Source organism: Sagittula sp. SSi028, from assembly GCF_048553715.1.
Classification (GTDB): Bacteria; Pseudomonadota; Alphaproteobacteria; order Rhodobacterales; family Rhodobacteraceae; genus Sagittula.
Window position 1 is genome coordinate 224,887 of sequence record NZ_JBLZNC010000002.1, and the last position, 54,289, is coordinate 279,175.

General features: G+C 63.2%; 58 protein-coding genes (2 of these 58 running past the window's edge). 22 read left to right on the top strand and 36 right to left on the bottom strand.

Annotation, left to right across the window (positions count from 1 at the left end; genetic code table 11):
* Both ACN5AZ_RS04560 and ACN5AZ_RS04565 read right to left on the bottom strand, forming a co-directional pair.
* On the bottom strand, positions 1-1,523 hold the 5' portion of the coding sequence (locus ACN5AZ_RS04560) for an Rne/Rng family ribonuclease (protein ID WP_419427678.1). Its footprint begins 1,540 nt before the window's first position; only the first 1,523 of its 3,063 coding nucleotides appear in the window; its start codon is at positions 1,521-1,523; the stop codon falls past the left edge of the window.
* Between the two features lie 582 nt (positions 1,524-2,105).
* Entirely contained in the window at positions 2,106-3,242 is a 1,137-nt protein-coding gene (locus ACN5AZ_RS04565) for an anhydro-N-acetylmuramic acid kinase (RefSeq protein ID WP_419427679.1), read from the bottom strand.
* A 62-nt stretch (positions 3,243-3,304) separates the two neighbouring features.
* Between ACN5AZ_RS04565 and tyrS the strand changes: the two genes are divergently transcribed.
* Positions 3,305-4,624, top strand: a complete 1,320-nt coding sequence (gene tyrS / locus ACN5AZ_RS04570) for a tyrosine--tRNA ligase (protein WP_419427680.1) — start codon at positions 3,305-3,307, stop codon at positions 4,622-4,624.
* 51 nt (positions 4,625-4,675) lie between these two features.
* Here the strand turns inward: tyrS and ACN5AZ_RS04575 are convergent, their stop codons facing one another.
* Positions 4,676-4,825: a hypothetical protein gene (locus ACN5AZ_RS04575; protein ID WP_419427681.1), complete on the bottom strand. Its 150-nt coding sequence runs from the start codon at positions 4,823-4,825 to the stop codon at positions 4,676-4,678.
* A gap of 46 nt (positions 4,826-4,871) precedes the next feature.
* Here ACN5AZ_RS04575 and ACN5AZ_RS04580 point away from each other — a divergent pair, with 46 nt between their 5' ends.
* Positions 4,872-5,765, top strand: a complete 894-nt coding sequence (locus ACN5AZ_RS04580) for a GNAT family N-acetyltransferase (protein WP_419427682.1) — start codon at positions 4,872-4,874, stop codon at positions 5,763-5,765.
* Here the strand turns inward: ACN5AZ_RS04580 and ACN5AZ_RS04585 are convergent.
* The 4 genes from ACN5AZ_RS04585 to ACN5AZ_RS04600 form a co-directional block, all read right to left on the bottom strand.
* Positions 5,762-6,730 (bottom strand): DUF3179 domain-containing protein, encoded by a 969-nt coding sequence (locus ACN5AZ_RS04585; protein ID WP_419427683.1) that lies wholly within the window; start codon positions 6,728-6,730, stop codon positions 5,762-5,764. The two genes, ACN5AZ_RS04580 and ACN5AZ_RS04585, sit on opposite strands and share 4 nt — an antisense overlap.
* A 90-nt stretch (positions 6,731-6,820) precedes the next feature.
* A complete protein-coding gene (locus ACN5AZ_RS04590) occupies positions 6,821-7,678 on the bottom strand; it encodes an alpha/beta fold hydrolase (RefSeq protein ID WP_419427684.1) in 858 nt (285 codons plus the stop codon).
* A gap of 85 nt (positions 7,679-7,763) precedes the next feature.
* Positions 7,764-8,324 carry a peptidylprolyl isomerase gene (locus tag ACN5AZ_RS04595; RefSeq protein WP_419427685.1) on the bottom strand — a complete coding sequence of 187 codons (561 nt, stop codon included), beginning with the start codon at positions 8,322-8,324 and terminating at the stop codon, positions 7,764-7,766.
* Positions 8,314-8,823 carry a peptidylprolyl isomerase gene (locus ACN5AZ_RS04600; protein ID WP_419427686.1) on the bottom strand — a complete coding sequence of 170 codons (510 nt, stop codon included), beginning with the start codon at positions 8,821-8,823 and terminating at the stop codon, positions 8,314-8,316. The genes ACN5AZ_RS04595 and ACN5AZ_RS04600 overlap by 11 nt, the downstream gene beginning before the upstream one ends.
* Positions 8,824-8,948: 125 nt before the next feature.
* Here ACN5AZ_RS04600 and ACN5AZ_RS04605 point away from each other — a divergent pair, with 125 nt between their 5' ends.
* Entirely contained in the window at positions 8,949-10,142 is a 1,194-nt protein-coding gene (locus ACN5AZ_RS04605) for a phosphoglycerate kinase (RefSeq protein ID WP_419427687.1), read from the top strand.
* A 55-nt stretch (positions 10,143-10,197) separates the two neighbouring features.
* On the opposite strand, the gene ACN5AZ_RS04610 is transcribed toward ACN5AZ_RS04605, so the two are convergent.
* Positions 10,198-11,205 (bottom strand): alpha/beta hydrolase, encoded by a 1,008-nt coding sequence (locus tag ACN5AZ_RS04610; RefSeq protein ID WP_419427688.1) that lies wholly within the window; start codon positions 11,203-11,205, stop codon positions 10,198-10,200.
* Between the two features lie 184 nt (positions 11,206-11,389).
* On the opposite strand from ACN5AZ_RS04610, the gene ACN5AZ_RS04615 reads away from it, so the two are divergent.
* The 5 genes from ACN5AZ_RS04615 (at position 11,390) to ACN5AZ_RS04635 (ending at position 15,511) form a co-directional block, all read left to right on the top strand.
* A complete protein-coding gene (locus tag ACN5AZ_RS04615; protein WP_419427689.1) occupies positions 11,390-11,692 on the top strand; it encodes an FtsB family cell division protein in 303 nt (100 codons plus the stop codon).
* 107 nt (positions 11,693-11,799) lie between these two features.
* Positions 11,800-12,804 (top strand): pyruvate dehydrogenase (acetyl-transferring) E1 component subunit alpha, encoded by a 1,005-nt coding sequence (pdhA, locus tag ACN5AZ_RS04620; RefSeq protein ID WP_419427690.1) that lies wholly within the window; start codon positions 11,800-11,802, stop codon positions 12,802-12,804.
* On the top strand, positions 12,801-14,108 hold the full coding sequence (locus tag ACN5AZ_RS04625; RefSeq protein WP_419427691.1) for a pyruvate dehydrogenase complex E1 component subunit beta: 1,308 nt from the start codon (positions 12,801-12,803) through the stop codon (positions 14,106-14,108). The genes pdhA and ACN5AZ_RS04625 overlap by 4 nt, the downstream gene beginning before the upstream one ends.
* An 11-nt stretch (positions 14,109-14,119) precedes the next feature.
* Entirely contained in the window at positions 14,120-14,362 is a 243-nt protein-coding gene (locus ACN5AZ_RS04630) for a hypothetical protein (protein WP_419427692.1), read from the top strand.
* 3 nt (positions 14,363-14,365) lie between these two features.
* Entirely contained in the window at positions 14,366-15,511 is a 1,146-nt protein-coding gene (locus ACN5AZ_RS04635; protein WP_419427693.1) for a dihydrolipoamide acetyltransferase family protein, read from the top strand.
* A 56-nt stretch (positions 15,512-15,567) separates the two neighbouring features.
* On the opposite strand, the gene cysE is transcribed toward ACN5AZ_RS04635, so the two are convergent.
* The 19 genes from cysE to ACN5AZ_RS04730 all read right to left on the bottom strand — a co-directional run bounded on the left by cysE (position 15,568) and on the right by ACN5AZ_RS04730 (position 30,989).
* Positions 15,568-16,386, bottom strand: a complete 819-nt coding sequence (gene cysE, locus ACN5AZ_RS04640) for a serine O-acetyltransferase (protein ID WP_419427694.1) — start codon at positions 16,384-16,386, stop codon at positions 15,568-15,570.
* Positions 16,387-16,491: 105 nt separating this feature from the next.
* Positions 16,492-16,815, bottom strand: a complete 324-nt coding sequence (locus ACN5AZ_RS04645; RefSeq protein WP_419427695.1) for a hypothetical protein — start codon at positions 16,813-16,815, stop codon at positions 16,492-16,494.
* Positions 16,812-20,819 carry a baseplate multidomain protein megatron gene (locus ACN5AZ_RS04650; protein WP_419427696.1) on the bottom strand — a complete coding sequence of 1,336 codons (4,008 nt, stop codon included), beginning with the start codon at positions 20,817-20,819 and terminating at the stop codon, positions 16,812-16,814. The genes ACN5AZ_RS04645 and ACN5AZ_RS04650 overlap by 4 nt, the downstream gene beginning before the upstream one ends.
* Positions 20,819-21,253, bottom strand: a complete 435-nt coding sequence (locus ACN5AZ_RS04655) for an NlpC/P60 family protein (RefSeq protein ID WP_419427697.1) — start codon at positions 21,251-21,253, stop codon at positions 20,819-20,821. Before ACN5AZ_RS04655 ends, ACN5AZ_RS04650 begins: the two co-directional genes overlap by 1 nt.
* On the bottom strand, positions 21,250-22,134 hold the full coding sequence (locus ACN5AZ_RS04660; protein ID WP_419427698.1) for a DUF2163 domain-containing protein: 885 nt from the start codon (positions 22,132-22,134) through the stop codon (positions 21,250-21,252). The genes ACN5AZ_RS04655 and ACN5AZ_RS04660 overlap by 4 nt, the downstream gene beginning before the upstream one ends.
* Positions 22,134-22,766: a phage distal tail protein, Rcc01695 family gene (locus ACN5AZ_RS04665; RefSeq protein ID WP_419427699.1), complete on the bottom strand. Its 633-nt coding sequence runs from the start codon at positions 22,764-22,766 to the stop codon at positions 22,134-22,136. Before ACN5AZ_RS04665 ends, ACN5AZ_RS04660 begins: the two co-directional genes overlap by 1 nt.
* Before the next feature lie 22 nt (positions 22,767-22,788).
* Positions 22,789-23,448, bottom strand: coding sequence for a phage tail tape measure protein (locus ACN5AZ_RS04670; protein WP_419427700.1), 660 nt, complete (start codon positions 23,446-23,448; stop codon positions 22,789-22,791).
* Positions 23,445-23,651, bottom strand: coding sequence for a rcc01693 family protein (locus tag ACN5AZ_RS04675; RefSeq protein WP_419427701.1), 207 nt, complete (start codon positions 23,649-23,651; stop codon positions 23,445-23,447). The genes ACN5AZ_RS04670 and ACN5AZ_RS04675 overlap by 4 nt, the downstream gene beginning before the upstream one ends.
* Positions 23,638-23,970: a gene transfer agent family protein gene (locus tag ACN5AZ_RS04680; protein WP_419427702.1), complete on the bottom strand. Its 333-nt coding sequence runs from the start codon at positions 23,968-23,970 to the stop codon at positions 23,638-23,640. Before ACN5AZ_RS04680 ends, ACN5AZ_RS04675 begins: the two co-directional genes overlap by 14 nt.
* The gene (locus tag ACN5AZ_RS04685) at positions 23,970-24,392 is read right to left on the bottom strand and encodes a phage major tail protein, TP901-1 family (protein WP_419427703.1); all 423 of its coding nucleotides are present in this window, start codon (positions 24,390-24,392) and stop codon (positions 23,970-23,972) included. The genes ACN5AZ_RS04680 and ACN5AZ_RS04685 overlap by 1 nt, the downstream gene beginning before the upstream one ends.
* 45 nt (positions 24,393-24,437) lie before the next feature.
* Entirely contained in the window at positions 24,438-24,854 is a 417-nt protein-coding gene (locus ACN5AZ_RS04690) for a DUF3168 domain-containing protein (RefSeq protein WP_419427704.1), read from the bottom strand.
* The gene (locus ACN5AZ_RS04695) at positions 24,851-25,207 is read right to left on the bottom strand and encodes a phage head closure protein (protein WP_419427705.1); all 357 of its coding nucleotides are present in this window, start codon (positions 25,205-25,207) and stop codon (positions 24,851-24,853) included. The genes ACN5AZ_RS04690 and ACN5AZ_RS04695 overlap by 4 nt, the downstream gene beginning before the upstream one ends.
* Positions 25,204-25,794: a head-tail connector protein gene (locus ACN5AZ_RS04700; protein ID WP_419427706.1), complete on the bottom strand. Its 591-nt coding sequence runs from the start codon at positions 25,792-25,794 to the stop codon at positions 25,204-25,206. Before ACN5AZ_RS04700 ends, ACN5AZ_RS04695 begins: the two co-directional genes overlap by 4 nt.
* A 164-nt stretch (positions 25,795-25,958) precedes the next feature.
* Complete coding sequence (locus tag ACN5AZ_RS04705; protein WP_419427707.1) at positions 25,959-27,140, bottom strand: phage major capsid protein; 1,182 nt, start codon at positions 27,138-27,140, stop codon at positions 25,959-25,961.
* Positions 27,141-27,206: 66 nt separating this feature from the next.
* On the bottom strand, positions 27,207-27,752 hold the full coding sequence (locus ACN5AZ_RS04710; protein ID WP_419427708.1) for an HK97 family phage prohead protease: 546 nt from the start codon (positions 27,750-27,752) through the stop codon (positions 27,207-27,209).
* Positions 27,753-27,776: 24 nt separating this feature from the next.
* Complete coding sequence (locus ACN5AZ_RS04715; protein ID WP_419427980.1) at positions 27,777-27,995, bottom strand: GTA head formation protein, RCAP_rcc01685 family; 219 nt, start codon at positions 27,993-27,995, stop codon at positions 27,777-27,779.
* Position 27,996: 1 nt separating this feature from the next.
* Positions 27,997-29,184, bottom strand: coding sequence for a phage portal protein (locus ACN5AZ_RS04720; protein WP_419427709.1), 1,188 nt, complete (start codon positions 29,182-29,184; stop codon positions 27,997-27,999).
* A gap of 166 nt (positions 29,185-29,350) precedes the next feature.
* Entirely contained in the window at positions 29,351-30,691 is a 1,341-nt protein-coding gene (locus ACN5AZ_RS04725) for a DNA-packaging protein (protein WP_419427710.1), read from the bottom strand.
* Complete coding sequence (locus tag ACN5AZ_RS04730; protein WP_419427711.1) at positions 30,639-30,989, bottom strand: hypothetical protein; 351 nt, start codon at positions 30,987-30,989, stop codon at positions 30,639-30,641. The genes ACN5AZ_RS04725 and ACN5AZ_RS04730 overlap by 53 nt, the downstream gene beginning before the upstream one ends.
* A 273-nt stretch (positions 30,990-31,262) precedes the next feature.
* Between ACN5AZ_RS04730 and ACN5AZ_RS04735 the strand changes: the two genes are divergently transcribed.
* The 3 genes from ACN5AZ_RS04735 (at position 31,263) to ACN5AZ_RS04745 (ending at position 33,261) form a co-directional block, all read left to right on the top strand.
* Positions 31,263-32,456 carry a pyridoxal phosphate-dependent aminotransferase gene (locus tag ACN5AZ_RS04735; RefSeq protein ID WP_419427712.1) on the top strand — a complete coding sequence of 398 codons (1,194 nt, stop codon included), beginning with the start codon at positions 31,263-31,265 and terminating at the stop codon, positions 32,454-32,456.
* Between the two features lie 6 nt (positions 32,457-32,462).
* The gene (locus ACN5AZ_RS04740) at positions 32,463-32,810 is read left to right on the top strand and encodes a TfoX/Sxy family protein (protein WP_419427713.1); all 348 of its coding nucleotides are present in this window, start codon (positions 32,463-32,465) and stop codon (positions 32,808-32,810) included.
* Between the two features lie 73 nt (positions 32,811-32,883).
* Positions 32,884-33,261 (top strand): DUF4112 domain-containing protein, encoded by a 378-nt coding sequence (locus ACN5AZ_RS04745; RefSeq protein WP_419427714.1) that lies wholly within the window; start codon positions 32,884-32,886, stop codon positions 33,259-33,261.
* 57 nt (positions 33,262-33,318) lie between these two features.
* On the opposite strand, the gene ndk is transcribed toward ACN5AZ_RS04745, so the two are convergent.
* Positions 33,319-33,741, bottom strand: a complete 423-nt coding sequence (ndk, locus tag ACN5AZ_RS04750; protein ID WP_419427715.1) for a nucleoside-diphosphate kinase — start codon at positions 33,739-33,741, stop codon at positions 33,319-33,321.
* Positions 33,742-34,001: 260 nt separating this feature from the next.
* Between ndk and ACN5AZ_RS04755 the strand changes: the two genes are divergently transcribed.
* The 5 genes from ACN5AZ_RS04755 (at position 34,002) to ACN5AZ_RS04775 (ending at position 39,120) form a co-directional block, all read left to right on the top strand.
* The gene (locus ACN5AZ_RS04755; RefSeq protein WP_419427716.1) at positions 34,002-35,846 is read left to right on the top strand and encodes an ABC-F family ATP-binding cassette domain-containing protein; all 1,845 of its coding nucleotides are present in this window, start codon (positions 34,002-34,004) and stop codon (positions 35,844-35,846) included.
* Between the two features lie 276 nt (positions 35,847-36,122).
* Positions 36,123-37,241 (top strand): Hint domain-containing protein, encoded by a 1,119-nt coding sequence (locus ACN5AZ_RS04760; RefSeq protein WP_419427717.1) that lies wholly within the window; start codon positions 36,123-36,125, stop codon positions 37,239-37,241.
* 118 nt (positions 37,242-37,359) lie between these two features.
* Positions 37,360-37,800 (top strand): J domain-containing protein, encoded by a 441-nt coding sequence (locus ACN5AZ_RS04765; RefSeq protein WP_419427718.1) that lies wholly within the window; start codon positions 37,360-37,362, stop codon positions 37,798-37,800.
* A gap of 58 nt (positions 37,801-37,858) precedes the next feature.
* Positions 37,859-38,479 (top strand): MarC family protein, encoded by a 621-nt coding sequence (locus ACN5AZ_RS04770; protein WP_419427719.1) that lies wholly within the window; start codon positions 37,859-37,861, stop codon positions 38,477-38,479.
* A 62-nt stretch (positions 38,480-38,541) separates the two neighbouring features.
* Positions 38,542-39,120 carry a retropepsin-like aspartic protease family protein gene (locus tag ACN5AZ_RS04775; RefSeq protein WP_419427720.1) on the top strand — a complete coding sequence of 193 codons (579 nt, stop codon included), beginning with the start codon at positions 38,542-38,544 and terminating at the stop codon, positions 39,118-39,120.
* Here ACN5AZ_RS04775 and ACN5AZ_RS04780 read toward each other — a convergent pair.
* Together ACN5AZ_RS04780 and ACN5AZ_RS04785 are read right to left on the bottom strand one after the other, a co-directional pair.
* Complete coding sequence (locus ACN5AZ_RS04780; RefSeq protein ID WP_419427721.1) at positions 39,117-39,575, bottom strand: DNA polymerase III subunit chi; 459 nt, start codon at positions 39,573-39,575, stop codon at positions 39,117-39,119. The two genes, ACN5AZ_RS04775 and ACN5AZ_RS04780, sit on opposite strands and share 4 nt — an antisense overlap.
* A gap of 57 nt (positions 39,576-39,632) precedes the next feature.
* Positions 39,633-41,141 (bottom strand): leucyl aminopeptidase, encoded by a 1,509-nt coding sequence (locus ACN5AZ_RS04785; RefSeq protein ID WP_419427722.1) that lies wholly within the window; start codon positions 41,139-41,141, stop codon positions 39,633-39,635.
* 102 nt (positions 41,142-41,243) lie between these two features.
* Here ACN5AZ_RS04785 and lptF point away from each other — a divergent pair, with 102 nt between their 5' ends.
* The 6 genes from lptF to rsmA are packed head-to-tail and all read left to right on the top strand — an operon-like array spanning position 41,244 to position 48,814.
* Positions 41,244-42,413 (top strand): LPS export ABC transporter permease LptF, encoded by a 1,170-nt coding sequence (gene lptF, locus ACN5AZ_RS04790; RefSeq protein ID WP_419427723.1) that lies wholly within the window; start codon positions 41,244-41,246, stop codon positions 42,411-42,413.
* Positions 42,410-43,504: an LPS export ABC transporter permease LptG gene (gene lptG, locus ACN5AZ_RS04795; RefSeq protein WP_419427724.1), complete on the top strand. Its 1,095-nt coding sequence runs from the start codon at positions 42,410-42,412 to the stop codon at positions 43,502-43,504. Before lptF ends, lptG begins: the two co-directional genes overlap by 4 nt.
* A complete protein-coding gene (locus tag ACN5AZ_RS04800) occupies positions 43,504-45,696 on the top strand; it encodes an LPS-assembly protein LptD (protein ID WP_419427725.1) in 2,193 nt (730 codons plus the stop codon). Before lptG ends, ACN5AZ_RS04800 begins: the two co-directional genes overlap by 1 nt.
* Positions 45,687-46,919: a peptidylprolyl isomerase gene (locus ACN5AZ_RS04805; protein WP_419427726.1), complete on the top strand. Its 1,233-nt coding sequence runs from the start codon at positions 45,687-45,689 to the stop codon at positions 46,917-46,919. Before ACN5AZ_RS04800 ends, ACN5AZ_RS04805 begins: the two co-directional genes overlap by 10 nt.
* A complete protein-coding gene (pdxA, locus tag ACN5AZ_RS04810) occupies positions 46,916-47,944 on the top strand; it encodes a 4-hydroxythreonine-4-phosphate dehydrogenase PdxA (RefSeq protein WP_419427727.1) in 1,029 nt (342 codons plus the stop codon). Before ACN5AZ_RS04805 ends, pdxA begins: the two co-directional genes overlap by 4 nt.
* A 30-nt stretch (positions 47,945-47,974) precedes the next feature.
* Positions 47,975-48,814, top strand: coding sequence for a 16S rRNA (adenine(1518)-N(6)/adenine(1519)-N(6))-dimethyltransferase RsmA (rsmA, locus tag ACN5AZ_RS04815; protein ID WP_419427728.1), 840 nt, complete (start codon positions 47,975-47,977; stop codon positions 48,812-48,814).
* 53 nt (positions 48,815-48,867) lie between these two features.
* Here the strand turns inward: rsmA and ACN5AZ_RS04820 are convergent, their stop codons facing one another.
* From ACN5AZ_RS04820 to ACN5AZ_RS04845, 6 genes are all read right to left on the bottom strand, one after another.
* Positions 48,868-49,641, bottom strand: coding sequence for a DUF4167 domain-containing protein (locus ACN5AZ_RS04820; RefSeq protein ID WP_419427729.1), 774 nt, complete (start codon positions 49,639-49,641; stop codon positions 48,868-48,870).
* A gap of 200 nt (positions 49,642-49,841) precedes the next feature.
* Entirely contained in the window at positions 49,842-50,693 is an 852-nt protein-coding gene (prmC, locus tag ACN5AZ_RS04825; RefSeq protein ID WP_419427730.1) for a peptide chain release factor N(5)-glutamine methyltransferase, read from the bottom strand.
* Positions 50,690-51,739 (bottom strand): peptide chain release factor 1, encoded by a 1,050-nt coding sequence (gene prfA, locus ACN5AZ_RS04830; protein ID WP_419427731.1) that lies wholly within the window; start codon positions 51,737-51,739, stop codon positions 50,690-50,692. Before prfA ends, prmC begins: the two co-directional genes overlap by 4 nt.
* 44 nt (positions 51,740-51,783) lie before the next feature.
* Positions 51,784-52,197 (bottom strand): DUF1499 domain-containing protein, encoded by a 414-nt coding sequence (locus tag ACN5AZ_RS04835; protein ID WP_419427732.1) that lies wholly within the window; start codon positions 52,195-52,197, stop codon positions 51,784-51,786.
* Between the two features lie 95 nt (positions 52,198-52,292).
* Positions 52,293-53,252, bottom strand: coding sequence for an agmatinase (speB, locus tag ACN5AZ_RS04840; RefSeq protein ID WP_419427733.1), 960 nt, complete (start codon positions 53,250-53,252; stop codon positions 52,293-52,295).
* A gap of 76 nt (positions 53,253-53,328) precedes the next feature.
* On the bottom strand, positions 53,329-54,289 hold the 3' portion of the coding sequence (locus ACN5AZ_RS04845; protein WP_419427734.1) for a M20 aminoacylase family protein. It continues 203 nt past the right edge of the window; 961 of the gene's 1,164 nt are visible here — the last part of the coding sequence; the start codon falls outside the window, past its right edge; the stop codon is at positions 53,329-53,331.

The following is a 54,289-nucleotide window of genomic DNA, read 5'->3' on the forward strand; positions in this document are numbered from 1 at the left end:
TAGCCACGCTCGCCCTCGACCAGAACCTCGTCGATCTCACGCGAGTACAGATCGCGGATCGAACGTTTGATCAGGTCGCCCTCTTCGTAGATCTTGGCGGGTGCGACGGATTTCAGCGTCAGTTCGCGGATCTGTTCCCACAGACGCTGGAGGTATTCGTAGTCGCGTTTGATCTCGGTTTTGGTGCGCTTGGCTCCGGCGGTGCGGATGATCAGACCCGCGCCCTTGGGCACGTCGATCTCATTGGCAATCGCCTTGAGCTTCGAGCGGTCCGTGGCGTTGGTGATCTTGCGCGAGATGCCACCACCGCGCGCGGTGTTGGGCATCAAAACGCAGTAGCGGCCAGCCAGCGACAGATATGTGGTCAGCGCAGCCCCCTTGTTGCCGCGCTCTTCCTTGACCACCTGCACCAGCATGATCTGGCGCACCTTGATCACTTCCTGGATCTTGTAGCGGCGCGGGCGCGGTTTGCGCACGGGGCGGATGTCTTCTTCGGTGTCGTCATCGGCCACCGATTCGATGGTCTCGTCGCGGTCCTTGGCCTCTGTCTTCTTGGAGGTCTTGGACTTGCTGGACGGTGCAGGCGCGTCGTCCTTGGCGTCGTCTTCTGCGTCACCGGAGGTCTCTTCGGCGTCAGCGGTCTTCTCTGCCTCGGCGGTGTCTTCGGCGGGGGTCTCGCCCGGCTCGCCGGTCACGACAACCGCGTCGTCGTCGGAGGCCGCAGCGATGGGACGTTTGGGCGCGTCTTCGGTGGTCTCTTCGGCCTCGGCGGTCTGTTCAGCCTCGGTCTCGATGCTGTCGGACGCCACGGCCACGGCGTCATCCACCGGAGCGGCGGGTTCTGCGGCGGCAGGCACAGCCTCTGCTGCGGGGGTGTCCATGTCCGCCTCGGCCAGCGTGGTGTCGGGGGCTGCATCCGCGTCCTGCGCTGCGGCCTCGGACACTGCGGCGGGCTCTTGTGCCTCGGCCACGTCGACAGGCTCGGCCACGGGCGCTTCTGCGACGGTTTCCATGGGCGACAGGCCCTCGCCCTCGGCGCCGGCGTCATTCACGCCCTCGTCAAGATCGATGGTCTCCATCCCCGACGGCTCGCGCGGGGTGTTGTCCTGAGCGGTGTCCTTCTCCGACGACGTGGTGGTCGATTTGGATTTGCTGCTGGTAGACTTCTTGCGCGACCGCGAACGCGAAGACGACGAGCGTTTGGGCTTGTCCTCTTCCTCTTCGGCGGCGGCGGCCAAAGCGGCCTCTTCTTCCATCAGCGCCTTACGGTCGGCGACGGGGATCTGGTAGTAATCGGGGTGGATTTCCGAGAACGCAAGGAACCCGTGGCGGTTGCCACCGTAGTCCACAAAGGCCGCCTGCAAGGACGGCTCTACGCGCGTGACCTTTGCGAGGTAGATATTGCCCGCCAGCTGGCGCTTGTTCTCCGACTCAAAGTCGAATTCTTCAACTTTGTTCCCGTCCACGACCACGACACGCGTTTCTTCCGCGTGTGTGGCATCGATAAGCATCTTCTTTGCCATGTAACCTTATTGCACGCCGCAAGCCCCCGGCGCCGGGAGGCGCAAGAAGTCGAGGGGCGTGTCTTGTCTGTGCGAATGGTGACGTCGGACGGCATGGCTGTTGGGGGGCGTTTCCGCTCCTGCCCATGTGCCTGTCTTGCGTCGCGCGCGTCATCGCGGTTCTTCTCCGACATTGTATTGCGCATAGTCCGCAACCAACGCCCGTTCATGAAGCCCGTCGCTTTTGGCGGTCCGGGCTTGGTTCATCGGCCGTTCAGGGTCTGAAAGGCTTCCCTTTCATTCGCCCCTTGGGCCCAATCGGTCTGCGCAGGATGCCTGTGGCATCACAGTCGCAGCGAATCTCTGTGGCGGCTTGCCCTACTGTGTCCTTCGGGGAACACATCGGACAAGAAAACCTGACCCCTAGCATAGTGTGCTGCGGCCCTAAAAGACAATGGGCAAAACACCGCGCGGGCCGGGCCGGACGCAGGTTTTCCACAAGCGCGCAGCATTTGATCGGTTTCGCGCCGTCCGCGACCCAGTTACCGCCAAACCCGTGACATTCAGGTTAACGCCCCCGCGACCAAAAGCATGGGGCCCTCGTCAGACCTCTCCGCCCTGCTGTTGCACAACTGCAGCGACACGCGGCTTGGCACGGCTGATCTGCCCGCCACCCACGGGTGCGGCGACCCCGGTGGTGCCCGGCGCCGACGTAGGCAGGCCCCGCGCCACCCGCACCGCAAGATAGGCAAAGGCCTGCGCCTCCAGCATATCGCCGTCCAGCCCGACAGATTCGACAGGCTCCACTGGGCAATCCAACCCCGCCTTGAGCATTTGCATCATGACCGGATTGTGCCGCCCGCCGCCCGTGACAAGCAAGCGCGCAGGCGGCTTGGGGCAATGTTCCATCCCCACCATCACAGCCGTCGCCGCCATGCCTGTCATTGTGGCCGCCGCATCCGCGTCCCCCAGCTCGCGCACCAGATCCAGCATGAGCGAGAAATCGTCCCGATCGAGGGATTTCGGCGGCATCCGGCGAAAGAACGGCTCGTCCAGAAACAGCTCCAGCGCGCCGTCTTCGACGCGCCCCTGACGCGCCAAAGCCCCGTCGCGGTCAAAGGTCAGACCACGCCGCTGCATCATCAGATCGTTGATGGGCGCATTCGCAGGGCCCGTGTCAAAGGCCAACAACGCGCCAGCAGCCTCTGGGCGATCCTTGGTCGGGTCAACCCATGTCAGGTTGCCCACCCCGCCGAGGTTGAGAAAGCACAAAGGCTCGGTCGCGCCGATCCAGCGCGCGCAGGCCCAATGGAAAAACGGCGCAAGCGGTGCGCCCTCTCCCCCCAAAGCCACATCCGCAGACCGGAAATCCCAGACCACGTCACAGCCCAAAGCCTCGGCCAGATCATCGCCAGAGCCAAGCTGATGCGTGCCGCGCCCGCGCGGGTCATGGGCGAGCGTCTGGCCATGAAACCCCGCCAAGGCAATGCCGTCATAATCTGACATCGCTTCCAGATGCGCGCGATGCACAACCTCGGACGCCGCTGCCAGATCGCCATCCTGCCACTGACCCAAGGCCGCTCGCAGCACCGCCTGCTCAGTGTCGGAATAGGCGCGGTAGCCGCTTTCGCCAAACTGCTGGATCGTCACGCCATCGGTCAGAACGCAGGCCGTATCGACCCCGTCCAGTGATGTTCCCGACATCGCACCCAATGCCCAGATCGGCCCTGCTGTCATCATGCCCTTTTCCTCGCCCGTCTTGGCCCTTATACGGCTGTCACCGTTTATACGAGAGGCCCCCCATGACCTACCATCCCAAATCGGACTTCATGCGCGTCATGATGGAACGCGGCTATCTGGCCGATTGCACCGATTATCAGGCACTCGACGAGAAACTGTCGAACGGGGTGGTGACCGCCTATATCGGTTATGACGCCACGGCGCAGTCGCTGCACGTGGGCCATCTGCTCAACATCATGATGCTGCGCTGGCTGCAAAAGACCGGCCACAAACCGATCACCCTGATGGGCGGCGGCACGACCAAGGTGGGCGATCCGTCCTTCCGGTCCGATGAACGCCCGCTGCTTGGCCCCGAACAGATCGACGCCAACATCGACGGGATGAAGCAGGTGTTTGCGAAGTACCTCGCATATGGCGAGGACAAAGCCGCAGCGATCGAAAATCCTCAAAATTATCCGCAATTCCATCACGCCCAATACCTCTCTGCGGGCAATGAAGCCCTGATGCTGAACAACGCGGAATGGTTGGACGGGCTGAACTATCTGGAATTCCTGCGCGACATCGGGCGGCATTTCTCGGTCAACCGGATGCTGTCCTTCGAGTCGGTGAAATCGCGGCTGGATCGCGAACAATCGCTGTCCTTCCTCGAATTCAACTACATGATCCTGCAGGCCTATGACTTCCTCGAGCTCAACCGCCGCTACGGCTGTGTGTTGCAGATGGGCGGATCGGACCAGTGGGGCAATATCATCAACGGGATCGATCTGACGCGCCGCGTGCTGGATCATGAGATCTACGGGCTGACCTCGCCGCTGCTGACCACCTCGGACGGTCGCAAGATGGGCAAAAGCCAGGGCGGTGCCATGTGGCTGAACGCCGACATGCTGTCGCCTTATGAATTCTGGCAGTTCTGGCGCAACACCACAGATGCCGATGTGGGCCGCTTCCTGAAGCTGTACACAGAGCTGCCGGTCGAGGAATGTGACCGTCTGGCGGCCCTTGGCGGGCGCGAGATCAACGACGCCAAGATCATCCTTGCCAATGAGGTGACCACCCTGTGCCACGGCGCAGACGCCGCAGCAGCCGCCGAGGCCACCGCCCGCGAAGTGTTTGAAAAGGGCGGCGTGGGGGACGATCTGCCCACGCTGGAGCTGTCCGCCGACGACATTGGCGACGGCATTTCCATCGTGCAGCTGATCGTGAAATCCGGTCTGGCCAAATCCGGCAAAGAGGCCAAGCGCCTGATCGCTGAGGACGGCGCCCGCATGGATGACGCGCCCTTGGGCGATGCCGGGCTGATGATCGACGCCGCCAAACTGGCCGAGCCGATCAAACTGTCGGCGGGCAAAAAACGTCACGCGCTGGTCAAACTGGCAAACTGATCCTTCCGCAAAAGCGGTGACAGGGCGGCCTTCGGGTCGCCCTTTTTCGTGTCAGATCAGCAGTTGCACAACCGCCAGCAGGGCAAAGGGCAGCGACAGAACCGACGCCAGCAAAAGCGCCGCCGCCGCCGTGGGACGGGGCCGCGCGATGCTGATGCTTCCCCTAGGCTGCGAATGCTTTGGATTTATCCGGTGTGTCATGGGCGCATTAAACGCTTCATAAGTTTTTATCCCGTTAATACCCGCCATGACCGAGCAACTCTTGCTGCCCCTGCCTCAAAGCGCCGAATTCGCCCGCACCTTTGCGGCGATGGGCCGTCCGTTGCGGCTGTGCAAACGCGAATGTCGGCGGCGTGTGCGCATGCTGTGGCAGGTGCAGTCACGGCGGTTTCGCCTGTTCGGGCGGGTGGATCTGGTGTCGCGTGGCCCCGTCGCCGACAATGCCGAGGATCTGATGGAATGGGCCGCGACTTGGCGGCATTGGCATGACGGGCGGCCCTTTGTTTTGAACGCGGACGGGATCGCGCCACAGATCCTGCGCGCCAACGGCTTCTGGCCGCTGATGACACCGGCGACGCTGGCGCTGCTCGATCTCGACGCCCCCGCGACCATGCGACAAGCGATGCAGCAGAAATGGCGCAACCGCCTGAACCGGGCCGAGGGGGCGGATCTGCGGGTCATCCGCCGCCCGCTGGCCGCCGACGACTGGCTGCTGACGGCAGAGGCGGAACAGGCCCGCGCAAGGCGCTACCGCGGCATGCCGCCCGCATTTGCCACGGCCTTTGCCGCAGCCAACCCCGGATTGGCACAAGTGTTCGAGGCGCGGCATCGCGGCACGCCGGTGGCGGCGGCGCTGATGCTGCGTCACGGGCGCATGGCCACTTGGCAAATCGGACACAGCACGCCCGAGGGGCGCAAGCTGAATGCCATGAACCTTGTCCTCTGGCACGCGATGGAGGCGCTGCAAGCGGACGGCCATGAACAGATCGATCTTGGCATTCTGAACGCACAAGATGCCGCCGGTCTGACACGGTTCAAGCTGGGGACCGGCGCCCGCGCCCATCAGCTGGGCGGCACATGGCTGCATCTGGGCAGTCTGGCCCCCCTCGCCCGTCTGCTGCCGGACCGGATGTTGCGTTAATCCAGCATCCAGTCGCCCTCGGGCCAGAAGGCGTGAAAGGCGAAGGCAAACATCACATCATGGGGCAGATCGCGCCCCTGCCCGTCGCGCACACGGACCGATCCGACATCGCGGCCTTGCGCGATCCGGTCCGTATCGAGGGCCGAGGCCTGTCCCGCGCGCCACGTCAGCACCAGACCGCCTTCGCGCAGCTCTTGGGCCTGCGCCAGACGCTCCAACGGCCAAGCCCGATCCCCGACCCGCACCACCCGCGCCAGCGGTGCGATCCCGTGGGGCGGCGGATCGCCGGAATAGAGAAACGGACGGGGCGCGCTGTCATAGCCCCGATAGGGATTGCGCCCGTAGGCTCGGTTCCAAGGCGGCTCTGCCATGACCAGACCGTCGGGGTGGCTTCGCGCAAAATCGGCGAACCCCTCCATCCACGATGGCAGCTGTGTCAGGATTTGCCCCGTCATCTCGCCCACGACGCCTTGGCCTATGGCCTGCTGCCACCAGCTTTGGGTTTCGCGGTCATACATGATCATATCGGAATTGCGCAGCTTGCCCGACACGCCAAACGACAGCACCCGCCCCGCCACCCTGCGGTCAAAGGTCAGCGCGGAATTGCACAGCGGGCAGAAGGTCACCGCCACCGGCACGTTGCCAATGCGGTCGTTCACGATTTCATGCCATGTGAGGTAGCGGATCGGATAAGCGCGCGGCGTCTGGCCCTCGATGTCTACGGTGATGACCGGCTCAGTCTCGGCGATCCCCTGCACCTGATCCACGCGGATGAATTGCGGGGCGTCGATGGCGGGGATGCCGTCCTTCCCCGGCCCGCCCGAGATCACCTCGGCCCAGCTGTCCAGCGTGGTTTGACTGAAATCCGTGTCCGGCCATTCATGCCGCCAAAAGCCCGGGTCCGCCGCAACCGTGCCGCCCCAGATCAGCCCCAGAAGGCCCGCAATCGCGATCAGTTTGCGCATCATCCCCTCCCGTATTCACACGGGCGCCAGTGTGACTGGTCAACCGCCCATTTAGAAGCCTTGATCCGGCGCGGAACGGGCCTGCGCGGCTCACATCTGCGCCAGAAACCGTGTGATCTGCGCTGCCACCAAAGGCGCGCCGGTGGCCGAGAGATGTACGTGATGATCCCCCGGCACCGTGACAGAGGTATAGGCCGCCATGGTCTTGGCCGCCCAATCGGCAAGCTCTGCCACAGCAGACCTGTGCGCGGCGATCCCGTCAGACGCCCAGACATTGAGCACCGGGCAGCGGATGGCGCGCAGCACGTCCATGGCATCCTCGCGCGTCAGCTTGACCGCCGAGGACGCAAACAACCGCCGGTCCCCGCGCAGGACAAATCCATCATCGGTCTGGCGCAACGCACGGGGGGCAAGCGCTGTCGCGGTCTCCTCTGACGCGCCCTGCGCATGGCGTCGCGCCGCATATTCTGCCGTATCGGCGAAAACCCGTGGCCCGCGCGCCATGTGCTGGCGCGACTGCGTCACGAACTGCCCCAAGGTGTCCGCAAACGACGTGCTGCGCGGCTCTGGCACCAGCGCATCCAGCGCCACCAATGCACCGACCCGATCTGGCACGGCGGCGGCCAACAGCGCCCCGATAATCGCGCCACGGGAATGGCCTAGAACAACCGGCTTGTCCCACCCAAGCTGGTCCAGCACAGCGACGAGCTGCGGCAGATCATCCCAGATGTTGTAAGTGGCATGGGGCGCGCGCAGCGATGACAGCCCCTGCCCGCTGAGGTCCAGCGCAACGATCCGGCATTCGGGCAACAACGGCGCAAGCCGGCCAAAGCTGTCCGCATGGTCCATCCATCCGTGCAAGGCCAGCACCGGCTGCCCGTGCTGCGGCCCCCAGACACGCGCCGCATAGGTCAGCCCGTCGACGTTGAATTCCTGATCCTCTGGCATAGCCCCTCCCCCGCCATAAAACGCGCATGAAAAAGCCCTCTCCACCACAGGCAGAGAGGGCCGATGTCTGGTCACGACAGGCAGATCACGGTGTGACGGTGACCTTGGTCATGCGGTCGGGTTCGCCGGACACCGCACCCGAGCGCGGATGCCCGCGTTTGATACCGTCGACCACATCCATGCCGTCGGTGACTTTGCCGACGATGGTGTATTGGCCGTTCAGGAACGGACCCGGTTCAAACATGATGAAGAACTGCGAATTGGCGCTGTCGGGCGATTGCGAGCGGGCCATGCCCACGACACCACGGTCAAACGACAGGTCCGAGAACTCGGCCTTGATGTTGCCAAGGTCCGATCCGCCGGTGCCAGCCAGACGGATGTTGAACCCGTCATTGATGTCGCCGAATTGCACGTCGCCGGTCTGCGCCATGAAGCCGTCGATCACGCGGTGGAAGACCACGCCATCATACTGCCCCGAGGACGCAAGCGCGGTGATTTGCGCCACGTGATTGGGGGCCACATCTTCGAACAGGTCGATTGTGACGGTGCCCTTGGCCCCGCCTTCGCCTGCCACGTCGATGGACAGGCCCGTGGCCAGCGCGGGGCTGGCCAGCAAACCAAGTGCCAGTGTGAGGTTACGCAACATCTGCCGCTACCTTTACCGAGATCATGCGATCGGGGTTCGCGGGCGGCTCGCCCCGCGTGATCGCGTCCACGTGTTCCATACCTTCGATAACCTGACCATACACGGTGTACTGCCCGTTGAGGAAGTCATTGTCCTTGAAGTTGATGAAAAACTGCGAGTTCGCGGAGTTCGGGTTGGCCGAACGTGCCGCCCCCAGCGATCCGCGCGCATGCGGGATCTTGGAGAACTCTGCCGGAAGGTCGGGCAGATCGGACCCGCCGGTGCCTGCGCGGCGCGGGTTGTAGTCCTTTTCCATGTTGGCGTGTTCCACGTCGCCGGTTTGCGCCATGAAACCGTCGATGACTCGGTGGAAGGCCACGTTGTCATAGGCACCGGCGCGGGCCAGTTCTTTCATGCGCTCGACGTGCTTGGGAGCCACGTCGGGCAGCAGTGCGATGGTGACGGTGCCGCCTTTGAGTTCCATCAGGATTGTGTTTTCGGGATCCTTGATCTCGGCCATGGGGTCCAGTCCTTTTCTACTTTGGTCAGATATCTAACCCGCCACACCGGCAATGCCAAGCAGCCGTTGACCTTCGCGTGCAGAGCAGGCAACACATGGGCCAGCTGTGAAACGGGAGTGAACGCATGGCCTGGAAGACGCTCGACGACATGGATCTCGACGGGAAGCGGGTTCTGACCCGTGTCGACATCAACGTACCTGTCGAAGACGGCAAGGTAACCGATGCCACGCGCATCGAACGGATCGCGGCCACCGTGCAGGATATCCTGTCGCGCGGCGGCAAGCCGGTCCTGCTGGCGCATTTCGGCCGCCCCAAAGGCACGCGCCGCGAGGATATGAGCCTGAAGATGCTGGTCCCCACCCTGCGCGATGTGATGGGTGCAGAGGTGATCTTTGCCGAGGATTGCATCGGTGATGCCGCAAAGGCGGTGATCGACGGGCTTGGCGAGAACCAGATCGCCCTGCTGGAAAACACCCGCTTTCACGCGGGCGAGGAAAAGAACGACCCCGAACTGGCGCAGCAGATGGCAGCGCTTGGGGATGTCTACTGTAACGATGCCTTCTCGGCGGCGCACCGTGCGCATGCCTCGACCGAAGGCTTGGCGCGTCTGTTGCCGGCCTGCGCCGGTCGTCTGATGCAGGGCGAATTGCAGGCGCTTGAAAGCGCCCTCGGCTCGCCCGAGCGGCCGGTTCTGGCGGTCGTAGGCGGCGCCAAAGTGTCGACCAAGCTCGATCTTTTGGGCAACCTTGTGGAAAAGGTCGACATGCTGGTGATCGGTGGTGGCATGGCCAACACCTTCCTTGCAGCGCAGGGCATCGACGTGGGCAAATCGCTGTGCGAGCACGACATGGCCGACACCGCCCGCGCCATCGCCGAGAAGGCCGTGCAGACCGGATGCGCGCTGTTGCTGCCGCGCGATGTGGTTGTCGCGCGCGAGTTCAAGGCGGGCGCCGCAAACGAGGTGGTGATGGTCGAGGACTGCCCCGCCGACGCGATGATCCTTGATGCAGGCCCCGACAGCGTCGCGCATGTCGCCCAAGCCATCGACAGCGCGAAAACGCTGATCTGGAACGGCCCGCTGGGCGCCTTCGAGATCGAGCCATTCGATGCCGCAACCAACGCCGCCGCCAAACATGCCGCAACACGGTCGAGCCACGGCCAGCTTGTGTCTGTGGCGGGCGGTGGGGATACCGTTGCCGCGTTGAAAAAGGCCGGCGCTGCGGATGATTTCTCATATATTTCAACGGCGGGTGGTGCGTTCCTCGAATGGATGGAAGGCAAGACCCTACCCGGTGTCGCGGCGCTGCATCAGGATTGATCCAGCCAGACCGCGAAGACATGACCGGCTCGCAGCGATCCGCTGCGGGCTGTTTTTATGGGCTGCGGCGGATGTCCATATCCCGCAGCAGCGAAATCGCGCCGGGTGCTGTAAAGGCGGTGGAATGCCCTGCGCCCTGCCGCGTGCTCATCTCGCTGAGGTCGATGACCTCTACCGGCAGGTCGCCCAACCGTTCGGGGTCGTCAATCGACCCCAGCCGCGTGGGCTTGCCCACCAGAAAGGCCGACAGGTCCAGAATGCGGTCACGGCGCGACACCAGCAGGGCGAAGGGCTGCGGGAAGGGGTGAATGCGCTTGGCCTGCTGGACGAACACGTCCTCGTCAATGTCGGGGCTGATCAGGGCGACGCCGTCGAGATGCGTCAGCACGTCGTTGTTGCCCGAGATCGACAGTTGGCGCAGGGTCTCCATCACCAACTGGCTGCCCATGGAATGCGCCACCAGCGAAATATCCAGATCCTCGGTGGCCAAGGCGGAGAGCAACTGCTCCAGCGCATCGCGCGAGAACATCACGCTGTCGCGGTCATAAACGTAGCCGCGCGGATTGCCCGCCGACGGCCATGAAAAGGCCACCACGGGTTCGCGCGCCTCGTAGTCCACGGCGATCTGCCCAAGCCGGTAGATCGCCTCGGCGTTGTTGACGTTATAGCCGTGCACAAACACCACGACCGTCCCGTGTGGCCCTGCGGCCTGCGCCACCGCCTGCCGGAATTCGAATTGGCTGTAGCCGATGTTTGCACTGGCGATGAAATGCCGGCGCGGGTCCGGTGTCTGGCCGCCCGGCCATTCGATCCGGCCTGTGCGATGGGCTGGCGGGACCGACAGATCCACCCGACCAAAGCGCAGGGTCGGATCACGCACATCGCCAAAGCTTTGCTGGAAGAACAGATCCTGATCCACATCGCGCGGCAAACGGTTCGAGGCGACAAAGATCGGCTGGACCTGCAGCTCCTGCCCTGCCAGTTCCGGCATCACCGTCATAGACCCGCGCGGGGCGCAGGCGGCGAGCACCAGACAGACCAAGACCATGAAGGTTCTGTGCATTTAGGTGCCCCCGTTGCGCCGCGCCGCGTGCTTTACGTCAGTTTTGTCTTGGGCATGGCAGGAATGCAACGCTTCGGCAACGATTCGCCATGCTGGAACGGGGCGGCTTTTCCTGATTCGCGGGACGTGACAGATTGGGAGCAATCGCATCCGCAGACGATGCAACGCAGGCAGTAAAACATTGATGACATCCCGTCGCTCCCGTCCGTCCTTGGGCGTTCCGATCTTCTTTGCGGTCACGCTCAGCCTATCGGCCTATTTCACCTTTGCCGCTGTGCAGGGGGATTTCGGCCTGTTCCGCCGTGCCGAGATCGCAGTCGAATCGCGCAAGCTCGAAGACGAGTTGGCCGACCTGCAGGCAGAGGTCACGCGCATGGAAAACCTGACCATGCGGCTGTCGGATGATTTCCTTGATCTCGATCTGCTCGACCAGCAGGCCCGCGATGTGCTGGGGCTGGTGCGCGGTGATGAAATCGTCGTCAACTGACCCCCGATCCGTCACGAAATAATCTTGCGCGGTCTGGACGGGCCGCGCGTGGGGCATTAGCCTCTGGCCGGATCGTTTACCCTTAAACCATACCGGAGGAAGCCGCGATGGCCCCGCGAACATCTGCGCCCGCGCCCGAGGCCCGCGCCGAGGATCTGACCGGCTGGTACCACGATATGCTGCTGATCCGCCGGTTCGAGGAAAAGGCAGGCCAGCTTTATGGCATGGGGCTGATTGGCGGGTTTTGTCATCTCTACATCGGACAAGAGGCCGTTGTGGTCGGGCTGGAATCGGCGGCGCGCGACGGGGATAAGCGCATCACCTCCTATCGCAGCCACGGGCATATGCTGACCTGCGGGATGGACCCCAAACGCATCATGGCTGAACTGTTGGGGCGCGCCGATGGCTATTCCGGCGGCAAGGGCGGGTCTATGCACATGTTTAGCCCTGAAAATGGGTTCTACGGCGGGCATGGCATCGTGGGCGCGCAGGTGCCCATCGGGGCGGGGCTGGCCTTTGCCGACAGATACCGCGGCACCGATGCTGTGACATTTGCCTATTTCGGCGATGCGGCCGCCAATCAGGGACAGGTGGCAGAGGCCTTTGTGCTGGCCGCGCGCTGGCAATTGCCGGTGGTTTTTGTGATCGAGAACAACCAACACGGGATGGAGGCTGTGACCTCGCGCGGCGCCCAGCCGCCTGATCTGCACAGCCGTGGGGCGGGCTTTGGCATCCCTTCGCAACAGGTGGATGGAATGGATGTTCTGGCGGTCCGCGCCGCCGGGCTCAAGGCCGCGAAACACTGTCGCGCGGGCAAAGGCCCCTACCTGCTGGAGATCAAGACCTACCGTTATCGCGGGCATTCCATGTCCGATCCCGCCAAATATCGTACGCTGGGCGAGGTGCAGCGCATGCGCACCGAACGTGACCCGATTGACCACCTGCGCGATCTGCTGCTGTCCGGAAAACATGCAAGCGAGGACGATCTGAAAGCCATCGACAAGGACATCAAGGCCATCGTCACAGAGGCCGCCGATTTTGCTCGCGCCAGCGCCGAGCCAGAGGCCACAGCCCTGTGGACGGACGTGACCGCGCCGGAGGCCGCCATATGACCAGCGAAGTTCTGATGCCCGCCCTGTCCCCCACGATGGAGGAAGGCACGCTGGCGCGCTGGCTGGTCAAGGTGGGTGACACCGTGGCCGCAGGCGACGTCATCGCCGAGATCGAAACCGACAAGGCCACGCTGGATTTCGAGGCCGAGACCGCCGGTGTCGTGCAACAATTGCTGGTGGCGCAGGGAACTGCGGATGTGCCGGTGGGATCTGCCATTGCGATCCTTGCCGCCAACGCAGACGTGGTTCCGGCGCAGGCCGTGCCTGCCCCGTCGCCTGTCGCTTTGACCGCGGCCCCGACCGACTGGCCCGCAGGAACAGCCACCCGCGTGCAGACCGTGCGCGAGGCCCTGCGCGACGCCATCGCCGAAGAGATGCGCCGCGACAGCGATGTGTTCATGATGGGCGAGGAGGTCGGCGACTACCAAGGCGCCTTCAAGATCAGCCAAGGGCTGTTGGAGGAATTCGGCAGAAAACGGGTCGTCGACACGCCTGTGACCGAGCACGGCTTTGCCGGTGTGGCTGTGGGCGCAGCCTTTGCTGGGTTGCGCCCCGTTGTGGAATTCATGACCTTCAACTTTGCGCTGTCGGCCATGGACCCGATCATCAACTCCGCTGCCAAGACGCGCTATATGTCCGGGGGCGCGCTGAACTGCCCCATCGTGTTTCGCGGCCCCCATGGAACCGCACCGCGCGTGGGCGCACAGCACAGTCAGGATTTCGCCGCGTGGTTTGCGCATATTCCGGGCCTGAAGGTCTGCGCGCCCTACAGCGCCGCCTGCGCCAAGGGGCTTTTGAAATCTGCGATCCGCGACCCTGATCCGGTGATCTTTCTGGAGAATGAAACGCTGTACGGGCAAGCCTTCGAGGTGCCGGTCGATCCCGACTTTACGGTGCCATTGGGCAAGGCGCGCGTGGCCCGCACCGGCACGGATGTGACCATCGTGTCCTTTGGGGGTGGCATGGTGCGTGCGTTGGATGCGGCCGAGACCTTGGCCCATGACGGGCTGTCGGCGGAAGTGATCGATTTGCGCAGCCTGCGCCCGCTGGATCTGGACACGGTGATCGCCTCAGTGCGCAAGACGAACCGTTGCGTGACCGTCGAGGACGGCTTTGCCACCGGCAGCATCGGCGCGACCATTGCCTCCGGTCTGATGCAGGCCGCCTTTGACGATCTGGACGCGCCGGTGATCTGTCTGACCGGACAGGATATTCCCATGCCCTATGCAGCCAATCTGGAACGCAGCGCGTTGGTCAGCACAGAGGACGTCATCGCCGCCGTCAAACAGGTGGCATACAGGTAAAGGACACAGACATGGCACAAGAGATCGAAATTCTGGGGCTTGGCCCGAAAGGGCTGGGCATCGGCTATGGCCCGCATGCGGCGCTGGCCCCCATGTCCTTGCTCGAACGCGAAATGGCGGACGTGACAGAGGACGCCGCCAGCGCCTGGGCCAGTGCGCAGCGTCACGAGATCGCGCTTGCCATCGGCAAACTGGTCAAAGGGGAACAGCCCCCTGCCCCGTTTGATGCGATGGTTCTGGAAGCGGAGCACTGATCCATGACCTCAAAGATCCGGCTGCCCGATCTGGGCGGGGAGATGACAGAGGCGCGGATCACCAAATGGCTGGTGCAGGCGGGCGATGCCGTCACCAGCGGTGATCTGATCGCCGAGGTCGAGGCCGGGACCGTGACGCTGGATCTTGAGGCGGAAACCGACGGGATCGTCGAGCACATCACAGTTGCCGCAGGCGCAGATCCGGTTGCCGTCGGCACCGTTCTGGCGGTGTTGCAGGACGCGACAAAACCGGAGCGAATTAAGGTCTCTCCCGTCGCGCGCAAACTGGCCGAGGAACGCGGGATTTCACTGTCACAGGTGACGGGCTCCGGCCCCGACGGGCGGATTGTGCGGGCCGATATCGATGCTGTGGCCGGGTCCAGCCGGACCGTTGAACGGCCTGCGGTGGCCGAGGCGACACCGCCGCGCGCCATACCCGCCGCACCCGATCTGCGCGCCTTGAGCGCGCGCCCGCACCGCGACCAGCCGCTTGATGCCATGCGGCGGACCATTGCCAGCCGTTTGAGCGATGCAAAACAAACGGTTCCGCATGTCTACCTGCGCCGGGATATAACACTGGACCCGTTATTGGCCAGCCGCGCACAGATCGCCGCACGGGGCGTGTCCCTGTCTGTGACCGACTTTCTGGTAAAGGCCTGCGCGCTTGCCCTGCAGGAGGTGCCCGCCACCAACGCGGTTTGGGCGGGCGATCATATCAAACATCTGCAACATTCGGATATCGCTGTGGCCGTCGCCGTGAAGGGCGGTATCTACACGCCCGTCATCGAGGAGGCGGAGCGCAAATCCCTGCCCGACATCTCTGCCGAATTGAGCGATCTTGTTGCAAAAGCCCGGGCGCACCAATTGCCGCCCGAGGCCTATCAGGGCGGGAGCTTCACCGTCTCGAACTTGGGCCCGATGGGCATCGACAGCTTTGATGCGATCATCAACCCGCCGCACAGCGGCATGCTGGCTGTCGGGGCTGGCAGCAAACGCCCCGTGGTGGCCGAGGACGGGTCACTGCGCACAGCGACCGTTATGACCCTCTCCTTATCCGTCGATCACCGTGTGATTGACGGCGCCGAGGGGGCGGCCCTGCTGGCGGCGATCAAACAGCATCTGGAATGCCCCGCCGGGCTGCTGGTCTGAGGGTACGAAAAACCCCGCCGATGGCGGGGTTCTCTGATCATTCCCTTTGGCCGGTTTCACATGCCAAAGGTTTCGCCCTTGAACACTTGGTCCATTTCCATCGCAGGCTGGTCACAGCCCGCTTCACCAACGATCTTTGCCGGAACACCGGCAACAGTCGTGCAAGGCGGCACATCCTTCAGCACCACAGACCCCGCCGCGATGCGCGAACAATGTCCGATCACGATATTGCCCAGCACCTTGGCCCCTGCCCCGATCAGCACGTTGTCGTGGATCTTGGGGTGGCGGTCGCTGTCTTCCTTGCCGGTCCCGCCAAGGGTCACGGAATGCAGCATCGACACGTTGTCCCCCACAACAGCCGTTTCCCCGATGACGATGGAATGGGCGTGGTCAATCATGATGCCGCGCCCGATACGCGCTGCCGGATGGATATCCACGCCGAATTCCTCGGACGAGCGCATCTGGAAGAAATAGGCCAGATCACGACGCCCTTCGGTCCACAGCCAATTGGCGATCCGGTAGGCCTGCACCGCTTGAAACCCTTTGAAGAACAGCAAGGGCTGCAAATACCGATGGCAGGCGGGATCGCGTTCAAACGTGCCGACAATGTCAGCGCGAGCGGCATGCACCAGGTCCGGCGCGGCCTCAAAGGCCTGATCGCAGATCTCGCGCACGATCTGTTCCGACATCTCGCCATTCGACAGTTTCAGCGAGATACGATAGCTTAGCGCGCGGGCCAGACTGGGGTGGTGGAGCACCGAGTAATGCACCATGCCGCCCAGCAGCGGCTCCTCGGCCACCGCTTCACGAGCCTCGCGTGTGATGCGACCCCAAACCGGATCGACTTCGGCCAGTTTTGCACGTGTCTCAGCCATGCGGTCGTCTCCTTGGATGCAGGGCCTGCTACGGCGTGCCCGTCCGTCGTTGTCATCTGCTTAGCAGATAGACCGCCCAAGGCGAAACGCAAATCCGTGATAAGGTCAACCAGATGTGGTGATGGGCGCGGCCAAATCGTTGTTTCCCACGCCCCCGTGACTGGAGAGTTCGTGTAATAGCAGCGCCATGCAGTCCAGACATTCAGGGTCGGTCATGGCACGTTCCCGCGCGGTCGCATGCGGCAAAGCGGCGGCCATCAGCGTGCCATCCCCGAAATCCGGATGCGCGCAGCCCGTGCGACGACGGTGACTGTCAGCCAGCGCGGCCTGTTCAACCAACCGGCGGGCCAGCGCGGCTCGATCCGGCGGCGGCACGGACAACAACGCCCGCACCGCAGCCGAGATATCTCCGGGCAGGACCGGCCTCATGCGGCGACACGCACCACGGCAAAGGGGCCCGGCCCATAGGTGGCCGAAATCTGTGCGACCGCCAGATCGAATGACCCTGTGACCCCATCCTGCATTTGCTGGGCAGAGGAATAGCTCCACTGCGACTGGCTGACCTGCACCTCACGCACAACGCTGTCGTTTTGCAGTACGCGCACGAGGTAGGCTTCGCTTTCTTCGCCCAATGGCACGTCGTAGCCGTCCCATGGATCGCCCGCGATGCGCGTCCGGCGGACCCACGACAGATCCAATCCGCTTGACCCTTGAGTCGCGTTCAGGTGCGCGGGGCGGTAGGGGCGCAAACCGTTTCCGGCGAAGGCTTCGACCAGATGGGTATAGCTCGGGTCATCGTAGGACCGGCGCGCGGGGCCGATCCGGTAGTGTCGCACCACCCGCCGCAACGCTGACGGAATGTCGATTTGGCGCGGGGCGCCGTCCATCAAGACAACGTAAGAGCCGACGGGCCATTCATCAGGCATTGTGCCGTCGGTCCCCGCCTGCCCGCGCAAACGGTGTGACACCAGCCAACGCCCCTCGGACAGCAACTGGGCATCCCGGAACTGGAACAGCTCCCAATTGTCCGGTGATCCATCACCAATCGCCATCAGGTTCGCGCCCGATAAAAAGGCCGCGTCACTGACCGAGGAGAGCGTTCCGCTGGCCAAACGGATCTGAAGCGGCGCGCCCTGATCCACAAGGCCCGCACGCGCGGCCCCCAGCGCCGTTTCGGTCACCCCAACCACCGCACGGCCGTTGATCAGGGCATTCAGCCGATAATCCGCATCTTCGGCCCCGTCATAGACCGCAACCGCCCCCGGCCAAGGAGAGGCTGTCACCGCCAGATGCGGCGCAGAAGGGTCCTCTTCCCCGCTGAGCAAGGGCAGATCCATGAAGAACGGAACAACTGGCGCCGCCGCAGTGAAGGGGCGCAGCGAAGCACCGTCCTCGTCAATCTGGCTCGGCTCGAAGACATCCGGATGAATGCGCACCGCATCCACAATCTGATGCTCTGCCATCTCGATCCGGTCCACGCGCGCCAGCACATCCCCCGAGGGGCTGGGAAGGCGGACAATATCGCCCGCACCGACATCTGAACGCGAGGGCGGCAATGCAAACCGCATGGTATCACGGGCCAGACGCGCCTCTGCCAGCCAGCGTTCTGCGATCTGCCGCGCCTCGCCACGAGTCAGGCTCAGCGCGACCTCGCTGTCGGAAACTGCATGCGTTTTATCATCCGGCAGAATGGCCTCTTCCGCGGCGGTCACGTGATCGGAATCGGCCAGAACAAACCCCAGCCGCACGCGACCGGTGATTTCCGCCTCACCTTCGCGGGTTTCGACCAGATCCCCGTCCAGCTCGTCACTGACGGCCAGATCCTCGGTCGACAGATCGATGGCATTGCGCCCGTCGCGCATGCGGAACACCAGCACGCCATCGCGTTCGATGGCATCAAACCCATAGGCCAGCATCAAAGGCTGCAAAGCATGGCGCGCCGTGCCCAGTCCCGGCGCCACGTAGCCCCGCACAAACCCCGCAAGCCCGCTGGTGTCGATCAATGTCACACCTGCGTTGGCGCAGATTTCTTCGACCACCGAAGACAGCAACCGGCCAGAGACACGCCCGTTGAGCCAATGCCCAGCGCGATAGTTGGGGCCATCCGACCAAAGCGTATCGTTGCCCGGGAACCAGGGATAGGGTCGCGCATCCCACGCCCAGACAAAGGCGCGCGACATATCCAGCATCGGTGCGCCGTAAATCTCGGACAGCGGGTTGTTTTCCGCCTCTGACCAATAGCCCATCATCGCGCGTAAATATTGCCGCTGGATGGTTTCATCGCGTTCCCCGGTAGAAAAATACGGCAATTGCGATTCCGAGGATTTGGGGTCGAGAAACTTGTTGGGCTGGTTGGTCCCCTTGTCCACCGCCGCACAGCCCAGTTCCGTGAACCAGACCGGTTTGCTTTGCGGCTCCCAATTCGTGGGAACGGGCTGACGCACCCCAGCACGGCGTTCGTAGTGCCGGTTCAGCCACCAGTTGCGGATGTCCTTGTAACGAAAAACCCAAGGCTCGCCATAAGCCCCGTCCGAGATCGCATCGCGGCGCTGCGCCGATCTCGCCTCGGGAGAGGGATAGAACCAGTCGTACCCCTCGCCGCCTTCGATATTTGCGCGCAGATAATCAAGGTTGTGGATGTGTTCCCAATCGGCATCCGCATGATCCTCGCCATCACGCCAATCCGACAGCGGCATATAGTTGTCGATCCCGATGAAATCGATGTTCGCATCTGCCCAGAGGGGATCGAGATGGAAATAGAGGTCGCCAGAGCCGTCCTGCGGATGGTAGCCGAAGTATTCGGTCCAATCGGCGGCGTAGCCGATCTTGACCTGCGGGCCGAGGATGGCACGGCACTCAGCCGCCAGACTGCGCAAGGCATCGACCGCGGGAAAGCCATTCGCGCCACGGATCTGCGTCAGGCCGCGCATCTCCGAGCCAATGCAAAAGGCGTCGACGCCACCGGCCGCCGCACATAGCGCCGCCTGATGCAGAATGAACCGACGATAGCGCCATTCAGACGGCCCGGTGTAAGACACGCTCCCGCCCGCGACAGTAAAATCAGACGCTTGCGCTGTGCCGAAAAAGGCCGCCACTTCTGCGTCCGCACCGGCAAGCTGATCGTTTGACCCTTGCTGGCCGGGCGCATGATCCAGCGTGATCCGCCCGCGCCACGGCAGAACCGGCTGATCCGCAGCCCCCGTCCAAGGGTCCTGCAAACCGTTCCCCGCCATCTGGTCCATCAGGATAAACGGGTAGTACATGACTTTCAGCCCCTGATCGGACATCCGCCGGATCGACTGAATGACCGAGGCATCACAGGGCGTACCGCCATAGACCGCGCGCCCCGCATCCTTGGGCACCTCGTCAGCAGCCGCACGCGTCAGTCCGCTGACGACCCATGGCATCCTTGCGTCATGTATCGTCTGTTCGACCTTTGGTTTTATCTCACACGACCCGCACCGGAGGTCATCGCCAAACCAGCTGACGATAAGTGAGGCCGCGCCGCAAGCCGGTGCTTCCTCGGCCAAGTGCCGAAGCGAGGTGTTGAAGTCAGGCTCTTCCGACGGCGTGTTGATATTGGCCGGCGCCTGCCCGTTCGGCCCCACCCCAAACAAAGCGTTCTCGCCCGCCGCATAGGTCCAATAGACCGGCTCCGTCGCCAAGGCGTATTCGCCCGTGCCCGGGATCATGGCAACCGCCCGCAGCATCGACGGCACATCATCGGCGCTCAAATCCGGGCGCGTGACCTCAAAGCTGAACTGTGGCACCCGGTTGCCGAAACGCGCAAGATCGAGATCCTCGATCACCACATAGGCCGTGCCGCGATAGGCGGGCACCAGCCCTGTCCCTTCGACCGCTTCGATCTTGGGATCGGGCAATTGGTGACGCGTTCCGGTGTAGACGCGCATGTTCAGATCACTCGGCGCGATCTCGACACCATCGGCCCAGATGCGTCCGACGCTTGTGATCTCCCCCTCGCATAGACCAAGCGCCAGACTGACTGTGTAGCTGTAACTGACTTGCGTGGTGCTGCTGGTCGTTGTCGTGCTCCGCGACGACGAACGTCCCTTGCCACCGCCACCTCCGCTATCAACGCTGGTGCGGGTTATCGTCTCGTGGCGGTGCTCTTCGAATTCCGTCGACCAGATGACATGCCCACCGATCCGGGTGCGCCCGTAGACGCGGCTTGGCGCTTGACCTTCTCCGGCCCCGCTCAGGCGGAACCGTTCGATCCGTCCGGTTTCGACCACATCCGATCCTTGGCCCATCACCCGCTGGTTCAGTAAGCGATTGGACAGACCTGCGTCGATGCCACGCCCAACGGCTGCGCCGACAAAACGGCCCGCCGCCATGGCTGATACACCCAGAACCGATCCCCCGATCGAGCCGCCAATGGCGGCCCCCGCCGCAGAAAGAACTATCGTCGCCATCACTCTGTCTCCGTCGGAAATTCAAAGCGCGCGACGATGCGGCGCGCCCAAGGCGCGCCCAGCGCGCTTTCGATGACGCCATGCCCGCTATAGGCATGAACAAAACTAGGCTCCCCCCCCACCTCGGCCTGAAAACCCAGATGCTTCGCCACCGAAGCCTCGCGCATACGAAACAACAGCACATCCCCCGATGCCGCATCGTTCAGCGCTTTGGGCACCAGATGTTCAAGCCCGGCGCGCCACAGCCGTTCCTCCCCCTGCGGTTCGGACCAATCCATCGTGTAGGCCGGGATCTTCTCTGGCTCGGGGCCGATCACCTCGCGCCAGACGCCGCGCAGCAAGCCCAGACAATCGCAGCCCGCCCCCCGGACCGAGGATTGATGCACATAAGGCGTGCCAATCCAGCCACGCGCTGCGGTCACAATCCGGTTCATCGGCGGCTCCCCCCCGATTTGGTCGCGGCGCTCTGCGGCTGAACCGTGATCCAGTCCTCTTCAGGAATGTCCGGGAACCCTTGAAAATTTATCAGGTTGTTGAACTTCATGCGACACGTGTCGAAACGTTTGTCGCAACCAGCATGTAACAGAATCTGATCGCCAGGCAGGATCTCCGCCCGAAGCGGCTCCCACAGCTCGATCAGCCGCAGCCCGCCGTCCTCCTGCAAATCCCGTTTGATCATGCCCGCCAGACCGGTTGCAGCACCGCTGCGCACTTCAAGACGGCCCCGCTGGAACCAGCCCGCTTCAAAAGCCGACAGATCGGTAAACCCAAAGACCCGCCCGTCCTCGCTGCTGACACAGGGCCCCTCATGCCTGTAGCCACCAGACGACAGATCGAATTGACAGGCCGCATCCCCCAGAACAGCCGTGCAGGGCTTTTGGAACACGCGGGCCACGGGCCGGTTCAACCCTTCGGTCAAGCCGCGCAGCTCCGCATGAAATGCGCCTTCGCCGCGACGGATCTCTCCGATGTGTCCGCGAAACAAGATCTTGCGGTCAGAGACATTGGCCCAATTCACCAACCAAGATGTCACCTCGGCACCGTTATATCGACCGGCGCCGATATCCTCTTCGCGGATGGCGGTGTCGGACAACGCGCCCATGGCTTCGGTGTTGTCGACAGACAACCCCGTCGCTTGGGTCAGGGCCCGTGCGGTCAAACCGGTTTGTGCCTGAAAACTGATCCCGTCAAACACCAATGTCTGGTCGTGATCAGTAAAGCCAAGGGTGGACCCATCGGCCATGGTCACCGACCACGCCCGCGCCACCGTTGTCACACCACCGGCGAGGTGCTCATACAATTCTGTCTCGGCCATCAGATCCGCACCTCCACCACGGGAACGTCAGGCACTTGGCCCGCGCGAAAGCTGGAAACGCTGACGTTTATACGATCGGTGTCGAACCGCACCGGTACGTCGAATTCGAAACCTGCGGTGATCTCGACACCTGCCATCGGTGCTTCGGCAAAAGTGATAATCCCGGTGGTCAAATTGATCTCGAAATGCACACCCTCGCGCATCTCGTCATTCTGGACGGCGGCAACGACTGTGCCCAAGACCGGCTTGGTGATCGGGCGGGCATAGCTTTCATCGCCGGAGCGGTAGGATTTGATCAGCGGATAGCTGCGGGTCACCCCGTCTCCGCGTGCAATGACCTGATCCTGCGGCGACACCTCCTGCGAGGGCGGGCAGGACTTGTAATCCGCCCAGTCTTTCCAGCGAAACGCATAAAGCTGGCCACGCCGCGCTTCGAAAAACGCAATAAGCGAGGACACATCATCCATCGACCGCAGCCCCAGCCCCGCATCATAGCGGCGTCGTGAATGGGCCCAGGATGTATTGCGTTCCTCAAAACCGCTGGTCAGCGCCACGATATCGGTGCGCCGCTCCGGCCCGCCCACGGAGCCAAAGCTCAGGTCCGCCGGAAATCTGACTTCATGAAATGCCATGGGTCCCTCCTGGATGTAGAATTCAGCGATTGCGAGCGCTGCGGCTCAACGCCATGCTCATGCGGGCCGCGATCTGGCTTTGTGAGCGTTCAAACGACCGCGCATCAGGGGTCGAGATGTTCATCACGATGTTGACCGCCTGCCCACCGCCTGCGGCACGCACGCCCAGCTTTCCGTCAGCCCCACGGGTAAGCGGCATGATCGCTTCCGGCCCTGCTTCGCCCATCAACCCCGTGCCCCCCCGCATCGGAAAGCTCACAGGGCCGCTGACCACACCGCCATTGGCAAAAGGCATCACCCGCCCTTGGGCAAAGCTCGCACCCTGTGCGAACGGCGCAAAATCGCCAAACACCGACGCAACACCAGAGGCGAACATGCCCCCGATCTGGTTGGACACAGGCTTCACCGCCGCTTTCCACGCCGTGTCGACCATTGACTGCGCCACACTGCGCAAACTGTCCGACAGCCTGTCGCCGTCCATCACCACCCCGTCGATGGCACGCGCCACACCGCGCGACATTGACGTCTCCAACCGTGCCGCACTTTGCCCCGTGGCAGAGAACGTGGTGTTGATCCGCCGCATCTCCGCATCAAAGGCCTGCGCCATCGACGATGCGCCACTTAGCGAACGCTCCAGATGCTCTGCCGCATCCCCCAGCGTCTCGATCTCGATATCGCTCATGTCTCGTCACTCCTGTCGGGAAAGGCTGCCATCAGTTCACCAAGACGCTGACGGCCCAAGGGGCGCGTGCCTTGGCCATCGCCCAGCATCATCTGGAATTCCGCCGGGGTCATGGCCCAGAACTCGGCCGGCCGCAGACCCAGTCCGCGCATGCCCGCCCGCATCAACGCAGGCCAGTCAAAACGCCCCTCACCCGTTTTCATCGACCATCTCCGGCAAGGCAAAGGCCCGCGCCAGCAGAGCCGCCGCCGCCTGTGCTGCGGCCACCGCACCACCCTTGATGTCTGCGGCCAGCAAATCGTCGCTGGTGCCGGTCCATCCGCCACCCCGCAGCCCCGCCACGATCAGCTTCAACACGTCGCGGGTGCTGAAACTGCCGGTCTCGAACCGTGAAACCAGCGCCACCAAAGACCCGCTGTCCAGCTCCGCCTCAAGCTCGGCCAAGGCCCCCAGCGTCAGCCGCATGATGTGCGGCCGACCGTCGATCACCAAAGTCACATCCCCCCGCCACGGATTGCCCATCACGCCACCGGCTGCGCGGTAAAGGACAGACGGCCAGCCGATGCCATGGCGATCTCGTAGGTCGCCTCGCCGTTGTGGGCGCCCGCGTATTCGATGGATGTCAGCTGAAACGCCCCCTCGACCGTACCGAAATCGGGAATGATCACCTGAAAATCAGGGGTCTCTCCATCAAAGAAAATCTGCCGCGCACGTTCGTCTGTATCATCGTCCTTAAAGACACCTGACCCGCTGATGTTGGCGGATTTGACACCGGCACCGGCCAGCAGTTCACGCCATCCGCCTTGGCTCTCCAAGGTAGTCACATCCACGCTTTCAGCGTTGAAACTGACACGCGTTGCGCGCAGCCCTGCCATCGTCACAAAGACACCGTCGCCGGTCATGTCGACCTTGACCAGCAGGTCCTTACCGTTCTGAGCAGCCATCGTTTACACTCCGTCCTAGTTGTTCAGGTTAGTTTGGCGCGCCGCTCAGGGCGCGACCGTGTCCTCGGTGCGCGCACGGAACACCAAATCGATGCGCCGACGCCCGTCTGCATCATGCCGCGCCACTGCTTTGCGGAACCAAAGCCCGACCAAAGCACCGCGCGACAAAGGAAAATCCTCGCCGTGCAGCGCATCGGTGATCGCGCCGGCGGCCTCTTTTGCAGGTAGAAAACCCGCGGTGTCGGCGATGACCGAGACTGTGAAATCATGGCGCGCGCCATCGCCGGTGCTGTCACCCGCATCGCTGACCTTTTCGGGGCCAAGCGCGACATACACCGGGGGCAAAGTGCCCGGAGGCGGACAGTCATAAACCGCATCGCCGATCAGCGCCGACAGCGTCGCATCAGATTGCAGGCGCCCGAAAACCGCCGTCTGCAAGGCCGCAGAAACCGCATAGGTCATGGTGCCACCTCCTCGGTGCAGGCGCATTTCAGATACATGCCGCGCGGGGGCTCATCGCTGACCGCCTCGATGGACAACCGGCGCCCGGCCCACAAAAACCGCTGACCTATGCGGGGGCGCGCGGTGCTGTCGTCTGCTGCCCCACGCACCCAGACGAAGTAGCCGTTGCGGGCAACCGCCCCTGCCGCACCAGACGCCTGGCGCCCTGTGCGTGGCGAGACCTCGGCCCACAGCGTGCCCAGCGCCTGCCAGGTTTCGACACAGCCGCCCGCACCATCCGGGACGGGCTCCACAGTCTCCAGCACCAGCCGCTGATCCAGCCTGCGGGTCCGAGAGCTTACCCACCCGCTCATGCGCCCAGTCCCACACGGACCGGACGGTAGGGCGCAATCAGGCTCGTGACGCCAAACGGCATACAGCCCTGTCCCAGCGCCGTCTCATCGCGATATTCGTAGTAATGCGCCGCCAACAGCAAAACCGCCTGTTTCAGATCGTCGGGCACATCGTCAAAGCTCGGGCCAAATCCGGCCTGAAACCGGATCTCTACCGACCCGTTTTGCGGCACCGTCGGCAACAGCGCCATGGCCCGCAGCTTCGGCGCAAACCCGTCCTTCACCAACCGGTAGCTTTCGGGCGCTACGGTATCTGCAACGCCAAAACCGTCGATCACAGTCACATCGGTAATCGATTGCACCGGAGCGATGGGCAGCCTGTGCACTGCCGGATCCTGCCAGTGCTCGAATGTCAGGACAAAATCGCGCTGGATCAGTGCCCGCGAGGTCCGCGCCTCAATCGCTGCCAATGCGGCCCGCAGAAACGACACCAGCACCGCGTCTTGCAGATCGGTTTCCGAAAAGCCACTGCCGAGCCGCAGATGCGTCTTTAACGCATCCACCGGAAGCGCGGCCTCCGCCACCTGAGTTTCTTCCACCAACATCATGTTTCTTCTCCGAAATACTCGGCCGCCGCTTTGTCGGCAGGCACCCCATCTGCGATCGCCGGGCGCGCGCCGCCCGAGCCGCTCGGGCGGAGGGGAAGCTGGACAACCCGAGGACGCGCGCCCTTCGAAGGGCAGCACACGCCGCCCTCCGACCGGACCTGCGATTACGACGTCGCGCAGCGCAGAAGCTTGATCGCCGCATAGTCGCTGACGCCACCGCCCACACGCTTGGACGCGTAGAACAGCACATGCGGTTTCGCCGAGAAGGGATCACGCAGTACGCGGATGTCGGGGCGTTCGGCAATGGTGTAGCCGGCACCGAAATCACCAAAGGCGATGGGGTGCTCGTCGGCGCCGATGTCGGGCATGTCCTCTGCGATCAGCACCTTGTAGCCCAGCAGGCGGGCAGGCTCTGCTGCGGCCAGACCGTCCGCCCACAAATGGCGGCCGTCGTTGTCCTTCAGCTTGCGCAAGGCACCGGCGGTCTTGGAGTTCATGACGAAGGTGCCGTTGGGGCGGTAGCGGCTGTCCAATGCATAGACCAGATCGACCAGCGCATCCGCGTCATCGATGTCCGAGGCAGACCCGGATGCCACATAGCCAAGCGATCCCCACGACCAGTTCGCATTTGCCACGATGGTATTGGTCAAAAGACCCGTGGGCTTGTCCACACCGTCACCGCTGACAAAAGCCTGCGCCTCTGCACGGATGAACTTGTCGGAAATCCGGCCAGCCAGCCAGCTTTCCACATCAAAGGCGGAATCGTCGAGCAGGCGCTGCGACACCTTCGGCATGGCGTTTAACTCGAACAGCGGGATCGAGATACGCTCGATCGTCGGGGTCGCGGTTTCAGCAGCCGTCGCAGTCTCGGATGCCCACCCCGCACCGGTATCGTTGCGGTCAATCAGCACGTCAAAAGCCGATGCCTCCACATTGACCACGTTGGAAATGGCACGGATGGACACAAGGCTTTCCAGCTTCGACTTGATGATCTCGGCGGTTGCGGGATCGACCAGATAGCCGCCATCGGCATTCACCGCTGTCGACATTGCCTTGCCTTCCAGCTCGATGCCGCGCAGGCCATCGTCGTCACCGGAGCGCAGATAGGCGTCAAACGCCTTCTGGTGGGGGGCTTCGACCTCGGTGCGGGTCGAAAGTGCGGGGCGTTTCGCCAGCGCGGTCTTGTGATCAAGCATGGTCAGTCGCTCTTCCTGTTTTGCAAGCTTCTCTTCCAGATTGGCCGTCAGGGCCTTGTAGTCCCCGATCAGTCCCGCCATCGCGGCACTCACCCGGGCGACCGGAGACACATCTTCCCCGGTCCGAGACTTGGTCTCGGTTTTGCTCATCGCGGTATCCTTGTGTTGCCGCCCTGCGCCGCGCACGGTCTCAGGCGGGATGATGCGTGGCGCGCGTCAGTCGCCCGCCAGGTTCCGGCGCAGCCCTTCAAGGGTCTGTGCCAACTCACGCAAAGCCGCGTCACCCTCGGGGTCATCCCCCTTGGCCGCCACCCGCGCACTGGGCAGCATCGGAAAGGTCACCAGCGACACCTCCCAAAGCTCCAGTTCCGCCAAGAGCCGCTGGCCCTTGTCATTCTTTGTCGATTTCACGGTCCGATAGCCAATCGACAGACCGTCTATGGCACCGGCTTCGATCAAGGCCGCAGCCTCCCGGCCCTTTGCGACACTGTCCAGAAGACGGCCCTTGACGTACAGGCCCCGTTCGTCTTCGCGGACCTCGTCCCAAATGCCGATGGGCTGGGCCGGATCATGCTGCCACAGCATTTTCACTGCACGGCCTTCCCCTGTCAGCCGCTTCAGCGACCGCGCATAGGCCCCCTTGGCCACCACGTCACCGCCCTGATCGCATGCCCCGAACAACGAGGCGTAGCCCTCGATCTTCATGCCTTCGACCGTGACCGCCTGTTCATCGAACCGGCAGAACTTATGTTCCAGATCCATCTGTTTTCTCCTATCCAGAGCCGCTCAGGGAGCCACGCTCAGAAACCCTTCAAAGGCTTGCGCAAGGATCGCCCCTGCCACCCCGTAGACCGCCAGCCACAGCCGCCGCTCCAATCGCTCCAACAGCGCTTCCATCCGCGCAAACCGGTCGTTGAGCGCCTCGAACTGCAGCTTCGACACCTTCTCGTGGGCCTCCAGTCGCATCCCCGGTGCACAGGCAAACGGCTCGACCCGGCGGCGCATTTCAGTCACCCTCGACCTCCTGCGCAGGCAGCCCCAGCATCGCCCGCTTCTCTGCGACCGTCAGGAAATCCGCCTCTGCCACGCGGCTCCATTGCGCATCGCGCTCCGCCGCCAAGGCCGGCACCTGATCAAGATCAGGCGACAGCACCACGTCCTCGCCGGTAAACTCCGAAAGCCAGCGCCCGATCTGGGTGGTGACCTTGGACGCCAGCGGCAGCACTGTCTGGCGGTAGAACGCCCGATGCGCCTCGGCATAGTTGGAATAGGTCGCCTCGCCCTGGATCCCCAGCAGCATCGGCGGCACACCAAAGGCCACGGCGATCTCGCGCGCCGCCGCTTCCTTTGTCTTCTGGAACTCCATATCGCTGGGCGAGAAGCCCATCGGCTTCCAGTCAAGGCCCCCTTCCAGCAGCATCGGACGGCCCGCATTGCGCGCGCCCTGATGGTGGGCCTCCATCTCGGCGGTCAGCCGGTCGTATTGCTCAGGGGTCAGATGCCCCTGCCCCTCGGCCCCTTTCCACACGATCGCCCCCGACGGTCGCGCAGCATTGTCGAGCAACCCCTTGGACCAGCGCGAGGCCGAATTGTGCACGTCGACCGCCTGCGCCGCCGCTTGCAGCGGAGACAATCCGTAGTGGTCGTCCTGCGGGTGAAAGGTCTTGATATGCAGCACCGGCGACACCGGCCCTGTCACGTTGAACCGATGCTTGCGCCCCGCCACCTCGTAGACATAGGCCACCGGCCAGCCATCCGGCCCCGGCACGACGCTCATCCGGTCGGACCGCAACACATGCAGCTCGAACGGGACACCCTGATCGCCTGCCACGGCCTCGACATAGCCGTCACCAGACAGCAACAGCTGTCCGTAAAGCGCCTCCAGCAGCTCGGCACGGCCCTGCGCAGGATTGGGGGCGGTGACCAGCTTCAAAATGGGGTGGTCAGCGTAGCGTGCCTGCTGGTCCTGCAAGATCAACGGCAAGGCGGCCGCGGCCTCTGCAATCAGTTTCACCGCGCGAAAGCCCACCGGATTTCCTGCAAAGGCCTGACGGGTCAATGACACCGTGTCCCGCGGGCTCCACGCCACACGTCCGCCGGACATATGCGCAACCACACGCCCCGTGGCCGAGGCCTTCACCTCCGGCACCGCCGAAGCCCGCGCATCGGATCGCCGCAGAAAATCGAAAACCATGCTGTTGCTCCTTATCCCTCCGGCCCCATCGCCGCCGTCTTGCCGCAGGACACGACCCCGTGTTTACCTGCGCTTCGATGACACCCTATGAACCGTTCGTTAATTGCCGGTAGGACCACCGTACGCTGCACCCTACCGGCTTTTTTTCCGATACGTTTCAGGGGCTTCACACCAAACGCATCTGCGGCTGCATCGGCGCGGGCGCGGACACATCCATCAATTCGCCCAAGGCCCAGACCAGCGCATCGACACGGTCAGGACTGCCCGCCCCTTCAAAGCCCAAGGGCGTCATAAGACACATCTGCGCTTCCAGCTCGTCCAAACCCTGCGCGTGGCGCACCCGCCCTTGTTCGTACAAGGCCGCAACCGGCTCGGCGCGCACCGCCTTGCCATCGCGCGCGTGGACCCGTTTGACCGGCAGCAAGGGATCAACCTGCCGCAGTACCGTCTCGACCATCGCGCCGCCCTGATTGACCTCGGCCACAACACGGTCCGCCTGCCAGCGTCGCGCGGCTCCAACCGCAACCTCGGCCCAGCCAAGGGGCGACAACCCCCGAACGCTCGCATCTTCCAGCACCACGGCGGATCGTGTTCCATCCGGTTGGCGTCTGACCCCTGCCACAATAATCCCGCAGGCATCAGACCGCTTGCCATCCCCCGCAGGCGGATCAACCGCAACGACAATGCGGTCAAACCCATCCACCGCCCCTGCGCGCAAATCGTCAAGCATAGCGCGTGTCCACAGTGCCCCGTCCACCTGTTCCAGCAACACGCCGTCCAGTTCCTGACGGCCCAGCGCCGTGCCCGCATATCGCGCCCGCACCTCCGCCAGAAAGCTCTCTGCCAGATAGGCCGCGTTGGCGTCTGTCGGCGCACGGGTGACAGCCGTGGACGGGAGTTCCAAAAGATCCTTCAGCACCTCCACATTGCGCGGCGTGGTTGTGACACAGACGCGCGGATGCGCCCCCAGCCGCAAACCGAACTGCAACATATCCCATGTGTCGCGCGCCTTTTTCCACTTGGCCAACTCGTCCACCCAAGCCGCATCGAATTGCGGCCCGCGCAGCGCTTCCGGCTCGCTCGCGGAATAGACCATCGCCTCCGCACCATTGGGCCAGACCAGACACCGCCGGGTGGCTTTCCATTCCGGGCGGCGGTCGGGCGGCGAACAGGCCATGATCCCGCTGTCGCCCATCACCATAACCTCGCGCGCCTGATCAAAGGTCTCGCCGATGATTGCCACCCGCCTGCACCGGCCCTGCGACAGGGGCAGCGGCCCCTCGACCTGCGCGCGCACCCATTCGGCTCCGGCGCGCGTTTTGCCAGCACCGCGACCGCCCAGAATGACCCAGGATCGCCAATCCCCCTCGGGCGGCAATTGATGGGGATGGGCCCAGAATTCGAACAAAAAGGGGAGCGCTAGGCGCCCCCCTTCCGATAGCCCATCCAGAAATTCAGTCCTGACCGCAGCACTCTGCGAGGCGAGCCAGACGGCACCGGACCTCATCCCCTGCGGCATCAAGGTCAAGCCCCCAGCCGCCGATGACACCACTTTCCCTTTGTCTGATTGCATCTAGTTCAGCCTCCGTTTCTCGCAAAGCTTTCAGCCAATAACGCAGGTCCGCGAGCGCCGCGCCCACGTCCCCTTTCTTTGCCTCTCCGGATCGAATTTTTCCCTGTAGCGCGCGGACATCGCCCGCAAGCTCGCTCAACGTCTGCGCAATCTCTTCGCGTTGCGCTTCCAGACGCCCGGTTTCACAAACCGGCACCACCAAAACACAGCCTTGTTGTTTTTCGCTGCTCATATGCTCGACACCTTTGTTGCCTGTATGGTTGCCCCTCCAACGGGCAGGCATGACAAAAGCCCCACCGGGTCGCCCCGATCAGGCCAGTGCCATAGCTCGTCCAGCATGTCTGAAAACCTACTGCGGACCGTGCGCCCGGTCAAATGAGAGGGCGAACGCAAGGCGTTGATTTGGTTTACACTTCTGCATGCCACGTTAACGCATCCCCGGGCCAGCCTTGCCCATTGGCGCAGTCTCTGGCAGGTGTTGGCATCGCATTCCGGAGACCGCCCCATGCCACAGCTCAGCCAGCGTATATCAACCTTGAATGGTGACGGATCCGACGGTTGGGGCGTGTTCTATCGCGCGCGAGAGCTAAAGGCCCAAGGCCATGACATCATCGAACTGACCATTGGCGAACATGACATCGGCACCGACCCGTCCATTCTGGCTGCTATGGACCGCGCGGCGCATGCGGGCCACACAGGCTATGCAATGGTGCCGGGCACGGATGATCTTAGACGCGAGATTGCACAACGGCTGAGCCAACGCACGGGCACCCCGACCACGGCGGACAACATCCTTGTCACACCCGGCGGGCAGTCGGCGCTCTTTGCCGCGCATATGGCCGTTTTGGAACCGGGTGACAGCGCGCTTTACATCGATCCGTTCTATGCGACCTATCCCGGGACGATCCGCGCCGCCTCTGGTATCCCTGTCAGCTTGGCCACCCGCGCGCGCGATGCCTTCCTACCCGATGCGGACATGCTCCGCAAAACCGCCCTACAACACGGCGCCAAAAGCCTGCTGATCAACACGCCGAACAATCCCACCGGCATGATCTACCCCCGCGACACGCTGGACGAGATCGCCAAGGTCTGCCGCGATCAAGACATGTGGCTGATGTCGGACGAGGTCTACGACACCCAGATCTGGGAGGGTGCGCATATCTCGCCGCGCAGCCTGCCGGATATGGCAGAACGCACACTGGTGATCGGCTCCATGTCTAAAAGCCATGCGATGACGGGGTCGCGCATCGGTTGGATCGCCGCGCCGGAACAGGTGATCGAACGGCTGATCGATCTTGCGACAAACACCACCTACGGGGTGCCCGGCTACATTCAGGACGCCGCTCTGTTTGCGCTGACCGCAGGCCCCGAGCTGGAGGCGCAGGTCGCAGCCCCCTTTCGCCGCCGCCGTGACGCGGCGCTACAGGTCCTGAACAACCAGACCGCCGTTCAGGTCATCCCCTCGCGCGGCGCCATGTATCTGATGATCGATATCAGGGCCACCGGGCTGAGCGGCGAAGCCTTTGCCTACCGCCTGTTGGAAGAGCATAGGATCGCCGTCATGCCGGGGGAAAGCTTTGGCAGCGCCGCTGCGGGTCATCTGCGCATCGCACTGACCACTGACGACGATCTGTTGCTTGATGCGCTCGACCGGCTGTGCCGTTTCGCGGCACGGCTTATTGCCGAAAAGACGCTGTAGGCCATCATGGGCGGCGGCACTCCCATCTCGACCATTCGCAACCTTGGCCCCGCCATGGAGGCATCCATGAACGATGCGGGCATTCCCGATGCCGAGACGCTGCGCAGCCTCGGGGCGGACGCGGCCTATCGCAAGCTGCTCGATCACGGGCAGCGCCCGCATTTCATCAGCTACTACGTCTTGCACATGGCCCTGCAGGGGCGCCCGTGGAACGACTGCAAAGGGGCCGAAAAAGACCGCCTTCGCGAAAGCTTTGATGCGCTGAAAGCGCAAACCGCCCCGTCGACGGACGAACAACGCCTGTTCGATCGCCTGTCAGAGATCGGGGTGATCCCTCGTGATATGAAACGCTGATCACAGCGCGACTGCGGAACCGCTTTGCGCCATGGACGTTCAGCCTATACGTCCATGAAATTGCGGAGCCATCATGACCCAGCCGTTCCATCGCCAGCACGCAGACCGCGCCGAACGCATTGCAAGCCGGATGGACGCTGCCCTGCGCGTGCCCGGAACGGGCATTCGCATCGGCTACGATAGTCTGCTGGGTCTGGTGCCCGGCGTGGGCGATACGCTGGCGCTGGCGCCCTCGCTTTATATCGTAAAGCTCGCCCATGATTGCGCAGTGCCCAAGCGCACCCTGGCGCGGATGGGCATGAACATCGGTGTCGACTGGGTGATCGGGACGGTGCCGCTGATCGGTGACATCTTTGACATCGGCTGGAAGGCCAACCTGCGCAATGCAGCGCTGCTGCGCCGCCACGTGGATACAGTTTCTCCAGAAAACGCTGTCGTCGACCACGCCTGAGGCACCAAACAAAAAAGGGGGCACGAGGCCCCCTTTTCCGAATAATCGCAGATAGGCTTAGCCCACCAGCTCCAGACCGGAGAAGAAATACGCGATTTCTTCTGCTGCGGTTTCCGGCGCGTCAGAGCCGTGCACGGAGTTTTCACCGACGGATTCGGCGAACTCGGCGCGGATGGTGCCCGGTGCTGCGTCGGCAGGGTTGGTTGCGCCCATGACTTCGCGGTTCTTGGCGATTGCGCCTTCACCTTCGAGAACCTGTGCCACGATCGGCGCGGAGGCCATGAATTCACACAGCTCGTCGTAGAAGGGACGCTCGGCGTGCACCTTGTAGAACTCGCCCGCCTGCGCTTTGGTCAGGTGGATGCGCTTTTGTGCGACGATGCGCAGACCCGCGTCCTCGAACTTGGCGTTGATCTTGCCGGTCAGGTTGCGGCGGGTGGCGTCGGGTTTGATGATGGAAAAGGTACGTTCCAGAGCCATGGTCTCTCTCCGTTGTCATGCCGCGTCATACGGCGTGTTATCTCGGGCAGGCGCGTAGCACGCAGCTTGCGACATGAAAACCCCTGATAGGCGGGCATGTCGCACAGAGCGCGTTGTATCCTTGAACGGCGGGGGGCGCTGCCCCCCATCCCCCCCGAGGTATTTTACCCAAGAAAAAGCATATGCGTCGTCATCGGTTTGGGCGGCGACTGGGGCGAAGTTGTCTTTCGCACTGGTTAAGCCTCTGCTAAAGCGCGCCTATGTTGCGCATTCAATCCATAAACTTCTCCATTGATGGCCGCCCCTTGTTCGAGGAGGCCACGGCGACAATTCCCGAAGGCCATAAAGTTGGTCTGGTCGGGCCCAATGGCGCGGGGAAAACCACGCTGTTCCGGTTGATCCGCAACGAATTGACATTGGACGCTGGCAGCATCGACTTGCCCTCCCGGGCCCGGATCGGGGGCGTCAGCCAAGAGGTGCCCGCGTCAGAGGTTTCAATCCTTGATACGGTTCTGGAGGCCGACACCGAGCGGGCTGCGCTCATGCGCGAGGCTGAAACCGCCACCGGCGAACGCATGGCCGAGGTTCAGACACGGCTCGCAGATATTGACGCCTGGAGCGCGGAGGCCCGGGCCGCGTCTATTCTGCGCGGTCTCGGGTTTGATCCCGAAGAGCACGGCAATCCCTGTTCGGCCTATTCCGGTGGCTGGCGGATGCGCGTGGCGCTGGCGGGGGTGTTGTTTGCGCAGCCCGATCTGTTGCTTCTCGACGAGCCAACCAACTACCTCGACCTTGAAGGCGCATTGTGGCTGGAGAGCTATCTGGCCAAATACCCACACACGGTCATCGTGATTTCCCACGACCGCGGCCTGCTGAACCGCGCCGTGGGCAGCATTCTGCATCTCGAAGACCGCAAGCTGACCTATTATGGCACGCCCTACGACGGCTTTGTGAAGCTGCGGGCCGAAAAACGTGCGCAATTGGCGGCCACTGCCAAGAAGCAGCAGGATCGACGGGCGCATCTTCAGTCTTTTGTCGATCGTTTCCGCGCTAAGGCCACCAAGGCCAAGCAGGCGCAGGCCCGCCTGAAGATGATCGAACGTATGGACATGGTCACACCGCCCGAAGAGGCGGCCAAACGTGTGTTCAGTTTCCCCCAGCCCGACACCTTGAGCCCGCCCATCATCAACATCGAAGATGGTGCAACCGGCTACGGGGACACGGTGGTGTTGAACCGTCTTAACCTGCGGATTGATCAGGATGATCGCATCGCCTTGCTGGGCAAGAACGGTCAGGGCAAATCCACACTGTCAAAGATGCTGGCTGATCGCTTGCCGCTGCTGGCGGGGCAGATGAACCGGTCCTCCAAGCTGCGGATCGGCTATTTCGCACAGCATCAGGTCGACGAGCTGCATCTGGATGAAACACCACTGAACCATTTGCAGCGCGCCCGCCCCGACACGCCGCCGGCGCAATTGCGCGCAAAGCTCGCCGGCTTCGGGTTGCAAGCCGCGCAGGCCGATACCGAAGTGGCGCGCCTATCCGGTGGCCAGAAGGCGCGATTGTCGCTGTTGTTATCCACCTTGGACGCGCCGCATCTGTTGATCCTCGACGAGCCGACAAACCACCTTGATATCGAAAGCCGCGAGGCCCTGATGGAGGCGTTGACCACCTACAGCGGGGCCGTCATCCTTGTGAGCCACGACATGCACCTGTTGTCGATGGTGGCAGACCGTCTTTGGCTGGTGTCTGACGGCACTGTACGTCCCTATGACGATGATCTGGATGCTTACCGCGCCTTTCTGATCGCCAAAGACACGCCGCCCAAATCCGAGAAGCCGAAGGCCAAGCCCAAGCGCGCCTCCCGCGATGCCATTCTGGAACTGCGCGCAGAGGTGCGCAAATGCGAGGACCGCATTGCCAAGCTCGAGGAGATGCACGGCAAGCTGTCTGAAAAGATGGCCGATCCCAGCCTGTACGAGGCGGCCAATGCATCCGAGCTGGAAAAATGGAACCGCAAGTTCGCCGAGGTCGAGGACGGCCTGCGACGGGCCGAAACCCTGTGGATGCAAGCTCAGGAACGGCTGGATGCCGCTTCGGAATAGGCGGCCTATTCGAAAGGATGATTAAGAAACAGACGGATAGGACTGACCTAACGTCAATAGTTAACTTGTCATCAAATTTCCCCTCCATTTCTAAGCTAAGTTTAACTATCTAAAACTCAGGCACGAGGCAGTGGGGGCTGGCCGTGTTCAGCGCCGTTACTTATCGCCCGTCGGTTTTCCGTTGTGCCGTGCGCTTCTTGTTTCCCAGTATCTGCCCCCACTGCCTGCGCGTGCCCTGTGTGAAATGCACTTCGGTGCGCGTTTTGGGGTTAAGACATGCCGACCACGTTCAATGTGATCTCCCTCGGGAATCTCGCCGACATCGACACTGTCGAGGGCAACACAACCGCCGAGAATGCTTCGGCTCTTGTCGGCCTGTCATTTGGCGATGCGGACAATCCGCTTGTCGACCAGATCCAGCAGTTCGCGCCCGGAACCCCCGCCTTCAACAGCGACCGCAACAGCTATTACGACATGAATGACTCGACGCCCGAGGCATTCACCATCGACGGCGGGGCAAACCAGTTTTTCGATGGTACCTCGGTCTATAACGCGACGATCACCTACGGGAACGGGACCACGGCAACGATCACGGCTGTGATCTTTCAGGACACCAACGGCAACACCTACCTTGCGCCGGAATTCAGCGCCAACGCCGATCAGGCAGCGCTGGAGGCGGATGTCATCCAGTCCATCAGCCTCGACAGTCTGGCGGGCAATGTGTTCTCGGGGATGACCGGCAGTCGTGAGTCTTTTGATTTTGTGGCGTGCTTTACCCGCGGCACAAAAATCCATGTGGTCGACAGCCACGCACCTGTCGAATTCCTGCAGGCCGGTGATCTGGTCTACACGCAGGATGGCCGCCGTGTGCCAATCCGCTGGATCGGGACACGCAAATGTTCCGCAGAAGACCTTGAAGCCAACCCCAAGCTTTACCCCGTGCGCATCACCGCAGGCAGCCTTGGTCGTGGTTTGCCGAAACGTGATATGCTGGTGTCGCGCCAACACCGCATGCTGGTCTCGTCACGGGTGGCGGGACGGATGTTTGGCACCGAAGACGTCCTGATCCCCGCGATCAAGCTGACCGCCCTGCCCGGCATCCACATCGACCGCAGCGTGACAGAGGTGGAGTATTTCCACATCCTTCTCGACCATCACGAGGTCATCACCGCCGAGGGTGCACCCACGGAAAGCCTGCTGACCGGCCCCGAGGCGCTCAAGACCATCAACCCCGATCACCTCGAAGAGCTGCTGACCCTGTTCCCCGAGCTGCGTGAAACGCTGCTCAATGGTGTCTCGGCCAAGCCGATCCCGACAGGGCCGCGCCAGAAACGTCTGATGGCGCGTCACCTGAAAAACGGCAAGCCGCCGTTGGAGCAGGGTCGCGACCTCTGACCTGATGGCCTGTTAACTTTGACTAAAACTTTAGGCTTCTTTGAAACGACTGCCTAAGTTATGCCATTATTCGCCAGCGCAAACCGCGCTGGCGTTTTTGGTATCACCCGAGGCTGCTATGTCGCGCAAATCGCCCTCTTCCTTCGAGATCCTCGGGGTCAGCCCATGGGACGATTATGCGACGATCCGCGCCGCCTACAAACGTCTGGTGCGCGAGGCGCACCCCGACGCGTCCCTGTTCAACCGACCGCAGCGCAGCGCCCGTCTGGCAGAGCAGAACGCCGCCTTTGACAATCTGCGCAACCACGTGCCTCTGCGCGGACCACGACCCGACACTACCAAGCCAAAGCCGGTCCAGACCAAGGTGCGAACCACCCAGCGCGCGCAGTCCACGCCCCCAAAACGACCGACCGCCCCGCGATCCGAGCGCCAAGTGCCAAAAACACCGCCGCTGTCGCCGCAACAAGCACGCGCTCTGCGCTCTGCCGCGAAGGGGTTTGACACCGCGCGCATGGCCACCACGGCCCCGCACCGCCCGCGCGTCGAACGCGCAGCGTGAGCCGTCACCCGCAAACATTCTCTTTACCGATGCGCTGACGTGCCCTAGGGCAATAGGCATGGAAACCGCATTTCTGATCTCTGCCTTCGCGACGCTGTTTGTGGTCGTCGATCCCATCGGCCTGACGCCCATTTTTATCGCCCTGACCCAAGGGATCGGCGCGCAGGAAAGACGCGCCATCGCCGTGCGTGCGATGGTGATTTCTATCGCCGTGCTGATGTTGTTCACCTTTTTCGGCGAGGCTGTGCTGGGATTTATCGGAATTACCATGCCGGCGTTCCGGATCGCGGGCGGGATTTTGCTGTTTATCACCGCTTTGGATATGCTGTTCGAACGGCGCACCAAACGCCGCGAAGATCAGGCCGAAGGCGACCACCCCCCCGACCCGTCCGTGTTTCCGCTGGCCATTCCGCTGATTGCAGGCCCCGGCGCGATTGCCACCATGATCCTGCTGGCGGGCGAAGCTGAGGGTGCGCTGGACATGCTGGCCATTCTGGCGGTGATGTCCTCTGTTCTGGGGCTGGCCTTTTTGATGTTTCTTGCAGCGGGGATGATCGAACGCGCTCTTGGGCCCATCGGGATCACCGTCACCACGCGTCTGTTGGGCATGCTGCTGGCGGCGCTTTCGGTGCAGTTTGTGCTGGACGGGCTGCGCGGGTTTGGCATCAGCGCCGGTTGAACCTTGGCCTACGGCAGATCCGCCCCTAAATTCGTTTAGGAGACAGATCAAAGGACACTGCCATGCCGCTCGACCAGAACGACCGCGTCGTCTACGCAGCCTTGCTGGCGGGCTTTGTTCTGATCTGGTTGTTCATCCGGCATCGCGGGGCCTTGGGCCGCGTGCTGCAATCGCTGATGACATGGGCGATGATCTTTACCGCTGTTCTGGCCGCCGTTGGATTGTGGCAGGAGCTTCAGGGCGGATTTAGCCAGCGTGCCATGGTCATCGGCACGGGGCATGTGGACCTGCCCCGCTCGTTTGACGGGCATTATTACGCCTTGCTAGAGGTCAACGGCACGCCAGTCCGCTTTGTGGTCGATACCGGCGCCAGCAGCATCGTGCTCAGCCGTCAGGATGCCGAGGCCGCCGGTCTGTCCGACGAAAACCTGCAATTTTTCGACACCGCCCGCACGGCAAACGGCCTTGTCGATACGGCGCCGGTGACGCTGGACAGCCTGTCGCTTGGCCCGTTCACCGACCGCCGCGTCCGCGCTTACGTCAATGGTGGAGAGATGCGCGGCTCGCTGTTGGGCATGACCTATCTGAACCGCTACGACCGGATCGAGATCACCGAAGGCCGGATGCGGCTGGAACGTTAGGCCTCGGCTTTCTTCTGCCAGCGCCCATCCTCTTCGGACCAATACTGCGCCTTGCAGCCTGCGCCGGTCAGCGTCTTCCATTGAACGCGGGCGGCCTGCACCGCCTCGGGGTTGTGGCCGTTGAACAGGATACAGACGCGGTCCAGCGCCTCGACCTCTGCGGGGGAGACCTCGGCCCCGTCCACGGCCATCAGACAGGCCGCGCCATTGGCGGCGTCGGTCCCGCTGACCAGCAGGATCGGCTGTTCCGCATCATGCGGGCCGCCTTCGATGCCATGGGGCAGGAACCCGTCGATCGGCCCTTGCCACAGCTGCTGGTCAAGCTGCTGAAGCCGCCCCTGATCGGTCCCGCGCACAGCCACCTTCCAGCCGCGTTCCAGCGACTTTTCTAAAAGCATCGGCAGCGTCACCTCCAGCGGTTGCCGAGTCAGGTGGTAGAACAGCGCATTGCCCATGGCCAAGCCTCGTTGAACTGCGCGCGCGAGACCGCAATAGCCCCGCGCGCGATCCGCTTATTCCGATGCGGTTGCTTCGCTTGCCGGAGCCGCCTCGACCACCTCGAAACGGTCGCGCACAAGACGATCCAGCGCCATGACACCCCAACCGGTCGCGCCTTTGGGCGCCAGCGCGGTCTCTTTGGCCACCTGTGCCACGCCCGCGATATCGAGGTGAATCCACGGCATATCATCGGCCACGAAACGTTGCAGGAACTGCGCCGCCGTGATCGACCCCGCCGCGCGCCCGCCGGTGTTTTTCACATCTCCCTTGGTGCCCTGAATAAGATCGTCATAGGCTTTGCTCAGCGGCAGACGCCATGCGCCTTCACCCTCGGCGGCGGCGGCCTTCAGGAAATCGTTGGCGAATTTGTCATCATTGCCAAAGACGGCTGCATTTTCATGACCCAGCGCAATGATGCAGGCCCCGGTCAGCGTCGCCAGATCAACGATGGCCGCCGGTTTTTCGGTCTGCTGGGTGTGCCACAGGACGTCTGCCAGAACCAAACGCCCCTCGGCGTCGGTGTTAAGCACTTCGATCATATCGCCTTTCATGGATTTGACGATGTCACCGGGACGCTGCGCACGGTCAGAGGGCATGTTTTCCACCAACCCCACAAGGCCCACCACATTGGCGCGTGCCTTGCGCAGGGCGAGGGTCTTCATCACGCCCGACACCACACCGGCGCCGCCCATGTCCATGGTCATGTCTTCCATGCCCGCAGCCGGTTTGAGGGAAATGCCGCCGGTGTCAAAGACCACGCCCTTGCCGACCAGCGCCAGCGGTGCCGCATCGGCCTCGCCCCCCTTCCAGCGCATGACAACCACCTTGGACGGCATGGCAGAGCCCTGCCCCACCGCCAGCAGCGCACGCATGCCCAGTTCGGCCAGACGATCCTCTTCGAGCACCTCGACCTCAAGCCCCAGATCCCGCATGGCCTCCAGACGGGCGGCGAATTCCTCGGTGCCCAGAACGTTTGTCGGCTCGTTGGTCAGATCACGGGTGAACACAACGCCCTCGGCCACGGCCTTGGCGCTGGCGAAGGCGGCTTCGGCGTCTTCGACCGACTTCACCATGAATGTCGCTGCCGCCGGTGTCTCGGCGGGCTCTGCCTTGCGCGCGGTAAAGGCATAGCTGCGCAGCGCCAGCCCAAGCGCTACCTGCGCCGTGCGACGCGTCCCGTCCGCCAGCACCACCAGTTCGCTGCTGCCCACAGCCTTGGCCAGCGTGGCACCGGCCTTGCGTGCCTCGCTGACCGAGGGGCGGCGCGACAGTTTCACCACATGCACGGCGGAAACCTTCATGTTGGCGGGGTAGCCCAGCGTCAGCGCCTCGCCCACCCCGAGCTTTTCAAACGCTTCGGTTTCCAGCATGCGCGCCACGGCGCCGCGCGACAATTTGTTTACACGACGTGCGCCCGGCCCCATGGTGCCTTGTTCGGGCACAAAGAGGGCCACCTGACCCGTGGCCTCGGCCACAGTTTCCAGATCGGTTTCGGCAAATGTGATGTCGCGCAAGTCGGTCATTCAGGGTCTCCTGTCAGAAGGTAAGCAGTTCCTTGCCCAATGACCTAGTCCCTTGTCCGGATCTTTACCAGAGGCCGCTTTCCCCTCCTGTGGGATTGTCCTATGTTGGCGCGCACCACTGACCCGGGGGGGACGACCGACTTGCAGAGATTCGACAGATACGTGCTGTCGCAGCTTATGATGTTGTTCGGCTTCTTCGCCTTGGTGCTGGTGTCGGTCTACTGGGTCAATCGCGCGGTTATCCTGTTCGACAGGCTGATTGCTGATGGCCATACCGCAATGGTGGTGCTGGAATTCACCGCGCTTTCCTTGCCTGCGGTGATTGCGCTGGTCCTGCCGATGTCGGTCTTTGCGGCCGCCGTCTATGTCACGAACCGCCTGTCGGGCGATTCCGAGCTGACAGTGGTGCAGGCCACCGGCTATTCGCCCTGGCGGCTGGCCCGCCCCTATCTGATCTTCGGCATTTTCATCGCCGTTATGATGGCCATTCTGACCAATGTGCTGGTGCCGCAGGCGGTGCAAAAGCTGCGCGACCGCGAATCCGAGCTTTCCGGCTCGATCTCGGCGGCTTTGTTGCGCGAGGGGACGTTTCTGCATCCCACCCGTGGCGTGACCTTCTACATCCGTGAAATCACCCCCGAGGGCGAGCTGCGGGACGTCCTGCTGGCGGACCGCCGTCAGGAAGGCCGCGAAACCACCTATACGGCAGAACGCGCCTATCTGTTGCGCGAGGACGACGGCGCAAAGATGGTCATGCTCTCCGGCCTCGCCCAGATTATGGACCTGCAGGAGCAGCGCCTGTCGACGACGGTTTTTGACAATTTCACCTATGATCTCACCAACATTATTGCCACGGACGGGCCGCGCGCCCAGAAATCCGATGCGATCCCCACGCTGGACCTGCTTCTTGATCCGGCGGCGATCAAGTTGATCAACGGCGACACGCGGGGCGAGGTTCTTGAAGAGGCGCACACGCGCCTTCATGCACCACTGCTGTGTATCGTGGCGGCGCTGATTGGATACGCCGCGCTGATGGTTGGCGGGTTCTCCCGCTTCGGCGTGACGAAACAGATCGTCTTTGCGATTTTTCTGTTGGTCATCGTCAAGATGGTTGAAAGCGGCACCGCCCCTGCGGTCAAGGACAATGGCGCACTCTGGCCGCTGATCTACGCGCCGACAGCGACGGGCGCGCTGTTTGCGATCGGCCTTTTGTGGCACTCCGCACGACCTTTCCGCCCCAAACGCGGCCCACAGGCAGAGGTGTCCGCATGAAGCTGCATCTGTATTTCGCCCGCCGCTTCCTGATGCTGTTTCTGGGCATCACAGCCGTCTTTGGTCTGTTCCAGATGCTGCTCGATCTGATTGACGAGATGCGGCGCGCTGGCGATGCGCTGACCTTTACAGAAGTCCTGACATTGGTCGCGCTGAAGCTTCCCGAAGGTCTGTACGAGGTTCTGCCGCTGGTGATGATCCTTGCCGCCGTGTCCATGTTTCTCGGGCTGGCGCGCTCGTCGGAAATGGTGGCCACGCGGGCCGCGGGCCGCTCGGGCCTGTCCGCGCTGTCCTCCCCGGTGATGGTGGCCTTCGTGATGGGGTTGATGATCGTTGGCGTCATGAACCCCATCGTGGCGGCCACCTCGAAACGCTACGCCGACCTACGAGAGACCTTCTATTCCGGCAACACCTCCGCGCTGTCGATCGGGGCCGAGGGGCTTTGGCTGCGCCAAGGTGGCGAGGCCGGACAATCCGCCATCCGGGCGAGCCGTGCAAACCCTGATGGCACCGAGCTTTTCGACGTCTCGATCATCCGTTTTGCGGAGGATGGCGGCCCGTTCCAACGCATGCATGCCGCAAACGCGACGCTCAGCGATGGCGCTTGGGCGCTTAGCGATGTGATCTCATGGCCCTTGTCACCCGGCATCAATCCCGAACAGGGAGTGCGCCGGTTGGACAGCTTCCGCCTGCCCTCGAACCTGACACGTGACAGCATTCTCGACCGTTTCGGACGCCCCTCCGCCGTACCGATCTGGCAGCTGCCTAGCTTTATTTCGGGGCTCGACGAGGCGGGCTTTTCCGCGCGCAGACATGTGGTCTGGATGCATATGGAACTGGCGCGCCCGCTGTTTCTGACCGCCATGGTGCTGGTTGGCGCGGCCTTTACCATGCAACCTGCGCGCATGGCGCGCACAGGTCTTGCGGTTTTGTCGGCTGTGCTTCTTGGCTTTGGTCTGTATTACGTGCGAAGCTTTGCTCAAATCATGGGCGAGAATGGACAATTGCCCGCCCTTGTCGCTGCATGGGTGCCGCCTGTGGCATCGGTTTTGCTCGCCTTGGGGCTTGTGCTGCATATGGAGGATGGCTGATGCGCGCATCGCCCCGCAAACCCTTTCCTTTGGCCGCGTTTGCACTGGCTGCCATACTGGGTGCGGCGCCTATTGGTGATCTGCGTGCGCAAGACAGCCAAGCCGCCAGCAGCACAGATGCCGCCCTGCTGATCGCCGACAACGTCACTGTTGAAGGACAAGAGCGGCTGGTCGCCACAGGCAACGTCGAGGCGCTGCAAGGCAACTACAAGCTCAGCGCCTCGCGCATTGTCTATGACCGCGCGGGCAATCTGCTGACCATCGACGGGCCGATCCGTATCCTTGACCCCGATGAGGGCATCCTGATCCTTGCCGACGCCGCCGAACTTGACGAAGGATTCCGCAACGGGTTGATGAAAGGTGCGCGCATGGTCATCGACCAGCACCTGCAACTGGCCGCGGTCGAGGCGAACCGGGTCGACGGTCGCTATACGCAGCTGAGCCGCACCGCCGTGACCTCCTGTCAGGTGTGCGGCCCTGACGAGACCCCGCTGTGGCAGATCCGCGCCACCCGCGTCATCCATGACCAAGAAGAGCGGCAACTGTATTTCCACAACCCGCAATTCCGCGTTCTGAACGTGCCCGTGTTCTGGATGCCTCGCATGCGCATGCCCGACCCGACGCTGGATCGCGCGCGCGGGTTTCTGTTTCCGTCCATCACCAGCTCTTCTCTTTGGGGGACAGGCGTGCGGCTGCCTTACTTCATCCCGATTGGCGACAGTCAGGACGTGACGCTGACCCCGCATCTGACCACGGAGTCGCGCACGCTTGAATTGACCTACCGGCGCGCTTTTAGGAACGGCAACATCACGGTGACGGGCGCCGTGTCAGGCAACGACTTCCGCGAGGAAGGCCTGCGCAGCTATGCCTATGCCTCGGGGAATTTCTCGTTGCCGCGCGATTTCACGCTGTCCTTCGGGCTGTGGTCTGTCTCCGATGACGCCTATCTGAACGATTACGATTATTCATCCGCCGAACGGCTTGCCAGCAACCTGTCTATTCAGCGGGTACGCGACGACCGCCGCCTGTCCTTCAGCCTGATCAGCTACGAGACCCTGCGCTCTTATGAAAGCAATGCAACCCAGCCGGGCCTGACCGCCGGCGTCTACACGGACCGGCGCTTTTTCTTTGACCGGGTGCCAGGGGAATTCCGCCTGAGTGGCGAGTTGGTCGGGCTGGAACGGGAATCCACGCTGGATGTGGACAGCGATGATGATGACAACGAGGTCGATGGCCGCGACACCGTGCGCTTTAACATCGAAGGCAGCTGGCAGAACCGCTGGACCCTGCCCGGCGGGCTGCGCGCCGGTGCGTCAACCTATCTGTTCTTTGACCATTACGTGACCGAAGAGGACGCCGCCGTCCCGCATCAGATCACCGAAGTGACCCCCGCCGCCGCGGTCGAGCTACGCTATCCCTTCCAACGGATTGGCGCGAATGGCGGCCGCACCCTGTTCGAGCCGGTCATGCAGGCCAGCTGGACCGGCGGCGAACGCGGCGAGAACGCCAACGAAGAAAGCACGCGCGTCGAATTCGACGAGGCCAACCTTTTGTCGATCTCGCGCTTTACCGCCGCAGACCGCCGCGAACGCGGCGTGTCGGTGGCCGCAGGGGTGCGTTGGGTCCATCAGGCCCCTGCAGGCTGGTCCAGCGCATTGACGCTTGGCCAGTTGTGGCAGGCCGATACGGACGAGGATTTCACGCGCTCTTCCGGTCTCGATAGCAGTTTCAGCGATGTGCTGATTGCCGCACGTTTTGCAAACCCGCTTGGCATCACCATCTCGGCCCGTGGCCTAATGGACGAGGACGCACGTTTCTCCAAGGCAGAGGCCCGCGCCGGCTGGTCCAACAGTCGCATGGATCTGGGCGCGTCCTATCTGCTGTTGGTCGAGGACGAGGACGAATACCGCGACGACACCATCGCGGAATGGACCTTTGACGGGCAATACCAGATCCTGCCGGAATGGAAGGCCTCGACCGAGGTCAGCTATGACCTTGCCGACCGTCGCCTTGACGAGGTAGCGCTGGGGCTGCAATACCGCAACGAATGCATTCAGGTGGAACTGGACGCGACGCGAGAATTCGCCTCATCCACCAATCTGGAACCATCCACCGATTTTGAACTGACCGTCGAGCTGATAGGCTTTGGCATCGATGGCAGCGCACAGGAGTACCGTCGCACATGTCGCTGAAACTAACGCTTTCGTCCTTGGCCATGGCCGCTGCCATCGGTTGCGCCACGTTGATGCCTTTGCCCGCGACAGCACAGGGGCTGTTTTCACCGGCGATCATCGTCAATGACGAGGTCATCACCGGCTACGAGCTGGCGCAGCGCAAACAGATGCTTCAGGTGCTGCGCTCGGCGGGCAATCTCGACACTCTGGCGCGCGAGCAGCTGATCGACGACCGGCTGCGCCTGCAGGCCTCCAAGGACGCGGGCATCCGCCCGTCGGAGCAAGAAGTGCTGGACGGTATGGAAGAATTCGCCGCGCGCGCCTCGCTCAGCCGCGAACAATTTATCGGCGCGCTGGCGCAACAAGGCGTGGATGAACAGACGTTCCGCGATTTTGTCCGCGCCGGTCTGAGCTGGCGCATGTTGGTGCGCGCCCGCTTTGCCGCGCAGGCCAATGTCACCGACGCCGAGGTCGACCGCGCGCTGTCCGGTCAGGCAGGTGGCTCGAACGTGCGTGTGCTGATCTCGGAGTTGATCATGCCCACCCCGCCGGGACAGGAGGCCAGTGTTCAGGCCCGTGCGGAACGGATCTCTGAACTCAGCAGCGTCTCGGCCTTCTCGGCGCAGGCGCGTCAGTATTCGGCCACCGCATCGCGTGGTGCGGGCGGACAGCTGCCATGGCGCAATCTGTCGGAATTGCCGCCCGCGTTGCAGCCCATCCTGTTGGGTCTGCGCCCCGGCGAGGTGACCGACCCCATTCCGCTGCAAGGGGCCGTGGCCCTGTTCCAGCTGCGCGCGATTGAGGAGACCGACTATCAGGCGGCGCCGCCCGCAGCGATTGAGTATGCCGCCTATTACATGGCGGGGGGCCGCACGCCGGAGACGCTGGCCAAGGCCGAAAGCATCGCCAGCCGTCTCGACCGCTGCGACGATCTGTATGGTGTGGCCAAGGGACAGCCCGCCGAGGTTCTCGAACGCGGCAGCCTTGCGCCCTCGGAAATCCCGACCGACATCGCCTATGAGCTGTCCAAACTCGACCCCGGCGAGACCTCGACTGCCCTGACGCGGTCGAACGGGGAAACGCTTGTGCTGTTAATGCTTTGTGGCCGTAGCCAAGCCATTGGCGACGAGGCGCCCAACCGCGAGCAGGTACTGAATAACCTGCGCCAGCAGCGGGTCGCCAACCTTGCCGAAAGCTATCTGTCGCAGCTGCGCTCTGACGCGACGATCATCCGCAAATGACCGATACGACCGCACAGACGCAGCTTGATCCCCAAATCGCGCAGGCACCGCGCGACGGGGCCTCGGCTGCCCCGATTGCGGTCAGTTGTGGCGAACCGGCGGGCATTGGCCCGGAGCTGATCGAAGCCGCTTGGGCGGAACTTCGCGGTGATCTGCCGCTGTTCTGGATCGGCGAGCCGTCGCATCTGCCGCAAACCGTGCCGCACGCGTTGATCACCGATCCGGCAGAGGCGCTGGAGCTGTGCCACCGTGCGCTGCCGGTGCTGTCTTTGCCGATGCCGGGGCCACGGGTGCCCGGCACACCGCAACCCGCCCATGCCGCAGGCGTTGTCCGCGCCATCGAGGTCGGCGTCTCGCTCACCCAATCGGGGCAGGCATCGGCCCTGTGTACGCTGCCGATCCACAAACAGGCCTTGGCCGAGGGGGCGGATTTCGCCTACCCCGGTCATACGGAATTCCTCGCCCATCTTGGCGGCGTCGACGAGGTGGTGATGATGCTGGCCTCTGACCGGCTGCGGGTCGTGCCCGCCACCATTCACATCCCGTTGTCTGAGGTGCCGCAGGCCCTGACCGCCGAGTTGCTGGAGCGGCGCATTCGCATCACCCATGACGCACTGGTCGCGCAGTTCGGCATCTCTGATCCTGTGATCGCGGTGTCGGGTCTGAACCCCCACGCGGGCGAAGGCGGGCGCATGGGCCATGAAGACCACGCGCTGATCGCGCCGGTGATCAAACGGCTGCGCGACGAGGGGCTGAACCTGACCGGTCCCCTGCCCGCTGACACGATGTTTCATGCCCGCGCCCGCGCGGGCTATGACGCCGCTGTGTGCATGTACCATGATCAGGCGCTGATCCCGATCAAGACGCTGGATTTCGACGAAGGTGTGAATGTGACGCTGGGCCTGCCCTTTGTGCGCACCTCGCCCGACCATGGCACGGCGTTCGACATCGCGGGGGCGGGATTGGCCAATCCATCCTCTACACTGGCGGCGTTGCGCATGGCCGCACGCCTCGGGCGCTCTTGACCACACGCGGGGGATGGGCGAAGGCAGGGCATGAGCCAAATTGACGATCTGCCCCCCCTGCGCGATGTGATCGCGACACACCAACTGTCCGCGCGCAAGGCGCTGGGGCAGAACTTCCTGCTTGATCTGAACCTGACCGCACGGATCGCCCGCATCCCCGGCGATCTGTCGGGGATGGACGTCCTGGAGGTCGGCCCCGGACCCGGCGGTTTGACCCGAGGGCTCTTGTCCGAAGGCGCGCGCCGCGTGCTGGCCATCGAAAAAGACAGCCGCTGCCTGCCTGCGCTGGCCGAGATCGGACAGGCCTGCCCCGGCCGTCTGGAGGTGATTGAAGGCGACGCGCTGGAAATCGACCCGCTGGCCCATCTGACGCCGCCCATCGCGATCTGCGCCAACCTGCCCTACAACGTCGGCACCGAATTGCTGACCCGTTGGCTGACGCCATCGGACTGGCCGCCCTTCTGGTCCTCGCTGACATTGATGTTCCAGAAAGAAGTCGCAGAACGCATTGTTGCCCAACCGGGCAGTAAGGCCTACGGGCGGCTTGCGATCCTGTCACAGTGGCGCTGTGATGCCCGCATCGCTTTGACCCTGCCGCCCGGCGCCTTTACCCCGCCGCCCAAGGTCAGCTCTGCCGTGGTGCATCTGACCGCCCTGCCCGAACCGCGCTTTCCCGCGCAGCACAAACTGTTGGAACGCGTGGTGGCGACCGCCTTCAACCAGCGGCGCAAGATGCTGCGCTCGTCGCTCAAAGGGCTCGCCCCGGATATAGAGGAGCGGCTGAACGCCGTTGGCATCCCCCCGACCGAGCGCGCCGAGCAAGTCGGGCTAGAGGCCTTCTGCGCCCTCGCCCGCACCTTCGAGACATAAAAAATGCCCCGCCAATCTGGCGGGGCTTTTCTTATCTGTATCGCGTCGGCTGATTATTCAGCGGCGTCCGGTGTCGTGTCGGTTTCAGCGCTCTCGGCAGCGGGCGCTTCGGCCTTTTTGGTCGTGGTTTTCTTGCGTGTGGAGGTCGTCGATTTCGCGGTCGTCGACTTGGCCGTTGTGGATTTGGTCGACGGTTTGCGCGGGGCGCGCGGCTTTTTCGGCTTTTCCTCGGGCGTCTCGGCGGCCTGTTCGGGCTGCGGCGCCTCTTCGCGGGCTTCTGCCTCGCGGGCAAGCTGTGCCGGGCTCATCTGCTCCGCGCGGCTTTCGGGCGTATCGACCAGACCGGAATCCTCGTCCTGCGCCTTGGCGACCGCGTCGTCAGCCTGCGGCTCTGCCTCGTTGTGGCGGGGCTTGTTGTCGTGACGCGGCTGCGATTTCTGGTGGTCATGCCCCTGATGAGAGGGCTGTTCGCCACTGTCGTTGTTGTTGTCGCGCTGCTGGGCACGCTCGCGGTCACGCTGGGCTTGGCGTTCGCGGTTCTCGCGCTCCTGCTGTTCGCGGCGCAGGTCCTGTTCTTTCTGGGCTTCCGACAGCATGCGCATGTAATGTTCTGCGTGCTGTTGAAAGTTCTCCATGTTCACGCGGTCATTCGACAGGCTCGCATCGCGGGCAAGCTGGTTGTACTTGTCGATAATCTGCTGCGGGGTGCCGCGCACCTTGCCTTCGGGGCCACTGGAATCGAAAACCCGGTTAACGATATTGCCCAACGAATTGTTGTTGCGGTTGCGATTGTTCTTGCTCCGCGAGCGGGATTTGGAAGAGCGCATAGGTTTTTCTGTTCCAGCCTGAGATTTACGGCTTGGTGACGATACGGCGCAATCTGCGCCAGACGAATTCAGTCACCGGCATTTGGGCAATTCGTCAGCGGGAGCGGCAGGTGCCTCTCAACAGCCAACTGAGGTCGAATAAACATATGAAATGCCCCCGCACAAGGGGAAATGGCCATTTGTTCATAAATTAGCAGATATCACCGCACGTCAGAGCGTTTTGTACCCACCACGACACGGTCCCGCCCGTCCAGATCGGGAATCACCCGCACGCCGGTCAAACCCGCCTGTTCAAACATCCGCGACACGGCGCCCCCCTGACTTGCGCCGATCTCGACCACCAAACGTCCGGAACGTGCCAACCAACGGTCATAGCCTGCGAGGATGGCCGCATAGGCGCTCAGCCCGTCCGCCTCGTCCGTCAGCGCCAGACGCGGCTCGTGATGGCGTACCTCGGGCGACAGAAACGGCATTTCGTTAATGGCGATATAGGGCGGGTTGGAGACGATCAGGTCGAAACGATCATCCACGCCGCCCAGTGCGTCGAACCAGCGCCCTGCGCGCAGTTCTGCGTGCCCGTCCAACCCCAATGCGGCCCTGTTGCGCTCCGCCACCTGCAAAGCCTCTGTGCTCAGGTCGCAGCCGTAGCCCACCGCATCGACACGTTCCGCCAGAAGCGTCAGCAAGATACAGCCCGATCCGGTGCCAAGGTCCAGCACGGTGCCGAATGGCGCCGACAGCGCCACCTCGATCAGGGTTTCGGTTTCGGGGCGCGGGTCCAGCACCTGTGGCGTGACCACAAATTCGCGCCCGTAAAACGCGCGCCGCCCCACCAGATGCGACACCGGCATCCGGTCTGCACGCTGGTCGATCAGCGCCTCAAACGCCGCCTGACGGTCGGCATCCATCGGTTCAGGCAGAAACAGGGTCAGCCGCCCCGCAGCCACGTCCAGCACATGCGCCATAAGCCTGCGGGCATCCCGCCCGGCATCGGGCACGCCTGCGTCTGTCAGGCGGCGGGTGGCCTGCGCCAGAACCTCGGAGGCTCTCATGATTGCATGTCCGCAAGCTGTGCTGCCTGCTGTTCGGAAATCAGCGCGTCGATGATCTCGTCCAGATCGCCGCCCATGATGGCATCCAGCCGGTAGAGCGTCAGCCCGATGCGGTGATCGGTCATACGCCCTTGGGGAAAGTTATAGGTCCGGATGCGTTCCGACCGGTCGCCCGATCCCACCTGCGCCTTACGGTCGGCCGAGCGTTCCGCATCCGCCTTTGACCGCTGAAGATCAAACAGCCGCGCCCGCAGCACCTGCATGGCAATCTCGCGGTTGCGGTGCTGGGATTTCTCGGAGGAGGTGACCACAAGGCCCGTGGGAATATGGGTGATGCGCACAGCCGAGTCGGTCGTGTTCACGTGCTGGCCACCGGCGCCTGACGACCGCATGGTGTCGATCCGGATGTCATTTGCGGCAATGGCAATGTCGACCTCTTCCGCCTCTGGCAGAACCGCAACGGTGGCCGCCGAGGTGTGAATACGCCCGCCGGATTCGGTTTCAGGCACGCGCTGAACACGGTGCACACCGGATTCGTATTTCAGACGGGCAAAGACCCCCTCGCCCGCGATGCGCACCACCAGTTCGCGGATGCCGCCCAGTTCGGACAGCTGTTCCTCGATGACCTCCCAGCGCCAGCCCTGCGCCTCGGCGTGACGCTGGTACATCCGCGCCAGATCACCGGCAAACAGCGCGGCCTCGTCTCCGCCGGTGCCGGGCCGGATTTCCAACATCGCCGGACGGGCATCCGCCGCGTCGCGCGGCAGCAAGGACAACTGCACCGCGCGCTCGGCCTCTGGCAAGGCGGCGCGCAGCTCTGGCAGTTCTTCCTCGGCCAGTGCTTTCATCTCCGGGTCGGCCAGCATGGCCTCTGCCTCGGCGATGTCGGCGACCAGCCGTTCATATTCGGTGATTTGCCGCACAACGGGCGACAATTCCGCATGTTCACGGCCCAAGGCGACAATGTCGCCCTCGCCTGTGGACATCTGCGCCTCGACAAATTCGAGACGCGCCTTGATCTGTTGCAGTCGGTCAGTCGGGATCATGGCGTCCCATCGCCCAGACTGGCCCTCAGGTCAAGATACCACGCTCAGGCACCGCCTGCGCGCAGCTCCTCCAGCCAGCCATCGACGCGTTTCTGGTTCACGCCAGTGTCAGACACGCCAAAGCGCAGACGGGCGTGGATTTCCAACACGCCGTCACCCTGCTTGACCGTTGTGTAATCGGGAAAGCCCATCAGCTGCGAACGGGTGACATAGGTGGCCATGCCGTCTTCGACCCCACCGGCCACCAGTTCGGTGCGCGGGGTGGACAGGATGATCCCGTGCAGACGCTGGAAATCACCGCTCTCTGCGGCGACACGGCGGCGCACCCCGCCGGTCAGATCCTGATCGGCGGTGACCTGCGGGTCCACGTGCCAGACTTCGGGCTTGGACGGGGCCAGCCTGATCCATGCCAGCCCACCCACGATGATGAGGATCAACAGATAAAACATCTTGCGCATGCCCCGCTCCTTCTTGCAGCGCCGCGTTTGCCCTGTTCGCGCGCCACTGTGAAGCCCTGCCACCGCATTGCGGCAGAACTATGCCGATCTGCCCCTTACAGCCGGGTGTAGCCCCACAGGCTCAACAGTTCTGTCGCCACATGGGCCCCGGCGACCGCCGTGATGCCGGCCGTGTCAAACGGGGGGGAGACCTCGACCACATCGCCACCTTTCAGATCGATGCCCGCCAGCGCACGCAGCGCCACCGCCGCCTGATGGCTGGTCATCCCGCCCCAGACCGGCGTGCCGGTGCCGGGCGCATAGGCCGGGTCCAGACAATCGATGTCGAAGGTCAGATAACAGGGATGCGCCCCAACGATGTCACGCGCCTTTTGCGCCACCGCCTCGGAGCCGATCGCCTGCACCTCGCGCGCGTCGATGATGTTGAAGCCCAATGTGTCGGGGTTGTCGGTGCGGATGCCGATCTGGACGGACCGTTCCGGCACGACAATCCCCTCTTTCGCGGCAGTATACAGAAAGGTCCCGTGATCCACGCGCGCCGCGTCATCATCGGCCCAAGTGTCGGTATGCGCGTCGAACTGGATCACGCTGAGCGGGCCGTACCGTTTGGCATGGGCGCGCAACGCCCCCAGCGTCACCGAATGGTCGCCACCCAGCGCAATGCAGGCCGCGCCTTGGTCTAAAATCCCCTCGATATGCGCCTCGATGCGGGCGGGTACTTCGGACGGCATGGCATAGTCAAAGGCCATATCGCCGTAATCCGCGATGGCAAAGGCGCTCATCACGTCAAAGTCCCAGCCATAGGGTTTGTCCATTGTCTGCAGCAGCGATGCCTCGCGGATCGCGCGCGGGCCAAGCCGGGTGCCGGGGCGGTTGGTGACCGCCTGATCAAAGGGCAGACCCGTCACCGCAATATCCACACCGCGCAGGTCCTTGGTGTACTTGCGGCGCAAAAACGAGGGTGCCCCGGCAAAGACGTTTTCAAACGACGGACCTTTGAGGTCCTCGCGCGTGAAAGCGTGGTCGATCTGGCGTTTTGCTTCTTCGAGACTCATCCCGAGCCCTCCCTGATATCTATCTCTGCCGTCACACGACGGGGCGGTGATGGTCAAGCCCGCCCCACCGATCCGATCAGTCGACCGGCAAGGCTGTTTCGATCAGACGCGCAAAGAACGATGCCCCCACCGGCGCGATATCGTCGTTGAAATCATATTCGGGGTGGTGACACACAGCGGTCTCCCCCTGCCCCAGAAACAGATAGGCCCCGGGCCGCGCTTGCAACATGTAGGAGAAATCCTCCCCCGGCATGATCGGCGGCGTGTCGTCGTCCACCTTGTCCGCGCCGACGACCTCGCGCGCGACCCTGGCGGCAAAGGCGGCCTGCTCGGGGTGATTGATCGTGGGCGGGTAGCCCTCTTCATAGTCGAGCTCGGCGGTACAGCCAAAGCTGCGGGCCTGAAACTCTGCCAGCTCGGCCATGCGCGCCTTGACCACGGTCTGCGCGTCCTTGTCGTAGTAGCGCACCGTGCCATTCAGAACCGCCGTTTCGGGCACGATGTTCATGGCGCTGCCGGTGTGGATCTGGGTCACCGACACAACCACCCGGTCCAGAGCGGCCAGATTGCGGCCCAGAATGGTCTGCAACGCCATCGTCAGACTGGCGGCTGCCACCACCGGATCGACGGTTTCCTGCGGCTCGGCGGCGTGCCCCCCCTTGCCCGTCAGCGTCACGGTAAATTCATCGACCCCCGCCAACAGCGCCCCGTGATTGGTTACCAATGAGCCCACTTCGCCACCGGGCATATTGTGGATGCCGTAGACCTCGGCGATGTCGAACCGGTCCATCACACCCTCCTCGACCATGATGCGACCACCGCCCTCGTTTTCCTCCGCCGGTTGAAACAGCAGCGCCACACGGCCTGCGAAATTGCGCGTCTCCGCCAGATATTTGGCCGCACCCAGCAGCATGGTGGTGTGCCCGTCATGCCCGCAGGTGTGCGCCATGCCCGGCACGGTAGAGGCATGCTCCGTGCCCGACAGATCCTCCATCGGCAGCGCATCCATGTCCGCCCGCAAACCAATGGTCCGCCCC

Excerpts from the sequence above, each read along its gene's own strand:
- ACN5AZ_RS04565 (WP_419427679.1), bottom strand. The coding sequence starts at position 3,242 with ATGATGACAGCAGGGCCGATCTGGGCATTGGGTGCGATGTCGGGAACA.
- tyrS (WP_419427680.1), top strand. The coding sequence starts at position 3,305 with ATGACCTACCATCCCAAATCGGACTTCATGCGCGTCATGATGGAACGC.
- ACN5AZ_RS04575 (WP_419427681.1), bottom strand. The coding sequence starts at position 4,825 with ATGACACACCGGATAAATCCAAAGCATTCGCAGCCTAGGGGAAGCATC.
- ACN5AZ_RS04580 (WP_419427682.1), top strand. The coding sequence starts at position 4,872 with ATGACCGAGCAACTCTTGCTGCCCCTGCCTCAAAGCGCCGAATTCGCC.
- ACN5AZ_RS04585 (WP_419427683.1), bottom strand. The coding sequence starts at position 6,730 with ATGCGCAAACTGATCGCGATTGCGGGCCTTCTGGGGCTGATCTGGGGC.
- ACN5AZ_RS04590 (WP_419427684.1), bottom strand. The coding sequence starts at position 7,678 with ATGCCAGAGGATCAGGAATTCAACGTCGACGGGCTGACCTATGCGGCG.
- ACN5AZ_RS04595 (WP_419427685.1), bottom strand. The coding sequence starts at position 8,324 with ATGTTGCGTAACCTCACACTGGCACTTGGTTTGCTGGCCAGCCCCGCG.
- ACN5AZ_RS04600 (WP_419427686.1), bottom strand. The coding sequence starts at position 8,823 with ATGGCCGAGATCAAGGATCCCGAAAACACAATCCTGATGGAACTCAAA.
- ACN5AZ_RS04605 (WP_419427687.1), top strand. The coding sequence starts at position 8,949 with ATGGCCTGGAAGACGCTCGACGACATGGATCTCGACGGGAAGCGGGTT.
- ACN5AZ_RS04610 (WP_419427688.1), bottom strand. The coding sequence starts at position 11,205 with ATGCACAGAACCTTCATGGTCTTGGTCTGTCTGGTGCTCGCCGCCTGC.
- ACN5AZ_RS04615 (WP_419427689.1), top strand. The coding sequence starts at position 11,390 with ATGACATCCCGTCGCTCCCGTCCGTCCTTGGGCGTTCCGATCTTCTTT.
- pdhA (WP_419427690.1), top strand. The coding sequence starts at position 11,800 with ATGGCCCCGCGAACATCTGCGCCCGCGCCCGAGGCCCGCGCCGAGGAT.
- ACN5AZ_RS04625 (WP_419427691.1), top strand. The coding sequence starts at position 12,801 with ATGACCAGCGAAGTTCTGATGCCCGCCCTGTCCCCCACGATGGAGGAA.
- ACN5AZ_RS04630 (WP_419427692.1), top strand. The coding sequence starts at position 14,120 with ATGGCACAAGAGATCGAAATTCTGGGGCTTGGCCCGAAAGGGCTGGGC.
- ACN5AZ_RS04635 (WP_419427693.1), top strand. The coding sequence starts at position 14,366 with ATGACCTCAAAGATCCGGCTGCCCGATCTGGGCGGGGAGATGACAGAG.
- cysE (WP_419427694.1), bottom strand. The coding sequence starts at position 16,386 with ATGGCTGAGACACGTGCAAAACTGGCCGAAGTCGATCCGGTTTGGGGT.
- ACN5AZ_RS04645 (WP_419427695.1), bottom strand. The coding sequence starts at position 16,815 with ATGAGGCCGGTCCTGCCCGGAGATATCTCGGCTGCGGTGCGGGCGTTG.
- ACN5AZ_RS04650 (WP_419427696.1), bottom strand. The coding sequence starts at position 20,819 with ATGGCGACGATAGTTCTTTCTGCGGCGGGGGCCGCCATTGGCGGCTCG.
- ACN5AZ_RS04655 (WP_419427697.1), bottom strand. The coding sequence starts at position 21,253 with ATGAACCGGATTGTGACCGCAGCGCGTGGCTGGATTGGCACGCCTTAT.
- ACN5AZ_RS04660 (WP_419427698.1), bottom strand. The coding sequence starts at position 22,134 with ATGGCCGAGACAGAATTGTATGAGCACCTCGCCGGTGGTGTGACAACG.
- ACN5AZ_RS04665 (WP_419427699.1), bottom strand. The coding sequence starts at position 22,766 with ATGGCATTTCATGAAGTCAGATTTCCGGCGGACCTGAGCTTTGGCTCC.
- ACN5AZ_RS04670 (WP_419427700.1), bottom strand. The coding sequence starts at position 23,448 with ATGAGCGATATCGAGATCGAGACGCTGGGGGATGCGGCAGAGCATCTG.
- ACN5AZ_RS04675 (WP_419427701.1), bottom strand. The coding sequence starts at position 23,651 with ATGAAAACGGGTGAGGGGCGTTTTGACTGGCCTGCGTTGATGCGGGCG.
- ACN5AZ_RS04680 (WP_419427702.1), bottom strand. The coding sequence starts at position 23,970 with ATGGGCAATCCGTGGCGGGGGGATGTGACTTTGGTGATCGACGGTCGG.
- ACN5AZ_RS04685 (WP_419427703.1), bottom strand. The coding sequence starts at position 24,392 with ATGGCTGCTCAGAACGGTAAGGACCTGCTGGTCAAGGTCGACATGACC.
- ACN5AZ_RS04690 (WP_419427704.1), bottom strand. The coding sequence starts at position 24,854 with ATGACCTATGCGGTTTCTGCGGCCTTGCAGACGGCGGTTTTCGGGCGC.
- ACN5AZ_RS04695 (WP_419427705.1), bottom strand. The coding sequence starts at position 25,207 with ATGAGCGGGTGGGTAAGCTCTCGGACCCGCAGGCTGGATCAGCGGCTG.
- ACN5AZ_RS04700 (WP_419427706.1), bottom strand. The coding sequence starts at position 25,794 with ATGATGTTGGTGGAAGAAACTCAGGTGGCGGAGGCCGCGCTTCCGGTG.
- ACN5AZ_RS04705 (WP_419427707.1), bottom strand. The coding sequence starts at position 27,140 with ATGAGCAAAACCGAGACCAAGTCTCGGACCGGGGAAGATGTGTCTCCG.
- ACN5AZ_RS04710 (WP_419427708.1), bottom strand. The coding sequence starts at position 27,752 with ATGGATCTGGAACATAAGTTCTGCCGGTTCGATGAACAGGCGGTCACG.
- ACN5AZ_RS04715 (WP_419427980.1), bottom strand. The coding sequence starts at position 27,995 with ATGCGCCGCCGGGTCGAGCCGTTTGCCTGTGCACCGGGGATGCGACTG.
- ACN5AZ_RS04720 (WP_419427709.1), bottom strand. The coding sequence starts at position 29,184 with ATGGTTTTCGATTTTCTGCGGCGATCCGATGCGCGGGCTTCGGCGGTG.
- ACN5AZ_RS04725 (WP_419427710.1), bottom strand. The coding sequence starts at position 30,691 with ATGAGGTCCGGTGCCGTCTGGCTCGCCTCGCAGAGTGCTGCGGTCAGG.
- ACN5AZ_RS04730 (WP_419427711.1), bottom strand. The coding sequence starts at position 30,989 with ATGAGCAGCGAAAAACAACAAGGCTGTGTTTTGGTGGTGCCGGTTTGT.
- ACN5AZ_RS04735 (WP_419427712.1), top strand. The coding sequence starts at position 31,263 with ATGCCACAGCTCAGCCAGCGTATATCAACCTTGAATGGTGACGGATCC.
- ACN5AZ_RS04740 (WP_419427713.1), top strand. The coding sequence starts at position 32,463 with ATGGGCGGCGGCACTCCCATCTCGACCATTCGCAACCTTGGCCCCGCC.
- ACN5AZ_RS04745 (WP_419427714.1), top strand. The coding sequence starts at position 32,884 with ATGACCCAGCCGTTCCATCGCCAGCACGCAGACCGCGCCGAACGCATT.
- ndk (WP_419427715.1), bottom strand. The coding sequence starts at position 33,741 with ATGGCTCTGGAACGTACCTTTTCCATCATCAAACCCGACGCCACCCGC.
- ACN5AZ_RS04755 (WP_419427716.1), top strand. The coding sequence starts at position 34,002 with ATGTTGCGCATTCAATCCATAAACTTCTCCATTGATGGCCGCCCCTTG.
- ACN5AZ_RS04760 (WP_419427717.1), top strand. The coding sequence starts at position 36,123 with ATGCCGACCACGTTCAATGTGATCTCCCTCGGGAATCTCGCCGACATC.
- ACN5AZ_RS04765 (WP_419427718.1), top strand. The coding sequence starts at position 37,360 with ATGTCGCGCAAATCGCCCTCTTCCTTCGAGATCCTCGGGGTCAGCCCA.
- ACN5AZ_RS04770 (WP_419427719.1), top strand. The coding sequence starts at position 37,859 with ATGGAAACCGCATTTCTGATCTCTGCCTTCGCGACGCTGTTTGTGGTC.
- ACN5AZ_RS04775 (WP_419427720.1), top strand. The coding sequence starts at position 38,542 with ATGCCGCTCGACCAGAACGACCGCGTCGTCTACGCAGCCTTGCTGGCG.
- ACN5AZ_RS04780 (WP_419427721.1), bottom strand. The coding sequence starts at position 39,575 with ATGGGCAATGCGCTGTTCTACCACCTGACTCGGCAACCGCTGGAGGTG.
- ACN5AZ_RS04785 (WP_419427722.1), bottom strand. The coding sequence starts at position 41,141 with ATGACCGACTTGCGCGACATCACATTTGCCGAAACCGATCTGGAAACT.
- lptF (WP_419427723.1), top strand. The coding sequence starts at position 41,244 with ATGTTGGCGCGCACCACTGACCCGGGGGGGACGACCGACTTGCAGAGA.
- lptG (WP_419427724.1), top strand. The coding sequence starts at position 42,410 with ATGAAGCTGCATCTGTATTTCGCCCGCCGCTTCCTGATGCTGTTTCTG.
- ACN5AZ_RS04800 (WP_419427725.1), top strand. The coding sequence starts at position 43,504 with ATGCGCGCATCGCCCCGCAAACCCTTTCCTTTGGCCGCGTTTGCACTG.
- ACN5AZ_RS04805 (WP_419427726.1), top strand. The coding sequence starts at position 45,687 with ATGTCGCTGAAACTAACGCTTTCGTCCTTGGCCATGGCCGCTGCCATC.
- pdxA (WP_419427727.1), top strand. The coding sequence starts at position 46,916 with ATGACCGATACGACCGCACAGACGCAGCTTGATCCCCAAATCGCGCAG.
- rsmA (WP_419427728.1), top strand. The coding sequence starts at position 47,975 with ATGAGCCAAATTGACGATCTGCCCCCCCTGCGCGATGTGATCGCGACA.
- ACN5AZ_RS04820 (WP_419427729.1), bottom strand. The coding sequence starts at position 49,641 with ATGCGCTCTTCCAAATCCCGCTCGCGGAGCAAGAACAATCGCAACCGC.
- prmC (WP_419427730.1), bottom strand. The coding sequence starts at position 50,693 with ATGAGAGCCTCCGAGGTTCTGGCGCAGGCCACCCGCCGCCTGACAGAC.
- prfA (WP_419427731.1), bottom strand. The coding sequence starts at position 51,739 with ATGATCCCGACTGACCGACTGCAACAGATCAAGGCGCGTCTCGAATTT.
- ACN5AZ_RS04835 (WP_419427732.1), bottom strand. The coding sequence starts at position 52,197 with ATGCGCAAGATGTTTTATCTGTTGATCCTCATCATCGTGGGTGGGCTG.
- speB (WP_419427733.1), bottom strand. The coding sequence starts at position 53,252 with ATGAGTCTCGAAGAAGCAAAACGCCAGATCGACCACGCTTTCACGCGC.